Origin of the sequence: Pseudoalteromonas sp. bablab_jr010 (assembly GCF_016464105.1) — a bacterium.
Lineage (GTDB): Bacteria > Pseudomonadota > Gammaproteobacteria > Enterobacterales > Alteromonadaceae > Pseudoalteromonas > Pseudoalteromonas simplex.
Map to the genome: position 1 here is coordinate 1 of NZ_JACDWV010000162.1, position 54,460 is coordinate 54,460.

Below are 54,460 nucleotides of genomic sequence, written 5' to 3' on the forward strand. Positions count from 1 at the left end.
CGCAGTATAAATCGCTTTTAAACCAACCCTTTGGGCGCTTCACAGGCACTTACTCTCATCGTTGTTACTTCTTAAAAGGGACTGCCATTCTTGCAAAGTAACGCCTTGATATTAAGCACCTGTGAAACGCTGAATTCTGCACCTTGAGGAGGTTTGGGTATTAGCGCTCTATTAAAAGGAAAAGTGCGTGGCTAAGGTTAAGAAAAATACACCGTTTTCAATTTTAGGCGATACGGTTGGTGTTGGCGAACGTAAAACATTTGCGATTGAAGCTGCCAAGCTTTACACCCACTCGCCGTTAAATATTCCAATTGAAGTCGTCAATGGTGTGCAGCAAGGGCCTGTATTAATGGTATGTGCTGCAATTCACGGTGATGAGCTCAATGGTGTTGAGGTTGTTAGGCAGTTGCTTGCTAAAATCGATCCGGAGCAATTGCGCGGTACTATTATTGCGGTACCGATTGTGAATGTGTTTGGCTTTATTCACAAGTCACGCTATTTACCAGACCGCCGTGACATGAACCGCAGTTTTCCGGGCTCAACACGAGGCTCGTTAGCAGGGCGAATGGCGAATGCGTTTTTTACTCAGGTGGCAATGCATTGTACGCATATTATTGATTTGCACACAGGTGCAATTCACCGAACTAACTTGCCACAAATTCGTGCCAATTTGAGCGACCCTGCAACGGCGGCTATGGCAAAAGCGTTTGGTACTCCAGCGGTGATTGACGCGTCACTTCGTAATGGCTCATTGCGCAGTGAAGCGGCCAATTTAGGAATACCCGTTATTACCTATGAAGCCGGCGAAGCGCTACGCTTTGATCCAATAGCCATTGCAGCTGGTGTGCAAGGTGTTGACTATGTCATGCGCCATTTAAAAATGGTGCGTGGCAAGCGTGCTAAAAAGTTACCAGAGCCGATTATTGCAAGCTCGACGAGTTGGGTACGCGCTGAAGTTGACGGTATTGTTCGTGCACAAGTGTCACTCGGTGAGCGAGTAATGAAAGGGCAGGTTCTAGCTTATATTAGCAGCCCTCTTGGTGATGCTGAGCTTGAGTTACTAGCGCCGCGCAGCGGTATTGTCATTGGTCAACAAACCATGCCGCTGGTAAACGAGGGGGATGCCGTGTTCCATCTTGCTTACTTTGCTCACGCAAACAGCTTAGTTGAACAACAGCTCGAAAACTTTATTGATGAAATAAGTGATATTGAAGACGAGTTAAAAACCGCAGAATTAAATAACTAATACCCTATTCTGTAATTCAAAAAGCCAAACTACCTGTTTGGCTTTTTTGTATCCGCCTGTCCCCATCTAATACTTGACCTTAGAACAAGTACAAGGTTTATAGTTTTTTTACTTACTTGTCGTAAGAATGATTAAAGGATCAAAGATGAAAATTTTTCTATTTTATACAGGCTTATGCACGCTTGCTATTTCACTTACGCACGGCTTTTTTACTGAGCAAAGTGCTGTTCACATTGTGTTATTTCACCCTTTAGTCATTTTATTTAGTTTTATATTAATCGCCTATGGAAGCAGAAAAAAAACACCTCTTTAGCAAGCATCTCGTTAACTTTAAGTCGTTACTTTTTTGGACCTAAAATACGTTTTATGGTTGGCGCTTTGGTTGCTGTAGGTGGGTTTTTTAGGACCATCACAGGGCGGGTAACAAAGATGTTGTTTGGGTAAATCACTTTGTGACCATCAACGTGTTCAAGTACCACGTTCATTAGTCCCATTTCGATAATGCGGCCTTCTAAGAAGTTTGCACCGTCAATTACTCTCACCCAAAAGCCAACGCGGCAGTCGTTTTGAATAAACATCAACAAGAAGGCTGTTAGGTTACTTAGTAACGACCAGGCTGCAAAAAGCGCGACACCTAGCATGGCAAAAATGGATGAGCCAAGTACTAGTAAGCCGCGTAGCTCTATACCCCAAAAAACCAATACTAAACACAGCATGACAATGGCAAGAATGATATTGAGCAACAGCTCAGCACGGTATTCACGATGCGGATCAGCTTTGCCTTTAATTGCTTTTAACAGCAGTTTTTTGGTGGTTTTACGCAGTAGTGGATAAAGCAAAACTGCGATGACAGTCACGATTAAATGATATTGCTCGTTAAAGAATTCGACGAAGTCCAAAAGGGTTCCTAAGTTAATATTTTACGTTTCGATTTTAGCTTTTTAGCTAAACAATAACACTACTTTAAAAGGTATTTTTAACCGTTACTAGCCACTGCACAGAGTCGATATCATCATCTTGCTTGTTAATTGGTGCGGCAATATCTAGGTGAATTACCGTACCGGCATTGGCACGGCTTGGCGCTAAGCGAAGGCCCACTCCCACATTTTGCAGCACGTTACCGTTATCGCCATTATCTTTGTTGTTATACCACGCTCTACCAATATCATAAAACGCGGCACCACCGACTTTAAACAATTGCAGTAAGTCATATTCCCAGTAGTAGCGCTTCTCTAAAGTCACTAAAAAGCTGCGGTCGCCAACTTGGTAGTCAAGCGGGTATCCACGCAGGCCATTCTCCCCACCAATCGTGAGTTGCTTATCAGCAGTGAGATTTTCTGCATATTGTAGGCGGGCTTTGGCATACCAGCTTTGTCTTAGTGTGGTATTGAGGTAATACTGTAACTGCGTGCTGGCAAACAGGTTTTCGACGTCATCGGTTTCTTCATTCCAGTAGCCATCAAGGTCTGCTTTAAAGCGCCACAATTGGTTGTCTCCAGAGTAATGCGCCTTTGATAAAGATAACGAGTAAATAGTACGGCTGGCATCGTCGCTAAAATCTTTACTCGAATAACCGAGTAAAGCGCGGATATTCCAACCAAGGTTTAAATCTTCAGTACGGTAGATGCTATCGAAATTTCTTACCTTAACGTAGTGATCTTCAAACCATTGACCACTAACGTAAGGGTAACTCAGCGTTCTATCTTCAGCGATAGGTAAATTCGTTAATGATATGGCCTTGAAAGTATCTTTACGACTTTCTACCCCGAGTTTGATACGCTGCGTCCAGCTATTGCCAAGTTGTGATGAGTGACCAAAGTAAGCACGGTTTAATATGGTCTTTTGCTCAAATTCGCTAACTACATCGCCGCGATAGTAAAGTGACTCTCGGCGTTGATCAGAGTAACTTGTAACACCGTAACTGTAGGGCGTATCGATTGAGAAAAACGGGTAGCTGACATCGAGGTAATGACGTTTACCGTCATCATTGTCTGAGTATTCTAAACGGCCTTGATAACGGCTAGAGAATATATGTGGATCGTCATACACAAATAGGTAACCTGTGCGATCAGCATCACGGGTGCGGCTAAATGACACTCGTTTACCCCAGCCTAAAAAGTTTGACTCGCGAAAGCCAATACTCGACTCATTCTCACCGCCGCTACGGCTAAAGCTTATTTCTGGTAATAAAGTCCACAGATCGCGCGTAATTACTTTTACATGGACGTTGCCATCACAATCGAGCTTTGCGTTGATACGTGCATCATATAAATAGCCTTGTTTACGCAGTAACCGCTCTGACTCTAGTAATTTACGTGGATTATAAACATCACCTTCTTCGAACAATAAAACGCTGTGTATTACCTCTGGCTCAGTCGTCATGTGAGCGCGATTGGCAAACCGGAATAAAAAGTTATTTTCTTCATCTAGCTCAGTGTTAAAGACGTTTAGCTGTTCAAGTTCAATGGCGACTATTTTACGGTTATTAGCAGCATCGGGAAGTGGATTATCTGCATCGAGTTGGCGGCGTAAGTTATTATCTTGCGATTTAAGCGTGCGCTGGTTTTGACAATAATTATTATCGTCAGTTAATAGCTGCTCTGCATGAACATTGGCTGCTATGCAGATTGGTAATAGTGTTATTAGCCTAGCAACAAAGTGCGACTGCTTAAATCCCATTTACACCCTTAGTTGAGTATGTCCTGTGCAACTACTACATACTAAGCGTGGAAAAAAGTCTAGCTTATTATTGTAATTGCATGACTAAATATTGATAAAGTTGCGGTAAAACTGCACTGGCCTCAATGCCTTCAGCATTAATCCAAATACTTTCACTGTAATGTTCAAAGTTTAGATTAAAACTATGATCTGTAAAGTGAAAGCGTAATTGATGACGATCAGCGCCAGCATCAAAGTCGGCGGTTGTTATTGCTGGAGCGTGTAAGAAAAGGGTTGCCCAAAGTTCAAAGTCTTCGTCGTGTGGAAACTCACTTGACGTTATGAGAATGATTTCATGCTCAGCATCATAGCTTAGTTCAGTCATAGCAGTCCTAATTAGCGGCAAGATAGTCGCGAATGGTATTTAAAAACGGTGCGCCGTACTTATTGAGCTTAGTGAAACCAACACCTGATACCTTCAAAAACTCACTGTCATTGGTTGGCATGAGCTGCGCCATTTCAGCGAGAGTTTTATCATTGAATACCACATAAGGTGGTACATCATCAGCATCTGCCAACTCTTTACGTAAGGCACGTAATTTTGCAAACAGCTTTTTATCGTAATTAAACTGAGCAAGTTTATCTTGGTAAACGTGCTTAGCTTGTAGGCGAGGTTCAGCAAGTTGCAGTGCATACTCACTTTTAAGCACCGCACGGGCGGCTTCGGTTAAGCGTAATGAAGAGCCTTGGGTAATATCTTGGCTTAATAACCCTTGATGGATAAGCTGCCTTAAAATACTTAGCCAGAACTCCACACTATGCTCTTTTCCTATGCCATAGGTGCTTAGCTGGTGGTGATTGTTATCACGAATACGGCTAGTGTTTGCGCCGCGCAGTAACTCAACAATATAGCCAATACCAAAACGTTGTTCTGCACGATACACACACGAGAGAGCTTGTTGTGCGACAAGTGTGCCATCAAAGCTAGTCGGTGGGTTTAAGCAAATATCACAGTTACCACAGGTTTCGCGCTTATATTCACTAAAGTAATTTAGCAAAATTTGTCTGCGGCATGTTTGTGCTTCGGCAAAGCTGGCCATAGCATTAAAGCGTTGCTCTTCAACACGACGCCGTTGCTCGTCTTCAATATCTTCAAAAAAGCGGCGTACGCGACCAATATCGGCCGGATCAAAATACATTATCGCTTCTGCAGCCAGACCATCACGACCTGCACGACCGGTCTCTTGGTAGTAAGCCTCAATGCTTTTTGGAATATCGTAATGCACCACAAAACGTACGTTTGGTTTATTAATCCCCATGCCAAAGGCAACGGTCGCAACCACAATTTGAATATCGTCACGGGCAAAGCCCGATTGCACAAATTGGCGTTGTTCATTGCTCATACCTGCATGGTAGGCGGCGGCATTAAACCCTGCGTCAGCAAGTTTTTCGGCTACATCATCAACCCGTTTGCGGCTGGTGCAATAAATAATGCCGCTTTGATTTTGCTGCTCTTTTAAATATCGAAGCAGTTGTACCATAGGTTTGAATTTTTCTTCTATGGTGTAACGAATGTTAGGTCTATCGAAGCTACCAGTGTGCACGTAAGGGTGGTTAAGCTGAAGCTGTTCAATAATATCGTAACGAGTTGCTTTATCTGCCGTTGCTGTAAGGGCCATCATGGGCACGTGCATAAAGCGTTGCTTTAACTCGTTGAGCCGACAGTAATGCGGCCTAAAGTCATGCCCCCAATGCGAGACACAGTGAGCTTCATCAATAGCAAAAAGTGCGAGTTTAAGATGACTCAAGCGCTCTAAAAATTCGTGTTGTAATACTTTTTCTGGTGCAACATATAACAGCTTAATTTGGCCGTAGTGTAATTGTTGATAGACAGCTTGTTGCTCTTCAAAAGGCAGGCTGTTATTGATGTAGGCCGCTTGCACGCCGAGGGCTCTTAGTTGGGCAACTTGGTCTTGCATCAAGGATATAAGCGGCGAGATAACCACAGTAACACCATCGAGGATCAAAGCGGGTACTTGATAGCATAATGATTTGCCTCCACCCGTTGGTAGAAGTACAAGCGAGTCTTGGCCGTCTAGCGCTGCGGCTATAATCGCTTCTTGGCCATCACGAAAGTCCTTGTAACCAAACACTTGTTTGAGTACGGCTTGTGGTGATCGAACGGGTGTGTTGGACATTGCGGTATTGGTATTCATCGCCGAGCATTTTAGTGGTTTTTTATAGCGATGTCTTTAGCAATATACCCAAACTACCTCAAAATGCAGAATTCAGCGCTTCACAGGAGCTTAATATCACGGCGTTACTTTGCAACAATGGCAGTCCCTTTTAAGAAGTAAATACATGGGCTTATTTAGCGTGTTTTGGTTGCGTCACTGTTTAGGGGGCGTAAAATAGCGCTTTTAAACTATAAAGCCAAACTTATGCCTACCAACATTGAGCAGCGAAAAGGTGTCATTTTCGCTTGTTTAGCCTTTTTTATGTGGGGTCTTGCACCCATTTATTTTAAATTTCTTCAGCAGGTTTCTGCTTTTGAGATCTTAATGCACCGTGTTATTTGGTCGGTGTTATTTTTACTTCTTATTATTGCAGCTCGTCATCAATGGCAGCGTATTCGAATTGTGCTTGGGCAACCTAAATTACTTTTGATGTTGGTAATAACAGCAAGTTTACTTGGCTTTAACTGGGGGTTATTTATTTGGGCGGTGAACAATAATCACATGCTCGATGCTAGTTTAGGTTATTACATCAACCCACTACTAAATGTGTTGCTTGGTATGTTGTTTTTAGGTGAGCGGCTGCGTAAATGGCAAGGCGTTGCTGTAGGCCTCGCGCTTTGTGGTGTGCTGCTTCAATTAGTGAGCTTTGGATCATTTCCTGTGGTTGCTTTTTCGCTAGCTGGCTCGTTTGCTATTTATGGTCTTTTACGCAAAAAGCTGCCGATTGAATCATTACCAGGATTATTGCTCGAAGCACTTATTTTATTACCTGTTGCACTTATTTACTGGTGGTTTATGGCGCCTTCGCCAAGCTCTGATTTAACTGCAAATGATTGGCATATTAACGTGTTACTGATAAGTGCAGGAGTGGTGACAACTTTACCACTGTTGTGTTTTACCGGTGCAGCAAAACGCCTTCAGTACAGCACATTAGGCTTTTTTCAGTACATTGGTCCAAGTTTAATGTTTATGCTTGCCGTGGCTTTTTATGGTGAGGTATTTGATGCTGAGCGTGTGGTGACCTTTGCCTGTATTTGGAGCGCTTTGGCGTTATTCAGTTGGGATTCGTACCGCCAAAGTCGTAAGCAACGCAAAGCGAAATTAGAGGCAGTGACTAAGCCTGTATAGGCTTAGCTTATTAGTTTGTTGCGCCCAGACTCTTTTGCTTGATAAAGCTTTAGATCGGCCTGTTTTATTAGTTCATCTAAACTATAAATAGGCCCATTATGAAAACCAATCGACAGCGTAAACTTGATACGGTCTTTGCTAAATTCAGGGCTGTGCTTTTCAACAAATAAGCGGAATTTTTCTAAACGCTGTAACGATTCATGTCGGTCTTGATCAGCAAAATATACTGCAAACTCTTCACCACCAAAGCGGCCAACTAAATTATTTTTAAAATACTTTGCCATACATTGCGATAGGCCCTTAAGCACTTCATCACCGGCATCATGACCATAGTTATCATTTATTGATTTAAAGTGGTCAATATCGATCATAGCTAAAGAGACAGAGTTTTCTGCCAGTTTTGCAGCTTTGAGGTGGCTGTTTGCTTCACCAAAGAAATAGCGGCGATTAGGCAGCTTAGTGAGGTAATCAGTGTTTGCTTGTAAACGAATCGTTTTAATGTTTTCAAGCATGTCGACGTTTTGACTTAGCCGGCAATAGAATTCTTCATTATTAAATGGCTTGCGAAGGTAATCGTCTGCACCAGATTTTAAAAAGCGCGTTGATAAGTGCAGAGTATCGAGTGCAGAAATGCCGATTATGGCTTTTTCATCATTGGAATATAAACGACGAATTTCAACACAAAGCTCATCCCCATTCATGTTTGGCATTTCGTTATCGGTAATGATCACCGATATTTTTGGGTTTTCAGCCAGTACTTTTAAAGCGTCGACACCATCAACAGCTTCAATGGTTTGGTATTTGTGACGAGTTAATAAGTTACAAATGTGGTGGCGAGTTGCCGCTGAATCATCAACGACAAGAACTTGCACTTGTTCATTTCGAGGCAAGCGAGCGAGTTGTTTTTCAAGATACTGATAAGCTTGTTTATTTTCTTTAGTAATGTAGTCAATTATTGGGTGCTTTTCGACAATATTACGCGTTGTCTCATCTAGGTTTCCCGTCATGACAATTGTGGGAATATCAGAGGCGATAGTAAAAGGAATTGCTTCGCCTTTTGGTGCATCAGGTAGAATAAAGTCTACTACCGAACAAAAATAAGAGTGCTCTTCAACTAACTTTTTTGCTTCAGCCAACGAGCCTGCAATATCGGCTTCATAACCAACTTTTTGCGCGATATGCTTTTGCACTCGCGCAATCGTTGGCGTATCTTCAATTATTAATATTCTTCTAGTCACGGTTTGCCTTGTTATAACTTTTTGGCGAAGCAATAGTTACTACAAGTTTTAACCTTAAAAGCCTAAAAAAGCAAATCGTTATAAGCTGTCTGACTCAGAATAATATTCAACGCTTTGTGTTGTTGGGTTTGCAATACGGGAACGTCCAAACAATGTATGAAATTTCGTTTTGCAAGTGGTTTGCTTTAGGTATTTGACCCAAGCACGTTCAATTGCATTGGTCGCGTCAAGATTGCCGGTGACAACTTGTACAAATTGAGTTTGAAATTCATTTTGTGGTTCTAGGGTTTTGTTGTATAAACCCTTTAGAACAACACCATGCTGCTCGAGAATGTCGGCTTCTAGCAAAGTGAAGTGACCACTACGACCAAAACCGCGTGGGAAATTTTGATCATCATAGAATTGACGTTGGCTTGCAAATGCCTGACGAAGTGATGAAATGTCATTGCTCATGGCTTTATCCTCATGCCCTAATTTCTTGCTGGAGTATGGATCAAGTTGTCGATTTTATTAAACAAATTATTTTTATCGTAAGGGTAAAAAATGGATATCGATTTATTGAAGACTTTTGTTGAAGTGGTCCGTACGCGCCATTTCGGTAAGGCAGCTGAAAATTTATATATTACACAGTCTGCTGTGAGTTTTCGGATCCGACAATTAGAGCAAGGTTTAGGCGTTAACTTATTTATTCGCCAACGTAACAACATACAGTTAACGGCGCCTGGTGAGCGATTACTGCCACATGCACAAATGATCATTACGGGTATGCAGCGCGCAAAAGTTGATGTGGCACTTGCAGATAATATGCATAAGCAAATTAGCTTAGCAGGAACACCTAATATTTGGGATGCATTTTTACAGTTTGGTATTACTAATATTGTTTCTGCTATGCCGGGTGTGTCGTTAGTTGCTGAAGTCAAAGCACAACAAGAGAGTACTCGCTTATTACTGGAACGTACTCTAGATTTAGCTGTGTTGTTCGATCCCCCTAAAGTAGATGAACTGGTTGTACAGCGAATTTGTGAGTTACCTATTATTCCTGTGAGTGCTTTTGAAACAGCAAATAGTGAAAACTTTTTCGATAATCAATATGTCTATGTTGATTGGGGTACCACCTTTTCTTTATGGCATGCTCGTGAGTTTAACGGCCACGCCCCTCCATATTTTAGAACCAGTACGGGCCGTATTGCGCTTGATTTAATTTTGAAGTGCGGCGGCAGTGCCTTTATTCCTCAGTTATTAGTTGAAGAGCAGCTTAAATCTGGTGAGCTTTATCATGTTGAAGATGTTGCGCATACATCGCGTGATGTGTTTGTTGCTTACCACAGAGACAACGAGCAAACCCCTCTGTTAGAGAAGTTAGTCACTTTATTAACTGAGCTACAAATAAAAGCTTAAAATTAATTTAATTTAGCTTTCATAAAAATTTAATTTTACAACAGTGAGTTACGTTTTTATTTCAAAATTAATTACATTTTATGAAGCTAAATTGACGCTTTTATTTCAACTGTCATCTTTCTGTCATTTTTTACTGTCACACTGCGCGCATTGAAACACAACATGTGTTTTTTGTTGCGATTATTGAGGAAACGACATGAAATTTGCAAAGTCTAGCTTATTCCTAGCTTTATTTGGTGGTTTATCTTTTTCTGCACTAGCTGATGTAGATGTATATGGTAAAGCAAACGTGACTGTTCAATCATCAGATGATGGCGAAGGGTCTTTCACTGAAATTAAAAGCAATAACTCACGTTTTGGCTTAAAAGGTTCAGAAGAAATTTCTGAAGGCTTAGAAGCGGTTTATAAATTTGAGTTTGGTGTAGACGTATCTGACGCTGATTCAAAAGGCGACAATGACGATAACATCACTGCGCGTAATCAATACGTGGGTGTGAAAGGTAGCTTTGGTCAAGTTGTTATCGGTCGTAACGATACAGCAATGAAGCAATCTCAAGGTAAAGTTGATTTATTCAATGACCTTGAAGGCGATATCAAAAACGCATTTAAAGGTGAAAACCGTTTAGGCGACACTATTTCTTATGCTTCTAAAGACTTCAGTGGCTTCAAAGTATTAGCAACTTATGTAGCTGAAGATGATGTAGATGCTGATAACGGGTACTCAGTAGCGTTAACTTACGGCGATGCAAAACTTAAAGAAAGCAAACTTTATGCATCAGTTGCAGCTGACAGCGAAGTAAAAGGTTACGACATTGTTCGTGCAACAGTACAAGGTAAACTAGGTGACTTCAAACTAGGTGCTATGTACCAAACACAAGAAAAAGTGGATGGTAGCGCAGAAGCTGATGGCTACTTAGTAAATGCTGCTTACCAAATGAATAGCAACACATTCAAAGTACAGTACCAAGTAATTGACTTTGATGAAGGCGATAAGAAAACAGCTATTTCTGCAGGTGTTGATCACAAGCTAAACAAAAACACCAAAGTATTTGGTTTCTACTCAACGTTTGATACAGACAATCAAGTTGACCAAGATTACCTAGGTGTTGGTATTGAATACAAATTCTAAGTGAACACTCCCTTACTTGTGAGCCCAGCTAATTAGCTGGGCTTTTTTTGTTGAACAACAAAATTATACTGAAGTTAGCTTTAAGCTTGTGCGTAGTTTGATTTGCCTGCAAGCCAGCGTTGAATCAATTTATCGGTAAGTTCTGGGTAGTCATTCAATATTTTGAAAGCGATGGGTCTGACATGATTGAGTGTTTGTTTATCGCGGTTTAGGTCGGCGATTTTGAATTCAGCTAAGCCTGTTTGTTTGGTGCCAAGTACTTCACCTGGGCCACGGATTTCGAGATCTCGCTCAGCAATCACAAAGCCATCATTACTTTCACGCAGCACACCTAAGCGTTTTTGCGCTGTAGCTGATAATGGCGCATGATAAAGTAAAACACAGTGTGATGCCGTTGCCCCACGACCAACACGGCCGCGTAGCTGGTGAAGTTGTGCAAGCCCTAACCGTTCAGGATTTTCAATAATAATAAGGCTCGCATTAGGCACATCAACACCCACTTCAATCACGGTTGTGGCAACCAGTACATGAATATTACCTGCTTTAAACTCACTCATAATGGCTTGCTTTTCGGCGGCTTTCATCCGGCCATGCACCAAGCCAACGTTTAGCTCTGGTAGTGCTGCTTTTAATTGCTCGGCGCTATCCTCGGCGGCTTGGCATTGCAGCACTTCAGATTCATCAATCAGGGTGCAAACCCAATACACTTGACGACCTTGCTCTGAGCATGCTGTTCTCACACGTTGAATAATTTCGTCTCGGCGTGCATCTGGAATCGCCACCGTTGTGATAGGCGTTCTACCGGGTGGTAACTCATCAATCACTGAGGTTTCTAAATCAGCGTAGGCTGTCATTGCTAAGGTTCGCGGGATAGGGGTTGCAGTCATCACTAATTGGTGTGGGTAGCAATCACCAAAGCGGCCTTTTTCACGCAGTGATAAACGCTGATGAACACCAAAGCGGTGTTGCTCATCTATGATAATCAAAACGAGATTATTAAACTCAACCTGTTCTTGGAATAATGCATGGGTGCCAACAATCATTTGTGCTTCCCCAGAGGCGATTTTCTCCAAAGTCGCTGCACGCTCTTTACCTTTACTTTTGCCACCTAACCAAGCGACTTCAACACCGAGTTGATTAAACCATTGGCTAAAGTTGATGCCATGTTGCTCTGATAAAATCTCTGTTGGTGCCATTAGCGCTACTTGATAGCCTTCGCTGATAGCACTGAGCGCACTGAGCGCTGCAACTAAGGTTTTACCAGAGCCTACATCGCCCTGTACTAGGCGCATCATCGGAAACGGGTGTTGTAAGTCACCTTTGATTTCTGCCACTACACGACTTTGTGCGTTAGTTGGGCTAAAGGCTAAATTAGCTAAAAACTGTTGCTCAAGTTGGTTATGCGGCTTTAAAGCAACCGCTTTTACCGTTTGCCCTTTTTGACGTAGCTTTAAAAGGCTTAAGTTTTGCGCAAGCAGCTCTTCAAACACTAGCCGTTGCTGGGCAGGGTGCATACCTTGTTCAAGGGCAGTTAAATCAATATCGTTTTGTGGGCGATGTAAGGTCATGAGCGCATCGGCTAAACGCATTCCGGTTGGCTGAAACTGTTCTGGCAGCAACTCTTCTACAGGGTATTTAGTTAATAGCGCAAGTGCTTGATCGCTAAGCGCACGAATAGATAACTGTTTAAGTCCTTCGGTAACAGGATAAACCGGCGTAAGCGTGGTATTCGTTGGTTGCTCAGAAGGGGTATCCGATAAGCTGTATTCAGGGTGTGTCATTTCAAAGCCAACACGACCACGGCGGATCTCACCAAAGCAGCGAATGATTTTACCTGTACCTAAGGCATTTTTTTGAGCCGCGCTAAAGTTAAAAAACCTGAGCGTTAAACGGCCCGTGCCATCATTTACTTGGCAAACCAGCATGCGTCTTTTACCAAAGGTAATTTGGCTGGTTTCAATAGTGGCTTCAACACTAACATGGCTATGCGGTTGCAGCTCGCAGATGGGATGAATACGGGTGCGGTCTTCATAGCGGTGAGGTAAATGAAACAGCATGTCTTGCACCGTATGAATATTTAGCTTAGCAAGGCGCTCGGCCATTTTTGGGCCGACGCCTTTTAATTCTGTAATTGGGTATAACGCTAAGCTAGGATGACTCAAAGGTGACTCAAATTATTAATTAGTAGACTGTTTTTCAGTTTACTTGCACTCGTTAGTGGCTTCAAGCGGTTGCGTGTGTTTTAAAATGTTCCAGAACGTTTCATCAGCAACAATTTCCCCATTTTCATCCAGCTCAGGGTACGGCAGCTCTTTTTCGCGGCATTGTTCAGCAATGATAGGGTGACAGCCTTCAAACAAAATACGATGCTTAACTTTCGCATCAAGCATATCGCGGTTATAAAGACCTGCTTCTTCACGTTGGCGCTGTGCTTCAAATAAAATAAGTGCCGCTGCAACAGATACATTAAGAGATTGCACCATTCCTTGCATTGGGATGATGATGTTTTTATCAGCATGAGCGAGGGCACGCGGCGAAATACCATCACGTTCTTGACCAACAATAACAGCTGTCGGTTTGGTGTAATCAATTTCACGAAAGTCGACTGCGTCGTCGCTGAGGTGAGTTGCTAAAATTTGTACATCAGGATTTTGCACACGCATCATGGCTACGGCTTCATCGATATTGAGATGCAAGTGAGTTTCGAGCCAGTTTTTACTACCACCAGAAGTATTGTTAGTTAACCATTTTTGATTCTCTGGCCATACAGCATGAACATGATGGCAGCCTGTCGCGTCAGCTGTGCGGGCAATGGCCGATAAATTATGATGCTTATGTACCTCTTCTAAACAAACCGTTAGGTCCGTTTGGCGGCGATCTAATACGCGCTTAACACGCTCAAAGCGAGTTGTATCCATAGTTGTGTGCTCGTTGACGGATTCTAATTAGCGCTGATTATACCCTAGGGAACAACAGCACGGCTAATTGGGTTTTGTAATGAGATCAGCGTTTCTGTTGATTGAATAGCTTCGATGGCTTGTATTTTGTTAATTAACACATCTTGTAGATGATCAATTGAGCGTGCCATCACTTTGATAAATATACTGTAATTACCCGTGGTGTAATAAGCTTCTACGACTTCTTCTAGCTCTTTTAAATGCAGTAACGTTTGTGGGTAATCACGGGCATTGTTGAGGTTAATACCAATAAAACAGCAAACATCGTAACCAAGCTGTTTGGCATCAATACTGACTTGGGTGCCTGTAATAATTCCCGCTTGTTTCATCTTTTCGACTCGAACATGAATAGTTCCGGCACTTACTGCAAAGCGTTTAGCAAGTTCTGCATACGCTGTTCGCGCATTTTCCATTAAAGCATTAAGGATGTTTTTATCGAGATTATCGATTTGATAATTTTCCATGGTATTTATTAGTATTAATTATTGAATCAGTAAAATTTATAGCATTATTTTTATGAAAATTTCAATGTTAAGTTCTTTTTATTGCGGGTTGTTGAAAATTATCTTTGTTTAGTTGAGGATTGTTTTAACAGGAGGGGCCAAGCAGTGGGTTTCTCTAATCAAGCAAGTAACAATAACTGGGAATGAGGCCAATTATTATGAGTTCACACTACCTGCAGCAACAGCAGCAAATTAGTAAAGTAAAACAGTTTTTTTCAAGCCAATTAGAACAACAATTAGGATTAGTTGAGGTACAAGCGCCGATCTTGGCAAAAGTAGGCGATGGTATTCAAGATAACTTAAGCGGTACTGAAAATGCTGTATCGGTAGCAGTGAAAACAATTCCGGGTAGCCAATTTGAAGTAGTGCACTCTTTAGCTAAATGGAAACGCAAAACCTTGGCTGATTACGATTTTTCGGTAGGTGAGGGGCTCTATACGCATATGAAGGCGCTTCGCCCAGATGAAGAATCTTTAAGCCCAATTCACTCGGTGTATGTTGACCAATGGGATTGGGAAAAAGTAATTTGCGAGAGTACTGAGCGCACCTTAGACAAGCTAAAAGAAACCGTAACATCACTTTATCAGGCTATTAAAGCAACCGAACGCTTTGTATCAAGCGAGTTTGGTTTAACGCCATTTTTGCCAGAGCAAATCACCTTTGTACACAGTGAACAGTTACGTCAGATGTATCCTGACTTTACTGCAAAACAACGTGAAAAAGCGGTAGCACAAGAATACGGTGCGGTATTTTTAATTGGTATAGGCGGCACACTTGCCGATGGCAAAATTCATGACGTACGAGCACCGGATTATGACGATTGGTCAACCCAAACCTGCAGTAAATTTGCAGGCTTAAACGGTGATATTTTAGTTTGGAACCCGGTGCTAGAAGATGCCTTTGAAATCTCTTCAATGGGCATTCGTGTAAGTCCTGATGCATTAGCTACTCAATTAGCGATTACAGGCGACCAAGCTCGTTTAGAGTTTGATTGGCATAAACAGCTACTTGCGAAGCAGTTCCCGCAAACAATTGGTGGTGGGATTGGTCAATCACGACTCGCTATGTTGCTGTTACAAAAACAGCATATCGGGCAAGTACAAGTTGGTGTTTGGCCTGAACAGCTAAAACAGCAAGTGGAAGGAATTCTCTAAGTTAAGATTAATGACCCTGGTAAAAAGAGGCTTAAAGCCTCTTTTTTATTAACTGGTTTTAAACTCCACCTCAACCTTGTTCTCTTCAAGCTTAACCTTGCAAGGGGGGTACTTACGGTTTGTACGTAGCACTTTTTCAAAAATATGTATTTCTACCCCTGAGTGCAATGTTTTGTTAACGACTAATTGCGCATCTTCAAGTAAATCATGCAAATGATGCTCTAAACTTGATAGTTTTTTCTCAAGCATTTCAGCTTGCTCGCAATAGTGCATTTGTGTGGCCCCTATTTTGGCCAGAAGAGTTTTTTTCTTTTCTGCATCTTTTACTAAATCCGCTTTTTCGATAGCCGCTTGTAAGGTATCAAGTTGCGAATCTGTTTGTGCTAAATCTTTGAAGCATTGGTCTGTTTGTGCTGTTACATCAGCACCTGAAGCCGCTAAGTTAATCACCATCTTCGCGCCTGATTCATTGCCAATTTCGCCAGCAATAACTATTTGAGCATCTAAAATTTCACCGCCAAATAGTTTTCCTTGGGGGTTATCTTCTTGGCCGACTTGCAACAATTTAGTGGCTTTCATTACACAATGGCTGGCTTGTCGGTCGATGAGGATATTGTTTGCTTCAAGGTAGCTGTATTGACCATGTGATAAGTGAATGTCGCCTTGACTGATGATATTACATGATAACTTTTTATCTTCGAGTTGGTGGCCAATTACGCCTTGTTTTATGGTGATATCACCAGCTGCAGATAAATGACCAGACTCTACAGTGCCCATAACTGTTATATCGCCTTTGGCATTAATACGCATTCCCGGCTCAACATTATGAGTTACAATGACGCTACCTTCAAAATCTACATGGCCGGTTTTTACGTTGACATCGGCAATGGTAAAAATATCATCAACTCGCATGCCATTCGCGATATCTACTGGAACACCAGCAATGGCTGAAATAAGTTCAAGCGGATTATTTTTAGATATTTCGGTACCTTCACCAGCAACTAGAGTGTTACTTTCACCTGGCTTGGCTGGTAATACATCACCGGTAACAGTAAAGCCTTCTTTACCCGGAGTCGCAGGGATTTGCTTGATAAGTAATACGCCGGGTTCGACACTGGCGAGCTTGCCAAAATCACGCATATCGACAGTACCATCTTCACGCAATTTGGGTTTTTTTAAGCGATCTTTGAGCGTTTCAACTTGAGAAACTAGTTTTGATGGTTGGCCATCGATAGGTAAGCGACCTTTTGCTAGCACGCCTTTAGCGACTTTTCCTGCTGGTAACTCAAACTGTTGTTGTAATAGCTGTTCCAAGAAAGCTTGTTTGTACCCGCGAGCAACGCCCGCTCTGATAAGCTCCTTTTTAGCTTCATCAAGCGTCATAACTTTGCCGCCTTCAGCAAGAGTAAGTTCGCCTGTAGCAAGCATTTTATCATCGCTTAGGGTTACAACTAGGCTCGCATCATGTTTAGAGGCAACAACAAGCATGCGCTCGTTAGAGTCACTTTTGAAGAATTTATTGATAGCTTCATGATCCACTCTGCATTCGCAAAATGGTGACTTTTCTAATGCTTCGATAATAAACGCAGCACTAGGAGGCGAGTTTTCATGAACATCTAATAAAACGTTGCCGTTGTGAGCGAGCTTAAACACGTGGAGATCCTTTTTTACTACATTAGCTAAAGGTTTTATTTGTTATAACAACAGAGTGCTAGAGATTTGCTAATGAGTCAAGAATTTCGGGTGAGGGAAGTAATAACTTTTTCTAAAAAAGTGCCAGCAACTTTGTGTTGCTGGCAGGGCTGACTAGTTTGTTGAAGGTAGCTCCATGATACCGTCAATCTCAACTTGCACACCTTTTGGTAACGCACGTACGCCAATTGCAGCACGTGCAGGGTATGGCTGCTTAAAGTACTGACTCATTACTTCGTTGACAATCGCAAAGTTAGATAAGTCAGTTAGAAAGATATTTACTTTCACCATGTCTTGAATTTGGCCGCCGGCAGCTTGGCAAACAGCTGTTAGGTTTTTGAATACTTGGTGAGTTTGCTCAGTGAAGTCTTCAGAGATCACTTCCATTGTTTCTGGTACAAGTGGAATTTGACCTGATAAATAAACAGCCGTGCCTACTTTAACTGCTTGGCTGTAAGTACCGATAGCTGCAGGCGCATTATCAGTAGAAATAAAAGATTTGTTCATGATTATCCTTGTTACTTTTTACGATAGACTCTTTGCACATCAGGCATAACGCGAATGCGGCGCATAATGTTAGCAACATGAACACGGTTTTTAACCGTGATGCCTAAATCTATCATGTATAAATTACTTTCTTTTTCGTCAGTCGCTATTTCAACAATGTTGGCTTGGGTTGAGGCAACAACATTGGTTAATTTAGCCAGTGCACCTTGGTGATTAATAATCTCAATACGAAGGGCTGCAATATATTCTTTCTCTGGGTTATCGTCCCATTTTACAACGAGGTATTTTGAGCGCTCTTTTTCCCAACCACGAATGTTTTTACATTCTTGGCGGTGAACAGTAAGGCCTTTACCTTGGCTGATATAAGCTGTAATAGCATCACCTGGGACTGGTCGGCAGCATTTAGAGTAATTAACTAACATGCCTTCAGTACCGATGATGGTCGCTTTTGCTTTTTGTGCTAGATCGTCTAGGTCGTCTGCATCAACTTGCATCAAGCGTTTTGCAATAAGCACACTCATTAGATTGCCTGAGCCTATTTCGACTAATAGCTCAAGTACGGTATTTAGTTCATGCTCTTGAAGTACACGGCGAATGTTTTCATCTGGAATATCATCCAGTTTGGTTTCACCAAGTGCTGAGTCTAGTAAACGTCGACCGAGCAGCATGGCTTCTTCATGCTGTTGGCTCTTAAGGTAATTGCGAATACCTAAACGTGCTTTACCTGTTACAACAAAGTTTAACCAAGTTGCATTAGGGTGCGCTCCAGAGCTGGTGATGATTTCGACCGTTTGCCCTGTATCAAGCGCTTTGCTGAGTGGGTGAGGTTTACGGTTAACGCGTGCTCCCACACAGGTATTACCTACATCAGTATGAACTGCATAAGCAAAGTCGACTGCTGTCGCACCCATTGGTAGCTCAACGATACGGCCATCTGGCGTGAAAACATAGATCTCTTCAGGGAATAGCTCTGTTTTAACGTTTTCAACAAACTCAAAAGACGAACCAGCGCTTTGCTGAAGTTCCAGTAAGCTTTGCATCCATTGGCGAGCACGTTGTTGTGCTGTGTGGCCTGCATTATCACCGGCTTTTTTATACATCCAGTGAGCAGCGACCCCTTTATCTGCCATATGATCCATATCGTGGGTACGAATTTGAATCTCAACAGGAATACCATGAGGGCCAACTAATGAGGTATGAAGCGACTGATAGCCGTTAGTTTTTGGTACAGCAATATAATCTTTAAAGCGAGTTTCGATTGGCTTGTAAAGGTTATGCGCAACACCTAATACGCGATAACAGGTATCCATATTATCAACATTGATACGAAACGCGTAGATATCCATCACTTCGTTAAACGAAAGCTCTTTATTAAGCATTTTTTTGTAAATGCTATAAAGGTGTTTTTCGCGGCCAGATATAGTTGCTTCGATGCCAGACTCTTCTAAACGCGCTTCAATTTCAGTTTTAATATTACTGATAACTTCTTTACGGTTACCACGTGCTTTGACCACTTCTGATCTTAATGCGCGATGGCGCATCGGGTATAACGCTTGAAAGCCTAAATCTTCTAATTCATTTTTAATATCGTGAATACCAAGGCGGTTCGCAATTGGTGCGTAAATCTCTAGGGTTTCACGGGCAATGCGACGGCGTTTGTCAGGGCGCAGTGCGCCTAAAGTACGCATGTTGTGAGTACGGTCAGCCAATTTAATTAAGATCACGCGAATATCTTGCGTCATCGCCATGATCATTTTGCGGTAGTTTTCGGCTTGGAATTCTTTTTTATCTTTAAAGCTGAGTTTATCTAGCTTACTCACCCCTTCAACAAGCTCGGCAACGGTGTCGCCAAAAATTTCAGCTAAGTCTTGTTGGCTAAAGTCAGTGTCTTCAATCACGTCATGCATCAGGGCAGCCATAAGCGTTTCGTGGTCTAAGTGCATGCCGGCAAGTATTTGTGTCACTTCGACAGGGTGGGTGATATAAGGCTCGCCACTTGAGCGTGTTTGGCCTTCGTGGGCTTCGCGAGCGACCACGTATGCTTTTTGTACCAGCTCAATATCAGCAGGTGGTAAGTATTCGGATATTTTCTTTTTGAGGCCTTCGAATAGATACAAAGTCACACTCCAATGCGCAAATGAAGTAAATCGGTAACGGTATGAATAGAATATACGATGAAAAGAAGGGCTTGCCAACGGCTAGTGTAGAAATACTAGCCGTATAGCTAAATCAAAGCGGGGAGCTTGATTACTGGTTGCCACCTACGATAGCAGCCACAGCAGCCATTTCTGCTGCTTCTTGATGTTGTTGTTCTTCACGATCAATTAAGTCCATAGAAGAGCTATCTACTAACCCTTTCTCAATTTCACGTAAAGCAATAACCGTTGGTTTGTCATTTTCAGCATCAACGAGTGGATCTTTACCACCAACCGCGATTTGGCGGGCACGACGAGCCGCAACTAAAATTAAGTCAAAACGATTACCAATTGCATCTACTGCATCTTCAACAGTTACGCGAGCCATCTTAGCACTCCAAATAAATTCTTAAGCAAAGGCGTAGTTTACTGTACCAAGTTAAATTCGCCAATAGCTTGTGGTTAATTTTTATCTTATTCTTAAAAAAGTATTACTTAAGTAAGTTCTCTAATAACGCCTGATGGCGCACAGCTTGGCTTTTTAACGATAAACGTTTAGCCATAACGATCGTTTCGATTTCTGTAAGCGCAGTATCAAAGTCATCATTAACAACAACATAATCATACTCATTATAGTGTGATGTTTCTGATTGTGCTTTTGCCATTCTTCCTGCGATCACCTCAGCAGAGTCTTGACCACGGTTATTTAAGCGCGATTCAAGTTCTTCTTTTGATGGTGGAAGAATAAAGATAGTCTCAACATCATCAACTAATTTGCGGATTTGCTGAGCACCTTGCCAATCGATATCTAAAAATACGTCAATACCTGCTTCAAGTTGGCTTTCGATTGCTTGCTTAGACGTACCATAGTAGTTATCAAACACTTGCGCCCATTCAAAAAAGTCATTTTTCTCAATTAGCGCTTTGAACTCATCCACAGAAACAAAGTGATAGTGCACACCGTTTTCTTCACCCGGACGAGGTGAGCGAGTGGTGTGCGAAACCGATACTTTCATATCGCTGTGTTTCTTTAGTAAAGCACCAATTAAGCTTGATTTACCAGCCCCCGATGGAGCTGACAAGATAAATAAATTTCCGCGAGTTTGCGCCATGATCTGTCTCTATACAAAATAAATAGGCCTGCGGGAGCGCTACTCCAGCAAGCCTTTACAATGTAGTACAGTGTACTGTATTTGACCTGTTTAGCTCAAGCTTGCTAGTTGAAATCGGTTTCTTGTTCTAACTCATTGTTAGCTTGCGACCATGGACTTTCAACTCGCCTTATGTCTTTAAAGCTATTGTACTAAAGGGCTACTGCTGACATTAAAATCAAACCCTTCGATTTTTGCATCAGCAATTAGTAATTGGATATATTGCGCGATGGCTTTACGTTCTACTTTTTTATTTAAGTAGTTTTGAATGCGTAACTTGACGGCTTCATAAGGCAGTTGTTTACCATCTTCTTTAAAATCAACATAGACAATATGATAGCCAAAACGGGTTTCGATTGGGTAGTTGATCAACCCTTCATCAGCACTAAACACGGGGCGCTCGAATTCACTAACTGTTTGCCCTTTAGAGAGTTGCCCTAGTTGCCCGCCTAATGTGGCTGAGTCGCATTTGGAATGTAATTTTGCAAGTTCACTAAAGTCGGCGCCTTGCACTAAGGTTGCAATAATGTGCTCTGCGAGTGTGAATGCTGTTGCGCGTGCGTGTTCATCTTCGTGTGGCGCTGCTAATAAAATATGGCGTGCTGCAATCAATGGTGGGGTGGTGAACTTTGCTTTATTTTGATTATAGTAATGTTTGCACTCTTGTTCGGTTGCAGTCGGAATGAATACTTCTTTTTTGATTAACTGGTTTAAGAGATCATTTTGCTGCTGCTCTGATAAAGTACTTGAACCATTGTTAACATGATCCGTTAATTTTAAACGCGACGCGCGTTGTTGTAATAACTCCCCAATGATTAAACTTTCAGCAGCATTGACCATTGCTGCTCGGTGGTCATTTGCTGGGTGGTACTGCATTTCATGCAGAATATCGGATTCGCTGATAGTATGATTATTGACTGTGATCATGGTCACCTCTGCACTGGATATTGCTTAAAAGAAGGCTGCCAACTAAAAGAGTTAATTGGCAGCTAAGATATTAAGATTTGCTACGAACAACTTGGTAACTACGAGATAGATACTGAATTGGTACGCTGGCAATGTGCACTAAACGGCTAAATGGGAAGACTAAAAATAAGCTCATTCCTAAAAATACGTGAAGCTTATAAATCCAGTGCACTTGTGCTATTGCCGCAGCGGCTTCTGCACCGTCTAAGGTGACAATATTTTGCGCCCAGCTCATTAGCAGTAGCATTTCTGCACCGTCTAAATGACCTGCAGAGACAAAAATTGACAGTAACCCTAAAATCAATTGCACATAAAGTAGCAGTAATACGGCAATATCCATTTTGCTGCTCGTTGCTCTGATCCGTGGGTTGGTTAAGCGGCGTTTAATTAAGATTGTTAAACCATAAAAACACAGTAGGCCAAATACCCCTCCAAGGCCCATTGCAATTAATTGTTTATGGCTGGCTTCAATCCCAACCACATGCCATACCTCTGCGGGTGTCAGTAAGCCAACAAAGTGACCCAATAACACCATGATGACACCAATATGAAAAGCACGGCTACCTCGTTTTAGCTCTTTGCTTTCTAGTAATTGGCTTGATCCGGTTTTCCATGTGTATTGTTCTCTGTCATAACGAATGATTGAGGCAATAATGAATACCGCTAAAGTAATGTATGGATAAATTCCAAAAAGTAACGTATTTAAATAACTCATGATATACCCCTAACTGGCCTGTTGATTAAAGTCAGTCCAAGAAACTGGAACATATTGATCTTTGCGTTGTGTCTCAAGTGGTCGATTAACCGAACTAGGGCAGTTTGTTGCATCTTGAGCGCCAAACGTGACGGCTTCTTCTTCCCACTCTTTATCAATTGCTTGCTTTGTATCGTCTCGCTTTTCTTCATTGATTTGTGCTCTGAGTGCATCTAAATCTATGTTACTTTGGGCAATATCAAGTAAGCTTGAAAAAACAACGGCATAGTTACTTTCTCGTTTTTCGAGTCGGCACATAAGTAAAGCAAGGATATGCTCAACCTCAGATAACCACTCTCGAGCATTCTCGCTCCCTTGTGTTGCTAAGAACTCCAAAAATAGCGGGATGTAGTCAGGTAATTCGTTGAGGTTTAGCTCAAGCCCTGCTTGTTTATATTGTTCAATTAAATCGACCATGGCCTGACCACGGTCACGGCTTTCGCCGTGAACGTGTTCAAAAAGCCACAAACCTAGCGCGCGACCACGCTCAAACAGGCCATCGTACTGTGCTTGCCAATCCATTAAGTCGCCTTGGCATTGCTGTTGAATAAATGCTGTGAGTGCTGTTTTATTGTCATCATTTAATGAGCTTTGATTAACAATCTTGATTAACTCAGCTTCGGCTTCAACCAACGACTGTGTAGGGTAATCAAGTAAATGAGAGAGTACGCTTAATACTTGCATCGTTTACTCCTTTATTTCTACAGGAATGATTTGCTTAACGGTTTGTTTTTTTCCGCCAAACAGATTCACACCATTGTTGCCGTCACTACAGCCGTTACCAAAACTAAAGCCACAGCCATTTTTCATATCATAGGCATCTGCTGCATAAGATTTATGGCTTGATGGGATCACAAAACGATCTTCATAGTTAGCAATTGCCATGTAGCGATACATTTGTTCAACTTGCTCGGCGGTTAAGCCTGCTTGTTTAAGAACTTCAATATCTTCAACGCCTTCAACCTGTTGTGAACGCTTAAACGCTCGCATTGCAATCATGCGTTCAAGTGCCCTAATAACAGGCTTTTCATCGCCTGCGGTAAGTAGGTTAGCTAAGTAACGCATCGGAATTCGCAGCGATTTAAGGTCTGGGATCACGCCACTCATACCAACATGACCTGCTTCAACCGCTGTTTGAATTGGTGACAGTGGTGGGATATACCACACCATAGGTAATGTTCTGTATTCAGGGTGTAGAGGCAGTGCAACTTTCCAGTCCATTGCCATTTTATAAACTGGTGACTGACGTGCCGCTTCTAGCCAAGTTTCAGGGATCCCTTCTTTGCGCGCAGCTTCGATAACCTCAGGGTCATTTGGATCTAAGAACATGCTGAGCTGAGCTGGGTAGAGATCTTGCTCGTTCGGTACGCTGGCGACTTCTTCAATGCGATCAGCATCGTATAAAAGAACACCTAAGTAGCGAATACGGCCTACACAGGTTTCAGAGCAGACAGTTGGTTGACCCGCTTCAATACGTGGGAAGCAGAAAATACATTTTTCTGATTTACCTGACTTCCAGTTGTAATAGATTTTTTTGTACGGGCAGCCTGAAACACACATTCGCCAACCACGACATTTGTCTTGGTCAATCAATACAATGCCATCTTCTTCACGTTTATAAATTGCGCCCGAAGGACAGCTCGCTACACACGCTGGATTGATGCAGTGCTCACAAAGACGTGGCAAGTACATCATGAAGGTTTTTTCAAATTGGCCGTAAATATCTTTTTGAACAACATCATCGAAGTTCTTGTCTTTTTTACGCTCAGAGAACTCAGTGCCTAAGATCTCTTCCCAGTTTGGTCCCCAATTGATTTTTTCCATGCGTTGACCGGTGATCAATGAGCGTGGACGAGCCACCGGTTGATGTTTGCTATCAGGTGCGTTGTGCAGGTGCTGATAGTCAAAATCAAACGGCTCGTAGTAATCATCAATCTCAGGTAAATCTGGATTTGAAAAAATATTGGCTAATAAACGGCGTTTATTACCTTGGCGTGGCTCTAACGTACCATTTTTATTGCGTTTCCAGCCGCCATGCCATTTTTCTTGGTTTTCCCATTCTTTTGGATAACCAATACCTGGTTTACTTTCAACGTTATTAAACCAAGCGTATTCAACACCTTCGCGGCTAGTCCACACATTTTTACAGGTGATCGAGCAGGTATGACAGCCGATACATTTGTCTAAATTTAAGACCATGCCTATTTGTGCACGTACTTTCATAATTCTATCCTCGGCTACTCGTTATCTAACCAATCAACTTTGTCCATCTTGCGGACAATTACAAACTCATCACGGTTACATCCTACGGTGCCGTAGTAGTTAAAGCCGTAAGCTTGTTGCGCGTAACCACCAATCATGTGTGTTGGCTTCATGACTGCACGGGTTACCGAATTGTGTATACCACCGCGTGTACCAGAGACTTCTGAGCCAGGGGTGTTTACGATACGTTCTTGTGCGTGATACATCATGCTCATACCTTGCGGTACACGTTGTGAAACAACAGCACGTGCGGCAATTGCGCCGTTTACGTTAAACACTTCTATCCAGTCGTTATCTTTGATATCGCCTTCTTTTGCGTCAACTTCACTGATCCACACTATTGGACCGCCTCGACTCAGGGTGAGCATTAACAAGTTGTCAGAGTAGGTTGAGTGGATACCCCATTTTTGGTGTGGTGTGATCCAGTTGAGTGTTAACTCTTTATTGCCATTTGGTTTTTTGCCAAGTAAAGGTTGTGTTGTCTTTAAGTTGACCGGCGGTTTGTAAGACACCATGGTTTCACCAAAATCACGCATCCATTGGTGATCTTGATAGAACTGCTGGCGGCCTGTTACTGTGCGCCAAGGAATTAATTCGTGCACATTGGTATAACCTGCGTTGTAAGACACATGTTCGTCTTCTAACCCTGACCAGGTTGGTGAACTGATGATCTTACGCGGCTGAGCTTGGATATCTCTAAAGCGGATTTTTTCTTCCTCTTTAGGTTTTGCTAAGTGAGTGTGGTCTCGACCTGTAAACTCACCCAGTGCTGACCATGCTTTTACAGCTACATGACCATTTGTTTCTGGAGCAAGGCTTAAGATGACTTCAGCAGCATCAATTGCGGTCTCAATTTTTGGACGCCCTTTATGCGGTCCGTCTTCTGTGTGGGTGTAGTTAAGCTCTCCTAAGAAATTAACTTCTGTTTGAGTGTTCCAGTTAATGCCTTTACCGCCGTTACCGAGTTTGTCCATTAATGGCCCGAGTGAGGTAAAACGGTTGTAGGTGTTAGGGTAGTCGCGCTCAACAACTAACATATTAGGCGCAGTAACCCCAGGGATAAGATCGCATTCATCTTTCCACCACATTGCAACGCCATCAGGTTGAGCAAGCTCTCCCGGAGTGTCATGCATTAGCGGTAATGTAACGAGATCATTTTCAACCCCTAAGTGGCCTTCACATAAGGCAGAGAATTTTTTCGCAATTCCTTTGAAAATATCCCAATCAGAGCGAGACTCCCACACCGGATCAATGGCTTTTGAAAGCGGATGAATAAACGGGTGCATATCTGATGTATTCATATCGTCTTTTTCGTACCACGTTGCTGTTGGTAAAACGATGTCTGAATACAAGCAAGTGGTTGACATACGAAAATCAAGTGTAACCCATAAGTCGACCTTGCCTTCTGGCGCGTTGTCGTGCCAAACAACATCTTCAGGTTTTTTATCACCACTTTCACCAAGATCTTTACCTTGCAGGCCATGTTTGGTGCCTAAGAAGTGACGCAGCATGTACTCATGTCCTTTACCCGATGAACCTAGTAAGTTTGAACGCCAAACAAACATATTGTGTGGGAAGTTTTGTGGGTTATCAGGGTCTTCACAGGCAAATTTTAAATCACCTGATTTTAGCTGCTGAACCGCGTAATCTTTAGGTGATAGTCCTGCTTTTTCGGCATCTTTACATAACTGTAATGGGTTCATCCCTAATTGTGGTGCAGATGGTAGCCATCCCATACGCTCTGCACGGGTGTTGTAATCGATGATTGAGGCTGACCATTTTTCTTTATCTGCTAGGGGTGATAGCACTTCGGTCATTTCTAGTTTTTCGTAGCGCCATTGATCTGAATGATTGTAGAAAAATGAAGTACCGTTCATTTGGCGTGGCGGACGTTGCCAGTCTAAACCAAATGCTAATGGTAACCAGCCACATTGTGGACGTAGTTTTTCTTGCCCTACATAGTGAGCCCAGCCGCCACCAGATTGACCCACACAGCCGCACAGCATTAGCATGTTGATAAGGCCACGGTAGTTCATATCCATGTTGTACCAGTGATTTAAGCCAGCGCCCACAATGACCATACTGCGGCCTTTTGTTTTGTCTGCATTGTCGGCAAATTCACGAGCAATTTGGATAACATGGTCGGCATTCACACCGGTGATTTTTTCTTGCCAGCCCGGCGTGTAAGGCACATCATCGTGAAAATCTTTTGCAACGTTAGGATCGTCTAAGCCGTTATCTACACCATAGTGTGCAATCATTAAGTCAAAAACTGTCGCAACAAGCGCTTCACTGCCATCACTGAGGGTAACAGTTTTAACTGGCACTTTACGGACTTGGATTTCATCATGCTCAGTGTGTTGGAAATAACCCAGTTCGTGAGCTTGCGCGCCAAAGTAAGGGAATAACACAGACTCAGTGCTATCAGTATGTTCTTTAAGGCTTAGCGCAAGTTTAAGGTCATCCCCTGTTTTACCGTCGCGCTGTTCAATATTCCACTTGCCTTTTTCGCCCCAGCGGTAACCAATTGCACCTGTAGGTGAAACCAACTGACCGCTTGTTTCATCAAAGCCAATGGTTTTCCATTTTGGATTGTTATCTTGCCCTAAGTTATCGGCTAAGTCGGCAGCGCGTAAGAAAGCGCCTTGCGTATAGCCTTTATCTGATTTATCAAGCTTAACGAGCATTGGCATATCGGTATAACGACGTACATAGTCTGTAAAATACGCGCTTGGCTTGTCGATATGGAATTCTTTTAAGATCACATGGCCAAAAGCCATAGCAAGTGCTGCATCTGTGCCTTGCTTAGGTGCTAGCCACATATCAGACAATTTAGAACACTCTGAATAGTCAGAGGTGATTACGACGGTTTTGGTGCCTTTATAGCGCACTTCGGTAAAGAAGTGAGCATCAGGTGTTCGTGTTTGTGGCACATTGGAACCCCATGCGATGATATAATTTGAGTTATACCAGTCTGCAGATTCAGGAACGTCAGTTTGCTCGCCCCAAATCTGTGGTGATGCAGGTGGTAGGTCACAATACCAATCATAGAAACTTAAACAGTTTCCACCAATCAAAGATAAGTAACGAGAACCCGCAGCGTAGCTAACCATACTCATTGCAGGGATAGGTGAAAATCCCATGATGCGATCTGGCCCATATTTTTTGGCGGTGTAGACATTTGAAGCTGCAATGATCTCATTTACTTCATCCCATTTTGCACGAACAAAGCCACCTAAACCGCGTTTTGACTTGTAGCTTTTCGCTTTTTCAGGATTAGTAACAATTGACTCCCAAGCAAGTACCGGATCTGAGTGTGCTTGCTTTGCTTCACGCCAAAGTTTTAATAACACTTGTCTTACTTTAGGGTATTTTAGGCGGTTAGCGCTGTAGATATACCAAGAGTAACTTGCACCACGAGGACAACCGCGTGGCTCATGATTAGGTAAATCAGGGCGAGTACGTGGATAGTCTGTCTGCTGAGTCTCCCAGGTGACTAATCCGTCTTTAACATATATTTTCCAGCTACATGACCCTGTGCAGTTTACACCATGTGTAGAACGTACAATTTTATCATGTTGCCAACGACGGCGATAACCGTCTTCCCAATCGCGATTTTCATCAGTTGTGACACCGTGACCACCTGCAAAACTCTGCTTGTTAGTCTTGAAAAAGCGCATTTTATTCAAGAAATGGCTCATTTACTTATTCTCCTATCCTGCTCAATTTTAGTGCGCTACCCATAGGCACTTCGACTAGCAGACAGCTACATTGCGAAACTTAATATAGTGCTTCGGCTGTACAGTACATTGATGTAGGTCACTATCTCAATATGATGTAAGTTAATGAAAATAATAAAGATACCCACAAATAGGTAGTGTCATTTTCACGTGTTTATGGTGAAAATAGTGGCCTTGGTATCATTCAAGCGTTATGGTTTTATAAAAGTGAAAGGGTGAGAATTTATTGTGGGTATTCGACTCAAAGAACTAAAAAGTACGTTCAATGGCTCGGTGATGATTTACATCAAGGGCTCCTTAGTCGGGATTATTAGTTTAGCAATATGCACGTTATTCTCGTCGTATTGGATCACTGAGTTAGCTGATTTGGATGCGCGCGCTATTAACTTAAGTGGCTCGTTGCGTATGGAGTCATATCAGCTTGGTATGCTGAGATTAGAACAGCAGCAGGAGCAGTTAGCCGTACAAATCAAATTGTTTGAGGATAAACTTCAAGATCCAATATTTATTAAGCTACAAGATGATCCTCACTTATCGCCCTTGTGGCAGTCACTAGTAACGCATTGGCACCAAAATCTAAAACCCACCTTGCAAACAGGCTCAATTGAAGACAAGGCTCATTTACATCAGCAGGTAATTTTACTGGCAGGGTATGCAGACAAGTTTGTATCAGAGGTGCAAGTTCAGGCCGAGAATAAAATACGATTACTTCGTTCGATACAACTTGCTGCATTGTTTATTACTTTATTAGTGGGAATTTTTACTTTGCATTTGATCAGTCTCAGAGTTGAGAAACCAATGGCTGAACTAACCCATGCGGCCTATGCAATTGGCAAAGGAAACTTTACATACCACGTAAACCTCAAAGGAGATGATGAACTTGCGTTATTAGGAGCAACGCTAAACCACACATGTAATGCAATCGCATCAATGTATGGGCAGTTAGAGCGGCGAGTGAAAGAACAAACCAAAGAGCTTGAGTTGAATAATCAAGCCTTATCTTTTTTGTTCAAAACAGTGCGTATGTTGTTAGAAACACCACAAGAAAAGCTCAACTTTCAACAAACGTTTGATGAGTTAGCAGAGTTGATAGAAGTTGAAGATATTGAGCTTTGCTTGATGACGGCAAGTGGCGATAGACCCTATAGCCAAATCAAGCCAAGCACTGATGAACATCCATTTTGTGCCAACCAAGATTGTGGTCAATGCACAGGAAATGGGGCGTTTATTTTAGTTGACCAACCAACTGTAACGCGCTTTCCATTACTGTATGGAAGTCGCAACTACGGTGTTATTGTTTTACGTGGCTCAGAAAAATTTAGCTCAGATTCTTGGCAAGTACAATTGGTTCAGTCTGTTGCTGATCAGGTCGCACTGTCGTTAAATTTACATGATCAGCAAGATCAGTCTCGAAGAATTGCACTTTTACATGAGCGCACAGTGATTGCTAGAGAGTTACACGACTCACTAGCGCAAGCACTCTCCTATTTGAAAATCCAAGTAACTCGTTTAACCAAAACGCAAGAAAAAGAAAAATATGAACTGCAACAGCCCATTATTGATGAATTAAAAACAGGATTAGATGCGGCATACCGACAGTTGCGGGAGTTGTTAACCACTTTCCGCTTAAAAATGGTGGGAGAAGGACTTGAAGCGGCGCTAGAAAAAACCATAGAGCAACTGGCAGATCAGAGCAATATGCAGTTTCATCTAAACTTTAAGATAAGTGAAGTGCCCTTATCACCGATGGAAGAAATCCATTTATTACAAATAGCCCGAGAAGCAAGCCAAAATTGTGTACATCACAGTCAAGGAAATAATGCTTGGATCAGTCTTACTCTAGGGGCTGATAAGCATGTTGAGTTGTTGGTTAAAGATGATGGTATAGGTCTTAGCAACAGTCGAGATAAGCTTAACCATTATGGTATGGCTATTATGCAAGAAAGAGCAAAGCACTTACACGGCGAGTTATTTGTTGAAGACAGCAAACCCGGTGGCGCTGAAGTGAAATTGGTATTTCGCCCTGTGGGAGGAACTCAGAATTATTGAATATTGATTTGTAATTTTTATATTAATAAAAATATACCTTTACCACCTTTGGGGTAGGTTCAACCACCCCCTCTTTTGTATAGTGTTTTTTTTGCTGACTCTCTAAGCTTAAACCAGTTTAACGCTGAAGTACTTCCACCTAAACTTTCTGAGCATGGTGGCTGTACCGTGGTTTACCACCGGGTTTATAGAGAAATGTATAGGCCTCCCGATTTGGAAAGGCTGTGATGTTGCAAGATAGTTTTAATAGAAAATTTAGTTATTTACGCTTGTCAGTTACTGAAGTATGTAACTTTAAGTGTAATTACTGTTTACCAGATGGCTATCAGTGTGATTCACGCCCTAAAACACTTAATGTTGAGCAGTTGCGAATTTTAGTGGCTGCATTTGCTAAAGCAGGCACTGAAAAAATTCGCCTAACAGGCGGCGAGCCAACATTAAGACGTGACCTACCAGAAATCATCGCTATGTGCCGACAAACATCGGGCATACATACCGTTGCCTTGACCACCAATGGCTATCGTTTACTCGACAAACTTCCTCGTCTTGTAGACAGCGGTTTAACTAACTTAAACCTCAGTGCCGATAGTTTAAACCCGCATACTTTCGCACAAATCACAGGCAGTAATAGCCTTAAAGAGGTGTTAGCGTGTGTTGATAAAGCACTTACGTTGGGTATAAAAAAAGTAAAATTAAATGCTGTTTTGCTCAAGCAATATAATGGCAGGGAATTGCAGCAATTTCTTAACTATATCAAAGATAAAGCCGTTAGTTTTCGATTTATTGAACTGATGCAAACCGGTGATAATCAAGCTTATTTTAGCGAGCAGCATGTACGTGGTGAAACCTTAAAACAGCAGCTATTAACATCGGGTTGGCGTGTATTAGCAAAAGAGCCAAACGCTGGCCCCGCAGAAGAATTTTACCATCCAAATTATGCCGGTACGATTGGACTCATAATGCCTTACAGTAAAGATTTTTGTGCCAGTTGTAATCGGCTCAGAGTATCCGCTGACGGTAAGTTACATTTATGTTTATTTGGCGAAGCCAATGATGATTTGATGCCTTGGATTGCAAACCAAGATATTGAAGGCTTAAAACTGCACTTATCAAGCAGTGTTCTTAGCAAGTGGCAAGGACATCAATTGCACAACGGCAATGCTGGACTGACTAAACAGCTGGCAATGTTAGGGGGCTAAAATGTTATTAGGTATTGTGCTTGCTGGTGGGCAGTCGCGACGTATGGGGACAGATAAAGCAATGCTTACCGTAAAAGGAAAAACACAATTGCAGCGAGCAACTGATTGTTTAGTTGATGCGGGTTGTGAGCAAATAGCAATTAGCCGTAACGAAGTAGGATTTGTTACTGATCAGTTTTTACAGCAAGGGCCTTTGGCGGGGATCCAAGCCTGTTTAGCTGCTTACCAGTGCCACGAAGCTGTTGTGATCCCTGTAGATATGCCTTTAATTGAGTCACGCAGTATTGCAGCTCTTATTCAGTTTGGCAGAACGCAAGGGCACTCGTGTTATTTCGAATCCAGTGCATTACCTTGCTACCTATCTGATTTAGAAGTTGCTATAGCGCAATGTATGCAGCGTTTACAACATGGAAAACGCTCAATAAATGGTTTTTTACAGGCGATAGAAGCTAAGCCATTAAGGTTTAAGCAAAACAACTTAGCTAAATATGAGTTACTTAATTCTAATACACCGCAGCAATGGCAGTTGGCGCAACATTTAATGATAAATAAGGAGCGAGCATGGGACGGGCAACATCACAGTCATTTATCCCGCTAAATATTGTTTTATTAACCGTAAGTAATACGCGCTCAATAGAACAAGACACTGCGGGAAAGTTACTCGTAAAGCTCATTGTTGAAAGCGGGCATCGTATACAAGAGCGAGTGATCAGCAAAGCTAATCTATACCAAGTGCGAGCTCAGGTTGCAAATTGGATAGCGAGCGAGAGTGTACAAGTGGTGTTAATTGCTGGTGGCACAGGCCTGACTCGTGATGACATTACCCCGCGAGCCATTGAAGGACTATTCGATAAACAAATCAATGGTTTTGGTGAGCTGTTTAGGCATGTTTCGTATCAGCAAATAGGCACTTCAACACTACAATCAAATGCGTTGGCAGGGATGGCAAATGGTACTTTAGTGGTTGCCATGCCGGGTAGCCCAAAGGCGTGTGAAACTGCTTGGCAGCATATTTTAGTTGAACAATTAGATAGCCGTCATGGCCCCTGTAATTTTGTTGCACAATTAAAGCAGGTGAGTGCAACGCAATGTGGATCGCGAGGTGAAGGCTAATGCAGTTAACGCATATTGATGAAACAGGCCAAGCTGCAATGGTTGATGTGGCAAATAAAGCAGTCACAATCAGAGAAGCTAAAGCGCAGGCTATTGTAAAAATGCAGGCCAATACCTTGGCACTGATTTGTCAAAACCAACTTAAAAAAGGCGATGTGTTAGCGGTTGCTAGAATTGCAGGCATTCAAGCAGCTAAAAAAACAGCTGATTTAATTCCTCTTTGCCATCCTTTGGCATTAAGCAAAGTGGCGGTTGAGTTTAATGTCGATGAACTCAACTCAACGATTCAAATTAATAGTTATTGTAAGTTAGCGGGACAAACTGGCGTAGAAATGGAGGCGTTAACCGCCGTATCAGTTGCATCATTAACAATGATTGATATGTGTAAAGCGGTTGATCAAGCAATGACGGTTGATTCGTTATGTGTGACATACAAAACGGGTGGCCAGCGAGGAACTTATCAGCGAAGCAACGAGGAGCTAGTAAATGAATAAGGTGTTATTTTTTGCCCAGTTAAGGGAGCGCCTTGGGTGTGACACACTGGTTGTTGATGCAACTGGCTTATCTGTTCAGGCGTTAAAACAGCAACTTGCCCAAAAAAGCCCACAGTGGCACGACTGGCTGCTAGATAAAGATGTACTTGTTGCTGTTAATCAAGAATTGGTAGATGAGCAAACACACATTGAGCTACAGGATGAAATAGCTATGTTCCCACCAGTAACCGGAGGATAATAATGATCCGCGTTCAAGAGCAAGATTTTGATTTAGCTAAAGAATACCAAGCTTTGGTAGCTGATGACAGCACATCTGGAGCGGTGGTGTTGTTTGTAGGGCGCGTACGGGATTTAAATCAAGGCCATAAAGTCCATGATTTATACCTTGAGCATTATCCGGCCATGACAACAAAGTATTTACAGCAGCTTGAAAACCAAGCACTAGAATTATGGCCGATAGAAAAAGTAACCCTTATTCATCGAGTAGGGAAGTTGTCTTTACAAGATCAAATAGTCCTTGTGGCAGTGTCGAGTGGGCATAGAGAAGCAGCATTTGAAGCTGCCGAGTACCTGATGGACTTATTAAAAACCAATGCCCCATTTTGGAAAAAAGAGCTCATTGAAGGAGAGCAAACTCGTTGGGTTGAAGCAAACCATAAAGACACGATCGCAGCAGCACAGTGGGGCTAAAATGCGTAAATTTTTTAAGCATGGATATTTTGTTTTACTGTTAGTCAGTGTACTTGTAATTAAAACAGCAAGGGCCGATAACTCAAGCGCACAATTAACCATAGCCTGCTCGGCAAATTTTAGTGCCACAATGGAGCAGTTAACTGCGTTATTTATTGCAACCTATGATCAGCCCATTGCAATTAAAGTATCAACGGCTTCTTCGGGAACATTGGCGACGCAAATTATGCATGGTGCGCCATTTGATTTATTTTTTTCTGCTGATAAAGCTTACCCCGCACGCCTGAATAAACAAGGAATAGGCATTGAAACAGCCCAATACGCTGCGGGGGTATTAGTTTTGTATGCAAATAAGCAAGATGTAACTCTCGAACAATTAACAAGCAGTGCCAGCAATTTAACACTGACCATTGCAAACCCTAAATATGCGCCTTACGGAAACGCGGCAATTCAGGCGCTTGAGCAACTACAATTTAAACCAAAGCGTCTTATAAGAGGCAACTCGGTGCTACATGCTTTTCAATATGTTGACAGTGGTCATGCTGATTTGGGTTTTGTTGCGAAAAGCGTATTGCGGCCACAGCAGCAAGCTAAAGCGATTGAAATTCCACAAAGCTGGTATGAGCCTATCACGCAAGATGTACTACTGCTCTCAACATCAAGCCATGCTCGTGCTTTTTTTGAGTTTATGCAAAGCAAGCCAGCTCATACTTTAATTCAAAAAATGGGTTATAAATTGCCATGAGTGAAGGCGATTTACAGGCGATTTATTTAACCCTTAAGCTCGCTTCGTTAACAACCTTAAGCTTGCTTGTGATCTGCGTACCGTGTGCGTATTGGTTGGCGCGCAGTCGGCATGGCGTAAAGCCTTTAATCGAAACGCTCGTGACCTTACCGTTAGTCTTGCCGCCAACAGTGATTGGTTATTATTTTTTAGTTCTTTTTTCTCCTAATCAAGGGCTTGGGCTTTGGTTGAATGAAGTGTTAGGTGTGCAATTGGTGTTTAGCTTTTCAGGTATTTTTTTAGCATCAATGATCTATAGCTTACCTTTTGCTTTTAGGCCGTTACAAAGTGCTTTTGAGCAACTACCAATTGATTTATATCAGGCCGGTTCATTACTTGGCTTTTCACCTGCAAAGCAATTTTTTTTAATCTTATTACCCACCATAAAGCCAACAATATTAACAGCAGCAACACTGAGCTTTGCCCACACGATTGGTGAGTTTGGGGTGATATTAATGATTGGCGGCAATATTCCCGGGGAAACACAAGTTGTATCGCTCGCTATTTTTGAACATGTAGAAAGTTTAGATTTACAAGCAGCAGACTCATTAGCCGGGCTAATGCTGATTTTTTCGTTTGTGACGGTTTTTGCTTGTCAGTGCTGGCAACGACAAAGTATTCAAATGAATGAACTAGCTAGTACGGCTTCGCGAGGTCAATGTGACTGACTTAGTGCTCAAAGACACAGTGGCTGATTTTAATATCACCATTGAGCAACCTGTTAAGCAGCACTTTATTTGCTCACTAGAAAGTCAACACATTGCGGTATTGCTGGCTCCAAGCGGTGCTGGCAAAACAAGTTTATTTAATGCCATAGCAGGTTTATCTCAGTGCTTGGGAAATATTAAAGTGGCGGCTGAGCTGCAAGAAGGTTTACCCACCTATCAGCGCCATATTGCTTATGTGACCCAATCTGCTTTGCCATTTAGCGGTATCACTGTGGCTAAACTCATTAAGTTAGTTACTCAGCAGCAAGTGACCCCTTTTGATGTGCAATGGGCTATTGAACCATTAGGATTAAGCGATAAATTAACAACCCCGTGCCAGCAATTAAGCGGTGGTCAAAAACAGCGTGTTGCATTGTTGCTAGCCATGCTAAAAGGAGCATCTTTGTTACTTTTGGATGAGGTGCTTTGTGGCTTAGATCAAACTAGCAAACGTCATTGTATTGCGGTTATTCGTCATTATTTAAAATTAGCTAATGCAGCAGCCTTAGTTGCGTGTCATCAGTTTGAAGACATATTAGCACTAGCAGACTCAACACTTTTACAGTTAAAGCAAGGTGATAATCAAGTTTGGCAAGCTTACCCCGTCGAAAGTGGTTTGCGTCATTATCAGCAAGCCAGCTTACCCTCAGAGCAGCAACAAGCGGTTAAGGCTGTGCGTTCAGCCAGTGAGTTTGTATCTACCTTTAGTGCCACAGTCATTGCGCATCATTATGAGTTAGGGTTAAGTGAGTATCAGGTGGGGCAGCAGCGCTGCTTTACGCGATTAAATGCTCATCATACAGAGCTGCAAACCGTTTCACTTATGCTCAGGGCTAACCGTGTTGGTCTTGCAAAAAATGCCCTTTGCCAAAGTAGTTTTGTGAATCAATTAAAAGTACAGATTGAACACATCAAAGAGGTGAGCTGGCAAGGTGAAAAGGGCACATTAATCTCTGTAAGATTACCAACTCATGCAGGGGCGCATTTGATCAATGTGTGGATCACGCAATTATCTTATATCCAACTGCAGCCTCAATTATCACAAACGTGGTATTTGATTGGTAAAGCAGATGCAATGCATTGCTCAGGGGGATACGAGATTGTTTCTGACTAATCCGCGTCTGACATTTTTACATAGTTTTGCAAAGCGAGATATTTCATCAAAGTGAGGGATGGTGCCAATGCTCAGTTGGTGCTCCCAGTAACATAGCTCAGTATCAACAAGTTCCATAAGCTTTTTGGGACAACCTACGCAGGAGTTATTAGGGCCGCAAAAAAAGGTATCGGGCTCGTATAGAGGCAGCTCATCTTTAACTTGCGCGATGAGCTGGTACATAGCAGTGACACGATCTGGTTTTTTTGCGTTCATTATGCTGCTTAAAAAACTAATTAAGTGCGATATCAAATGGTTGAAAAGCAACAATATCGCCACTTTGCCACTGTGATTGGTTTGCATCAAGAATAAGATAACCCGTGCTTTTGCTAAAGGTGCTTAAAACCCCGGAACCTTGTCCTTTAAGTGGCGTAACGACTGAGCCTGCTTCTGTATGTGATAAGGTCGCTCGCATAAACTCTGTTCTTCCCGTTTTTTTACTAACGGTGCTCGCTAAAGGTAAACGTAAGTTTGGTGTTGCTGTGATTGATTCACCGGCCATTTTTCTAAGCGCAGGTAAGGCGAGTTGATGTAAGGTGACTAAGCTTGAAACTGGGTTACCCGGTAAGCCCATAAAACGCTTTGCAAACATGTGAACGTTTTTCTTTTTAAAATGGCCATAAGCAAAGGGTTTACCAGGTTTAATTGCGACTTTCCAAAATTGCATGCTGCCAAGTTGAGTTAACACCGCTTTGGTGTGATCTGCTTCACCAACTGATACACCACCTGATGAAATAACCACATCAGCACTTTCAATCGCTTGCTCAAAGGCTGCTTTTAGCGCATTTGGGTCATCATTAATAATGCCGAAGTCCAGTACTTCAAACCCTAAGTTATTTAATACACATGCAGAGCTATAGCGATTGCTGTCAAAAATTCCCTCATTAACACGTTGGCAACCAGGCTCAAATATTTCATCGCCAGTAGATAAAATAGCGACCTTTAGTGGTTTGTATACGTTAACACATGCAATGCCCAATGATGCTAACATGCCAATGTCTGCTGCTTTTAGACGATGACCTTTGGTAAAAATTGTCTCGCCTTTTGTGATGTCTTCACCTTGGTAGCGCACATTTTGTGCTTTTTTTGAGGGGCGACTAAAAGTGATAAAATCGCCATCAACAGTATTGTTCACAATTGCTTGCTCTTGCATAACAACAGTATCAAAGCCTTCAGGAATAGGGGCACCTGTCATGATGCGAATGCAACTACCTTGTTGCCATTGCCCGTTATACGCATTACCGGCAAAGGCTGTGCCTATTAGCTTTAATTTAGAATAAACACTGAGATCGTTAAAATTAAATGCGTAGCCGTCCATCGCTGAGTTGTTATAACTAGGTACATTGATATCAGCAATAATGGGCTCGGCAATAATTCGTTGATGCGCGAGTTTTAACGGCACCGTTTCGCTTTCGACACAGGGGGTATTGTCATCAATAAGTGCTTGGCGAGCCTCTTCAAAAGGTAAGAATAAAGCTGACTGCGACATTATTATGATCCTTTTTGTTGATTGATCATCCACACTGCTGCTTCAACACGCGAGCGCAAATCTAATTTTTTTAGTAGATGTTTTACATGCACTTTTACAGTGCCATCTGAAATATCGAGTTCTCGTGCAATGAGTTTATTTGATAACCCTTTGGCAATGAGTTTTAAAATTTCAAACTCACGGCTAGTTAGCGTATTAATAAGATTCGCTTTTTGTGATACATCAGGTTTGCGAATGGCTTGAGCGAGTATGTCGGTGAGTTTTTCACTTAGCACCATTTTACCAACCGCAGCTTGTTTCATTTTTTCAAGAATTTCTTCAGGATCCATATCTTTTAATAGGTAACCATCTGCACCGTAGCTAATTGCGGTTAATACATCCTCATCGTTATCTGATACGGTAAGCATAATTATTCTCGCAGTAACATCCTGCAGGCGCATGGCTTTGAGTGTTTCAAGGCCATCCATTCCTTGCATATTAAGATCAAGAATAATTAGGTCAGGATCGTGTTCTACTGCTAAGGCAAGCCCTTCTTTGCCATTGGAGGCTTCTGCGATGATCGTAAGTTCATCTTCAAGTTCAATGAGTTGCCTTAACCCTTTGCGTAATAAAGGGTGGTCGTCAATTAATAAAACGGTAGATTCTGAAACACTCATAGCTTGACTCAATTTTTCACTTAGCTTAGAAACGGTTGCAATTATCTTAGCGTGGAACAAGTTAGGGTTCATCTAAAACAATAAAGCTACTCCCAAAAACCTATCAGCCTTATTAATTATTTATTTAAAAACAGGTTGTTAGGATTTTTTATACCCATTTATAGGTAGTGACTAGTAGTGCTTGTTTTAATTCTGTTACCCATCTATGTGAATTGTACTGTCTTGATATTATGACCATAGTGGCCGTATCTAATAAATAAGGAGCGGCAAATGGCTGATCTAAAAAGGTGGGAGCCCGAAAATGAAGGGTTTTGGGAATCCCAAGGCAAAAAAATAGCGCAAAGAAACCTGTGGATTTCGATACCAAGTTTGCTTTGTGGTTTCGCAGTTTGGTTATATTGGGGCATTTTAACAGTACAGATGATGAATGCCGGATTCGCATTCACGGCGGATGAGTTATTTACGCTCACGGCGATTGCCGGGTTGTCTGGTGCAACACTACGGATCCCGAGTAGTTTCTTTATTCGCTTTTGCGGTGGTCGAAATACTATTTTCTTTACGACTGCACTGTTGATGATACCTGCATTTTTTACAGGGTTAGCATTGCAAGACCCTACAACCCCTTTATGGCAGTATCAATTGCTAGCCTTACTCTCTGGTTTTGGTGGCGGTAACTTTGCCTCTTCAATGTCAAATATCAGTTTCTTTTTCCCTAAAAAACAACAGGGTTTGGCGCTTGGCCTTAATGCAGGTTTAGGAAACTTTGGTGTCACGACAATGCAAATCCTCATCCCGTTATTTATGACTTATGGAGTATTTGGTGCATTAGGTGGCGACCCAATAACCTTGGTTAGTCCATCGGGTAGCTTAATTGGTAAAATCCCTGCTGGTTCAGATACATGGATACAAAATGGTGGCTATTTATGGTTATTGATTTTGCTTCCTTTATTTTTTGCTTCATGGTTTGGAATGAATAACATTCGAACTCCAGAGGTATCGCCTAATCTAGGTAGCCCGATAAGCGCTTTTGCTATGATTTCGGTGATGCTGTTAATTGGCTTAGCAACCGCGGCGGCAGGGCTTTGGTTAATGCTGCCCGAATCAGCCAATGGTTCAGGTTTAGGCGTACCTAAAGAGTTGGTTTTGGTGTTAGTGGTGACTGTGACTGTGTTTGCGTTGAAAATGTTGCCAGGAGCAATCGGTGAGAGCTTATCAAAGCAGTACCAAATATTTAAAAATAAACACACATGGGTGATGAGTATTATTTACACCATGACTTTTGGTTCATTCATTGGTTTTGCTGCGGCATTCCCGCTTGCTATTAAAGTGATTTTTGGTTTTCAGCATATTGAAGTGGCTGGTGTTATGACCCACGACACAGTAAATCCTAATGGCCCAAGTGCATTAATGTTTGCGTGGATGGCGCCATTTATTGGTGCGTTAATTCGCCCAGTTGGCGGTTGGATTGCCGATAAACTGGGTGGTGCGCTGGTAACACAAGTGTGCTCAGTCGTGATGGTGATTTCATCGCTAGGCGCTGCTTATTACATGAAAGCTGCTTATCAATCAGCGACGCCAGAAGAGTACTTTGTGCCATTCTTTGTTTTGTTTTTAGTGTTGTTTGCTGCAACAGGTATTGGTAATGGTTCAACTTTCCGTACCATTGCAATGGTATTTCCAAAAGAGCAAGCCGGGCCTGTTTTAGGGTGGACATCTGCAGTGGCTGCATATGGTTCATTCTATATCCCAATGGTATTAGGTCAGCAAATTAAAGCAACGACACCAGAGGTGGCACTGATTGGCTTTGCTGCATTTTATGGTGTGTGTGTAATTATTAACTATTGGTTTTATTTAAGAAAAAATGGGGAGTTCTATAACCCTTAATTCTCTCCACTTCTAGAGCCATTAGTCTTTTGGTTCTTTTTCTTACCTAAAAGTCAGAGGAATACAATGAGTAAGTTTCAAGAGTTACTATCAATGGCTCGCTATCAGCCAGAACAAGTTAAATTATTAATGCTATTTACCAAGGCAAATGTTGAAAACTCACATAATGATGTAAATAAAGGGGTAATTGAGCCGGTGATGTGCGTTGATAAATTGCCAGATGAATTACTTGATTATGAAACCCTGTGCCGTGAAGCCGATGCCATTAATAAAGACTGGGATTTAGTGTTTATTACCAGTATTGCGGCGAGCGTGGAAGCAAGTTTGATTGACAAAAGTATGAAATCAATGGTGAGCGATGTGCAGACGGGGCAAAATACAGCCATGTATGTTGTACTCGACAGAGAAGATAATTTAGTTGAATTAGTGGGTGCTTAGTTTTTACTGAATAAGTACATCATTAATAACAAAGTAATGAACCAAAACCCGCTAACTATCTTCCAAAAAACCAAGCTACTGGCCTCTTTAGGTTCAGGGCTTGGTTTTAAAAAAATTGGGTTAGGGGTGGTGAGATCATTAAGCAAACCCTCAACAGTTTCATAGCGCTCGGTTAAATCAAAACTGACGCCTTTTTGTAGTGCTTTATCAAACCAAACTGGGATTATAGGGTTGTGAGTTGAGGCACTTTGATAACGTAACTTGTCGTAGTCACTCATGCTTGTGCATTGCTCTACACGCTCGCTATAGGGGAGGTGTTTGGTGAACAATTCGTAGCAAATGGTGGCGAGGCTGTAAATATCGCCTTGTACGGCGCTATTTTTACCAACAAGGTAGTTTGGATCTGAATAACTTGCTGTTCCAAGTGCGCCAAGGTGTTCTATTGGGCGGTAGAGTTCTGCGACACCAGCAACAAAAACCGAACCAAAATCAACAAGTTTCACCTCATCATTGGCCAGTATCATAATATTACCCGGTTTTAGATCTTGATGAATAGCATCATTGCTATGAAAGGCTTCAAGCGCTTGTGCAACTTGTTTTACAATGGCAATGGCTCGCTTGGGCTTGAGTGGGTAATTGTTTTCCAGCCAAGTATCTAAGCTTTCACCATTTAACCACTCCATCAGGTAATAGAGGGCGCTACGAGGACGTGTGTGCTGAATAATTTTTACAACATGGGGTGAGTCAATACGACTGCCAATCCACTGCTCTTTAATGAATCTGTCGATGTAGTGATTATCATCTTCAAAATTAGCCGACGGTGTTTTCATGGCAAAGCGTTCACCGGTCTCACAGTCTTCAACTAAATAAAGTTGACTGCGGGGGGAAGAAAAGAGCTCTTCTATTATTTTATAGCCATCTAGTTTCATGCCGGCATTAAGCTCAGGCGGAAAAGGTAATTTGGTTAGCTCTTCGGTAAAGTCACTTTCATCTTGATGGGGTAGCTCATTAATTTTTACCACTACACAACTAATGTTATCGTCACTACCTTGCTCTAATGCCAATTCAGTTAAACGCTCTGACATTGATGCTGTACTACTTTGATGCATTAATGTTTGGATCAGTTGCTGCGTCGATAGAAAATCGTGGATGCCATCACTGCTTAGTAGGTAGATGTCACCTTGTTGTAACTCGACGCTGCAGTAGTCAATGTGTAGGTTGTTATCCATTCCCATGGCACGTGATAAAAATGATTTTCCTTGCCCTAAATGAGTTGTGTGATCTGTGGTAAGTTGCTCGAATATTGCATCTCTTAAGCGATACACTCGGCTGTCGCCAACGTGAAATATATGCCCATGAATTCCTTTAATAACCAAGCTACTAAAGGTTGATAAATAGCCCTTGTTATCATGCACAAACTCATGACTTTTTCTAAAAAGGCGTAAGTTTATTGCCGATAAAACCTGCTCCCCGCTGCGACTGACCGACCAAGTATCAGGGGTTTTAAAATATTCACTTAAAAAGCGTTTGACTGCGGTTTCGCTTGCTTCTTTACCAGCCTCAGCTGAACTCACTCCATCTGCAACACAAAAGGCGCACCCTTTTACATACCTAAGGTATTCATCTTTAGGAACTAAAAAGCCTGCATAGTCTTCATTTATTTCTTTAATGCCACTTGAGGACTTAAATCCAGTATCGATGTGTGTACTTAACATGGCGAGTTATCATTGCTCAGAAGTTACGTAAATAGTGCAAGAAAAGCTGCCCATTGTTCAATATTGAAATAACCATTTTTGCTTAAATTAAGATTTATGTTATTTGTTCTGGGTATAAAAATACCCAATAAGTGGTAGTTGAGGATTTCAGTTAAGTTGTTGATTTTGTTTATTTTTGTTTTATTTGTTGTTGCTCTTATTTTGGTAAAACATAAAAACCGATGCATTGTAGGTAGAAGGGCATACATTACAGCCGCTTTAGGTAAAATTAGGTTTTAACGCACAGTGCGAAACGTCGTTTTGCAACCAGCTAAGGGGGGAGGGATGCAAGAGTTGGAAAGAAATCGGGCTTTAGTGCTAGCGACTCTAGCATTTGCAGCCAACTTTTCAGTTTGGACTCTGTATGCAGCAATCGTTCTGCCGATAGCATCAATGTGGCATTTAAGTGTGACTGAAATTGGTGTACTGCTGGCAGCACCTATGTTGACGGGCGCCATTTTACGTATCCCTGTTGGCTTATTGGTTGACTGCATGTCTGCAAAGCTATTGTTTGTTTTGCAAATGTTACTTTGCATACCTGCTTTGTTACTGCTCTATGTTGCTTCAAATTACAATTATTTATTAATGATTGGTCTGTGGATTGGCATTAGTGGTTGTTCATTTACTATCGGCATTCGTTATGTCTGTGACTTCTTTCCTCGAAAACAGCAAGGTACTGCGATGGGAGTGTTCGGTGTTGGTAATTCTGGTGCTGCAATTACACTCGTATTTGCTCCTTGGTTGATCGAAAACTATGGCTGGCAGTGGGTTGGTCCTGCGTATGCATTAGGGTTGGCTATTATTGCTGTCATGTTTTGGCTATTAGCGCCCAGGCAGCCTGTACTCTCTGAACAGATTTATCAACCGCCGCAACGTTGGCAGCAATTACTAAAAAATCATCATATATGGCGTTTGGGGTTGTACTATTACTTTGTTTTTGGCTCTTTTTTAGCGCTGCTATTGTGGTTACCTTATTATTATATGCAGGCGTATCAACTCTCTTTAACCCAAGCGATGGCCTTTACTTTGTTTTTTGTCGCCACTTCATCGGTGATCAGAGCATTAGGAGGATGGTTTGCTGATAAATACGGTGGGCGTAGTGTTAACTGGAGTGTTTTTTGGGTCTGCTTAGTTTGCTTATTCTTTTTAAGTTACCCCCCAACCACTATGACAATTCACGGTGTTGAGCAAGATGTGGATTTAACTATTTCAGTTAATGTTTGGGTGTTTACGGCACTGCTTTTTATTATCGGTCTTGCGCAGGGTTTCGGCCGAGCGAGTGTGTTCAAGATGATCCATGAACATTACCCGCAACAAATGGGCGCAGTGGGCGGGATTGTGGCAGCTGTTGGTGCGTTAGGAGGCTTTACTTTACCCATACTCTTTAGTTATGCCGTTGATTTTGTAGGCTTCTATAGTGCCAGCTTCATGATGCTTTATGGTGTATTAGCGGCTTGTATGATGGTGATGTACTTCGCATTGAAAGCGCAACGATACCAACGTAGGTTAAAAGAGGCATCAAGTTATAATTTTTTAGAAGATGATGATCTATGAAACAAGCAACTTCGGATGAAAAAGTAAAACCAATGCCGGTGTTATTGAGACTTGCATTTCGACCTTTATTTTTATTAGGTGGTGCGTTTAGCTGTGTGGCGTTGGTATTATGGGAGCTTGCATTGAGCGGCCAATACTCATTTACTCCTTACGGAAATATCTTATTTTGGCACAGCCACGAAATGATTTTTGGTTTTGTCTCTGCGATTGTTGTTGGTTTTTTATTAACCGCGGTGCAAAACTGGACATCTATCCCCAGTATCAAAGGTAAAAAGTTAGCTGTTTTAGTAGGAGTATGGCTGCTAGCAAGAGTGTTAATGCTTATGAGTTTTACACCGCAATGGTTAATGCTCGCTATTGATGTATTGTTTTTACCTTTAGCCGGGTACTGGCTCGCAAAACCAATAATTGCTGTTGGACAAACCCGTAATTTGTTTTTTGTTCCAATTATTGTATTACTCAGCGCCGCTAATTTATTTATGCATTTGGGTGTGATTTTAAAAATACCTGCTCTTTACTCTCATGGGTTTATGTCGGCAATATGGTTAATTACATTGCTCATGAGCTTGCTAGGCGGGCGTGTGATCCCATTTTTTACAGCCAACGCCACAAAGACGCCTAAGCCAGAGCCTTTAGTTTGGCTTGAAATAATGAGCTTAGGGAGCACCTTGTTTATTTGTGTGTTGTTTTTTGTTGGCGCAATTTATTATATTCCAGCAACTTTCATAGGTATTTTAATGGTATTTTGTGCCGTTGCTCACGTGATACGTGCGTGGCGTTGGCATTTTAGCTTAACATTAAATACGCCACTCTTATGGAGTTTGCATGTTGCTTACTGGTTCATTCCAGTTGGGGTTTTTCTAATTGGCCTATCCTACTTATCTAATTTAGTGACTGTGTCTACGGCATTTCATGCTTTAACGGTGGGCGCAATGGGAAACATGATCCTCAGTATGATGGCTCGTGTCAGCCTTGGGCATACAGGGCGACAACTCATCGTTCGCCATTCAATTATTATTGCATTTGCATTAATTTTGATAGCGGCCATAGTAAGGGTGTTTGGTGCCTTGCTGATTAACGACTTTAGCCATTATTTTATTTTTGCATCAGTCATTGCTTGGTGCTTAGCCTATGGTGTATTTGTATTAGTCTATTTTCCTATTTTGACTAAACCTAGAGCAGATGGTCGCCCAGGTTAATCGCTGTATCACACGTGTTTTTTATGTTCTGGGCTGGCATATTTTGCAATGTGTGTGTTTTGCTATTTTAAATGTAATAAAAGTGAGTGTTTGTGCATCGTATAGCGTTAATGCTACTTGGTCTGGGTTTAAACCTAGCAGGCTTTTTATTGCTTCTGTTGCTTGTAATGTGCCGATTGTCCCAACAACCGGTGAAAGAACACCTGCTTCCATGCAACTTAGGTTAGGTTCTGTAAATAAACGCGCAACGCACTCATAACAAGGGTCATTGTTACGCATTGGAAAGTGTATTATTTGCCCTTCCATGCGAATAGCCGAGCCTGAAATTAATGGTGTTTGATGTTGCCAGCATAGTTTGTTTATTAATAAGCGAGTGGTTAAATTATCACTGCAATCAATTACGACATCGGCATTTTCTATACAGTGCTCGTGTTGCTTCTTAAAGTGTGTAGCATGAATATCAATCTGATTTTGCGTATTGATTAAAGCCAATGCTTTTTTTGCTGACTCGACTTTGTTTATGCCAACCGAATGTTCTGGGTGGAGTATCTGCCTTTGCAGGTTCGTTACATCAACCGTATCGCCATCAAAAACCGTTATTTTCCCAATTCCCGATGCTGCTAGATAAGGCAAAGCAGCACATCCAAGTCCGCCTGCACCAATCACAAGAACATGACTGCTCATAAGCTTTTCTTGCCCTTCTTCTTGCACATGCGGTAATAAAATGTGGCGGCAGTAACGCATCGTGTTGGTTTGATCTAGCTGCATAGTTTTACCCGTCTTGTTTTTAGATATTCGGTTAAGGTGATCTGAGTAATCTAGCCTACACCAACGGGAGAGTCGATGTTATACCTCTTTGTGGGTGAGTGTTGGGTTTTGTTGGTAACGCAATGATTTTATTGATTTAAGTCAAGTTTTAAAAGGCGGCCTGCTCGTAGGCTACTAGCAATTATATAGATAGCAGGTAGTGATATGAAAACACAAATCGCAATTATAGCAGCTGTGGTTACCTTAAGTGTGTCGTGGCAAGTTCATGCGGATACAGTCGATAATTTACAAAACATGCTAGCAAATGGTGAAACGCACGGGATGTTTCGTTACCGCTTTGAAAATGTTGATCAACAAGGTGTCGCTGAGCAGGCAAATGCATCGACCTTGTTAACACGTTTAAATTATACATCGGCTACGCTCAAAGGTGTGCAAGCGCTAATAGAGTTTGACAATGTATCTGTTATTGGTAGTGAAAATTATAACAGTACAATAAATGGCTATGTTGATCATGCTGTTGTGGCTGATCCTAAAGGGACTGAGCTGAATCAAGCTAGCTTAAAATATAGCAATGATCAGTTGGAGTTTATTGCGGGTCGACAACGTATTAATTTAGATGATCAGCGTTTTGTTGGTGGTGTTGCATGGCGTCAGAATGAACAAACATTTGATGGCTATCGGATTGTTTATAAACCTAACTCAGCATTCAAGCTTGATTATAGCTACGTATATAATGTTAATCGTATTTTTGGTGAAGATAGCCCTTCGGGAGATTTGCATGGCAAATTACACTTTGCCAATGCTGCTTATCAGTTTAATAAACAATTAACTTTAACAGGCTTTGCGTATCTGTTTGATTTTGACTCAGCTTCAGCATTATCAAGCCAAACACTTGGCTTACGTGCAAAGGGAGCGATTACTGACTCATTAACATATACCTTAAGCTATGCGCGTCAAAGTGATTATGCCGACAATGCTGCGTCCTATGATGCAGACTACTTGCTTGTTGAGCTACAAGGTCGCTTAGCGTCTGTTAATTGGACGGTGGGCTATGAAGTGTTAGGTGCAGACAATGGTGTTAGCTTTAGCACGCCATTAGCAACAGCTCATAAATTCCAAGGTTTTGCAGATAAGTTTTTAGCAACACCGACAGAAGGCATTGAAGATTTATACCTAGGTGTAAGCGCAAAAATATCGGGTGTAAAACTTGCTGCGACCTATCATAGTTATCAAAGTAATGAGCAAAGCATTGATTATGGTGATGAAATTAACCTATCAGCTGCTTATGCTTTTGCAAAGCATGCCAATGTCTTACTAAAGTATGCAAATTATCAAGCTGATGATTATGCCACTGATACTGACAAAGTGTGGTTAATGCTGACATATAAGTATTAACCTGAAATTTGAACTTCCGCGATCAGAGCCTCTTTGGGGGCTTTTTCTTTTTTACCTACCAAAGAAATCATAATCTCAGAACTATTACTTTTAATCTTGCTTTTTTCCGACAGGATATTTGTTTATCTCTTTGTGAGTAGTGTTGCTTAGTAGGCTTGTGCTTACACGTAATATGACGTTTACCAAAGTAGGTAAGTCAAAATTGTGCCTTTCCAGCAGCTTGTTATTGCTTGATATACATCAATATTTTTCAGCTATAGGCTATCCAAAATAAGGCTAAATGAAGTTATTGGAGAGTACTATGGCAGGTAAAAAGTTTACGATTTTTTCCTTTACTGGAAAAATGAAAGTGCTGCACCTTAGTTGGATGGCATTTTTTATTACGTTTATGGTGTGGTTTAATTTTGCCCCACTATTACAGGCAGTCAAAACCTCACTTGGATTAACCACAGAACAAGTGCGGACCTTACTGATATTAAACGTTGCTTTAACGATCCCCGCTCGGGTCATTATTGGCATGCTAACAGATAAGTATGGCCCTCGGCTTGTTTATTCGAGCCTATTAGTTGTGTGTTCTATTCCGTGTTTTATGTTTGCCTTTGCTGATAGCTTTTTACAAGCTGCTATTGCTCGATTTCTACTTGGGTTTATAGGTGCAGGTTTTGTGATTGGCATCCGCATGGTTTCTGAATGGTTTCCACATCATGAGCTAGGTACCGCAGAAGGTATATATGGGGGCTGGGGTAACTTCGGCTCAGCAGCTGCTGCATTTACTTTACCGACCATTGCATTGTTAGTCGGGGGCGATGATGGCTGGCGTTATGCAATAGGTATTACCGGGTTATTGAGCTTGGTTTTTGGTTTTATTTATTATGCCAATGTGACCAATACACCAAAAGGGTCTACTTACTTTAGACCAAAGAACTTGGGGGCTATGGAAGTAACCTCTAAAGGTGATTTTTTCTTACTTTTAATCATGAAAATTCCAATGTATGCCGCGCTTGCATTATTAACATGGAAATTGTCACCTAATGGTGTCGGCATGCTTGAAGCAAATGTGGTTAATATCACTTATGGTGCTCTAGTGTTACTTTATTTATTTGAAGTTAAAAAGGTCTGGAGTGTAAATAAGGGGGTATTTGAGCAAGAAGTGCCTGAGCTGCATCGTTATAGTTTTAAGCAGGTTGCAGTGTTAGATATTTTATATTTTACTAACTTTGGTTCAGAGCTTGCGGTTGTGTCTATGTTGCCATTATTTTTTGCAGATACATTCTCGCTCGATCCTGTGATGGCAGGTATGGTTGCTGGCGCTTACGCATTTATGAATTTAATGTCGCGCCCAGCTGGAGGCTGGATCTCTGATAAATTTGGTCGTAAAACAACGTTACTAATTTTAACGGCAGGCCTAGCAGCCGGTTACTTTTTAATGGGAATGGTCGATGCACAGTGGCCGCTGTGGTTAGCTGTAGTAACAGCTATGGCATGTTCTTTCTTTGTGCAATCTGGCGAAGGTGCCGTATTTGCAGTTGTACCATTAATTAAACGCCGTTTAACCGGCCAGATTGCGGGAATGACTGGTGCTTACGGTAATGTCGGGGCTGTGACGTTTTTAACAGTGTTATCGTTCGTTGATTATGCAACCTTCTTTTATGTTATTGCTGGAACCGCGATGATTGGTTTTGTTACCTTATTCTTTATGGATGAGCCAAGAGGGCAAATTGCAGAAGTGCGTGAAGATGGTACGGTTGAGCTAATTGACGTATCAAATAAGGGGTAATTAAACCCTATAACAATAAACCAGCACATTGTTGCTGGTTTATTGTCTTTAGTGGCCCAAGCAATAAACTTAAGGCTTTGCGTTACGGGTTACTATTTTGATTTTGGCCTAAAGACTTGAATAACGTCTTCGTTACAGGTGATATAGGGACCTTCAAGTAAATCGATACAATAAGGAACTGCGGGGAAAACAGCATCTAAACATTGGCGAATTGCTTTTGGTTTGCCAGGTAAATTGATAATGAGTGAATTTCCCCGTATCCCAGCTGTTTGCCTGGATAAAATAGCGGTAGGTACATATTTTAAACTTTCTTGACGCATTAACTCACCAAATCCGGGCATCATTTTATCACAAACAGCCTCTGTCGCTTCTGGCGTTACATCTCGCTTAGCAGGTCCTGTTCCGCCTGTGGTAATGATCAGTGCACAATTTTGCTGGTCGGCAAGTTCACATAGTACACGCTCTATGAGCGGCTGTTCATCTTCAACAAGTTTATACACTGCTTGCCAAGGGGAGTTTATGTAATCGTTTAAAGTATCTTTAATAGCGGGGCCTGATAAATCATCATACTGACCTCTGCTGGCACGATCGCTCACAGTTAAAATACCTATTTTGGCTATCATTGCTTTCCCTTATTTATTTTGATGTGTGTTGAGTCTAGCAAAGCTGTTCGTTGAGTTAACTCTTCCTTAGTGGGTAGATGTTAACAGTTGAGCACTTTAATAATACAACTCTACAAAGCCATCATTGAATAGGGGAATTTAGTAGCATGTTTTAATTAGGCACACGACTTCTTGATTTATTGTTTAAATAAAACATTATTTTCTAAATGTATGTGTTCTTTAAGATCTAGATATAGCTCTTTAATTTGCAAATACAATAATTGCCAATCATTATCTGCTTCTATAGGTGGAGTAAAATTATTGGTAAGTTCGACGAGTGTGTCTAAGGCTTGTGCATGAGTTTGATGTTCAGCTTCCATCACAGAAATAGGCCCTGAGGGATAAAACCCTTTCATAATCATAGGGAATAAAATAGCTTCCTCTTTCATCATATGTTCTTCAAGTTCATAACGCATCTGTGATAGATGAGACTCTAAATGTTGTGGAAAAAGTTCTTTAAAAGAGCTTTTTTCTTGAACTACTTTACACATGTGGAGTAATTGGCGGAATTGTATTCTGTGCTTTTCATGAAAGTTATCAATGATATGCGCAACCAATTTTATTGGCGATTGAGTTTGCCAATTAAAGTGAGATTTATTTTCTGCTTGCTCTAAATTTGTGAGTTTAAAAAGAAAAGCTGCTTTATCTATTTTGGCATTGGCCAGTGCTACTTTGAGTTGCTGTTTGCCATTTAAGAAAAAATCTAGATTGTAATCATTGAAAAGATCGGTAGCACCAGGGACTGTGCAGGCAATATCGCTTAGAGTTTGAGTTTGAACAGACATTTCAATCCTTTGTAAAAGTAGTGAGTAGTCCTTTTAATCTAGAGTATGTTTTATACTAAATATATTCCTCCTAATAGATAGAGTTAGACTAACCTTTTATGAGTAATTTAAGACTTAAAAGTGCGCTGATAATTATTTTTAAGTTGAGCTTATTTTAATTTTGTCTGGCTCACAATTTCGCAGATGGATTTTTAAATAGCAAGCTTTGAAGGGGGCGGGAAAATTTGGAGATAAAATAAAGCCCTATGTAAATAGGGCTTTGCTGGAAGTTTGACTACTAATCTTACTCAATATTCTGGATCTGTTCGCGCATTTGCTCGATTAACACTTTTAGTTCTACCGCAGCGTTTGTGATGTCACTGTTGATAGACTTTGACGCTAATGTGTTTGCTTCACGGTTAAACTCTTGCATCATAAAGTCTAGGCGTCGGCCACATGCGCCGCCTTTAGTTAAGATTTTTTTGGTTTCTTTAACATGCGACTTTAAGCGGTCAAGTTCTTCAGCAACATCTTGCTTTTGTGCAAGGTAAATAAGCTCTTGCTCAAGACGAGACTCATCGATGTCTGTTTTTAGTTCTTCTAGCTTTTGGTTTAGCTTTTCACGTTGCCATTTAGCGATTTCAGGTAAGTGACCTTCAACAATGGCTACTTGCTCTAAAATAGCATCAAGGCGAGTTGCGATCATTTCTTGTAAGTTTGCGCCTTCATCGCCGCGAGCTTGTTTAAAATCTTCAATCACTTCATCGAAGCCTGCAATTAGCGCAGTGTTTACGCTATCCATGTCGAGCTCTTCGGCTTCCATAACGCCAGGCCAACGTAAAATATCAACTGGGTTGATGTCACCATTGCTTTGGTTTTGCACCCATTGTGCGCTTTTAATTAATTGCTCAGCGAGTGATTCGTTAATCGTTAACTCACCAACATGCGCTGGATTTGCAGCAAACTTTAAGAAAACTTCAACCTTACCGCGTTGTAAATGTTTACGTAAACGCTCACGAATAACCGGTTCCATGCCACGAAATTGCTCAGGTGCGCGGATAAAAGTTTCAAGGTAACGTTGGTTTACTGAACGAATTTCCCAAGTGCCAGTGCCCCATTCGCCTTTAATTTCGCGGCGCGCATAAGCTGTCATGCTGTGGATCATGGATGATTTCCTAGTGTTATTAAATTTACAAAGTTGACTGATTATACCGAATCAGCTTTTAACCTCTAGCGTAAATTTTCTGAAATGTGCTTTTCTGATGCAGTTAATTATGTAAATGAACATGGCATCTAGCACCACATCGACTTATAATGTGGCAAATTCAGAATTAAGGGGATCGTTAATGCGTCCAAGCGAAAGAACACCTAACCAAATTAGACCGGTTACATTCACACGTAATTACACTATGCATGCTGAAGGTTCAGTATTAGTAGAGTTTGGAAATACTAAAGTTTTGTGTACAGCAACTGTTGAAGCTGGTGTACCACGCTTTATGAAAGGCCAAGGTAAAGGTTGGGTTACGGCTGAATACGGTATGTTACCTCGTTCAACACATACTCGTAATGGTCGTGAAGCATCGCGCGGTAAGCAAGGCGGTCGTACTATGGAAATTCAACGCTTAATCGCACGTGCGCTTCGTGCCGCGGTTGATTTAAAGGCGTTAGGTGAAAATACCATTACTATCGATTGTGATGTTATTCAAGCTGATGGCGGTACACGTACAGCATCAATCAGTGGTGCATGTGTTGCATTAGTTGATGCGCTTACTTACATGCGTAGTAAAGGTATGATCAATTCAAACCCACTTAAGCATATGATTGCGGCAATTTCAGTTGGTGTATATAAAGGTCAACCAATTAGTGACCTTGAGTACCTAGAAGATTCTGAAGCCGAAACAGATATGAACGTGATCTTGACCGAAACTGGCAAAATCATCGAAATTCAAGGTACAGCTGAAGGCGAACCTTTCTCATTCGACGAACTTGATGAGCTACTTACATTAGCTAAGCACTCAATTCGTGAAATTATCGACGTTCAAAAGCAAGCATTAGCTTAATAAAGAAGTAGGTTTATTAGTTATGAAAGATTATCAAAAAGAGTTTATTGAATTCGCACTTGAAAAGCAGGTGCTTAAATTTGGTGAGTTTACTTTAAAGTCTGGCCGCACTAGCCCTTATTTCTTCAACGCTGGTTTATTCAATACCGGTCGTGACCTTGCACGCTTGGGTCGCTTTTACGCTGCAGCACTTGAAGATGCGGGCATTGATTACGATGTATTATTCGGCCCTGCTTATAAAGGTATTCCAATCGCAACAACGACAGCGGTAGCTTTAGCTGATCATCACGACAAAGATGTACCTTATTGTTTTAACCGTAAAGAGAAAAAAGCACACGGTGAAGGTGGTACATTAGTAGGTTCTGAACTTAAAGGTAAGATCATGTTAGTTGATGACGTGATCACTGCAGGTACAGCTATTCGTGAGTCTATGGAGATCATTGCAGATAATGGTGCAGATTTAAGTGGTGTTTTAATTGCACTTGACCGCCAAGAGAAAGGTAAAGCTGAGTTATCTGCTATTCAAGAAGTCGAGCGTGACTTTGGCACTAAAGTTATCTCTATTGTAAAACTAGCTGACTTAATTAGTTACCTAGAAGCCAAAGGCACAATGGATGAGCATTTAGCTGCAGTAAAAGCATACCGTGATCAATACGGCATTGCTTAACACCTAAAAACGCGAACTATTTAAAGGCCCAGCTATATTGCTGGGCCTTTTTGTTTTTAGAGTATTGTACTTTTATGGCCTTAAATACGGTTAAAAAGTTACTGAAGCGTTAATAAAGTTTCTCTTTTGTGGTGTTTAGACTAAAAAGGATACAAAGGGCAGTTTTTTTTAAGTTTTCTCAAAAAAGTGCTTGCGTTAATTCGCCGCATCCCTATAATGCGCATCCACCGACACGGCGGACTGCTTACAAAAAAGCAAAACGACGAGTTGGTTGAGTCAAGTAAGACTGAGTTTTGAAAAAATAAACTTTTCTCAAAATTAAGTGTTGACAAAAATAACGGCTTGCGTA

50 protein-coding genes and 1 riboswitch are annotated in these 54,460 nt (G+C 41.7%); of the genes, 23 read left to right on the forward strand and 27 right to left on the reverse strand.

The window, feature by feature from the left end; translation table 11 throughout:
- The first annotated feature begins 187 nt into the window (after window positions 1-187).
- The gene (locus tag JIG37_RS17415) at window positions 188-1,246 is read left to right on the forward strand and encodes a succinylglutamate desuccinylase/aspartoacylase family protein (protein ID WP_138601134.1); all 1,059 of its coding nucleotides are present in this window, start codon (window positions 188-190) and stop codon (window positions 1,244-1,246) included.
- Window positions 1,247-1,584: 338 nt separating this feature from the next.
- Here JIG37_RS17415 and JIG37_RS17420 read toward each other — a convergent pair whose 3' ends face one another.
- The 4 genes from JIG37_RS17420 to recQ form a co-directional block, all read right to left on the reverse strand.
- A complete protein-coding gene (locus JIG37_RS17420) occupies window positions 1,585-2,145 on the reverse strand; it encodes a mechanosensitive ion channel domain-containing protein (protein ID WP_095209703.1) in 561 nt (186 codons plus the stop codon).
- A gap of 64 nt (window positions 2,146-2,209) precedes the next feature.
- Window positions 2,210-3,925, reverse strand: coding sequence for a BamA/TamA family outer membrane protein (locus JIG37_RS17425; RefSeq protein ID WP_199529933.1), 1,716 nt, complete (start codon window positions 3,923-3,925; stop codon window positions 2,210-2,212).
- A gap of 67 nt (window positions 3,926-3,992) precedes the next feature.
- Window positions 3,993-4,289, reverse strand: a complete 297-nt coding sequence (locus JIG37_RS17430; RefSeq protein ID WP_199529934.1) for a DUF3630 family protein — start codon at window positions 4,287-4,289, stop codon at window positions 3,993-3,995.
- A gap of 7 nt (window positions 4,290-4,296) precedes the next feature.
- The gene (gene recQ / locus JIG37_RS17435) at window positions 4,297-6,120 is read right to left on the reverse strand and encodes a DNA helicase RecQ (RefSeq protein ID WP_054554212.1); all 1,824 of its coding nucleotides are present in this window, start codon (window positions 6,118-6,120) and stop codon (window positions 4,297-4,299) included.
- 225 nt (window positions 6,121-6,345) lie between these two features.
- Between recQ and rarD the strand changes: the two genes are divergently transcribed.
- Window positions 6,346-7,269 (forward strand): EamA family transporter RarD, encoded by a 924-nt coding sequence (gene rarD, locus JIG37_RS17440; protein ID WP_054554213.1) that lies wholly within the window; start codon window positions 6,346-6,348, stop codon window positions 7,267-7,269.
- Between the two features lie 2 nt (window positions 7,270-7,271).
- Here the strand turns inward: rarD and JIG37_RS17445 are convergent, their stop codons facing one another.
- Together JIG37_RS17445 and JIG37_RS17450 are read right to left on the reverse strand one after the other, a co-directional pair.
- A complete protein-coding gene (locus JIG37_RS17445) occupies window positions 7,272-8,507 on the reverse strand; it encodes a response regulator (protein ID WP_054554214.1) in 1,236 nt (411 codons plus the stop codon).
- 78 nt (window positions 8,508-8,585) lie between these two features.
- Window positions 8,586-8,960, reverse strand: a complete 375-nt coding sequence (locus tag JIG37_RS17450; protein ID WP_138616409.1) for a DUF413 domain-containing protein — start codon at window positions 8,958-8,960, stop codon at window positions 8,586-8,588.
- 90 nt (window positions 8,961-9,050) lie between these two features.
- Between JIG37_RS17450 and JIG37_RS17455 the strand changes: the two genes are divergently transcribed.
- Both JIG37_RS17455 and JIG37_RS17460 read left to right on the forward strand, forming a co-directional pair.
- Window positions 9,051-9,905, forward strand: a complete 855-nt coding sequence (locus JIG37_RS17455; RefSeq protein WP_054554216.1) for a LysR family transcriptional regulator — start codon at window positions 9,051-9,053, stop codon at window positions 9,903-9,905.
- A gap of 196 nt (window positions 9,906-10,101) precedes the next feature.
- Entirely contained in the window at window positions 10,102-11,034 is a 933-nt protein-coding gene (locus tag JIG37_RS17460) for a porin (RefSeq protein ID WP_199529935.1), read from the forward strand.
- Window positions 11,035-11,114: 80 nt separating this feature from the next.
- On the opposite strand, the gene recG is transcribed toward JIG37_RS17460, so the two are convergent.
- Genes recG through asnC form a run of 3 tightly spaced genes read right to left on the reverse strand, consistent with a single transcriptional unit; the run spans window position 11,115 to window position 14,455 of the window.
- The gene (gene recG, locus JIG37_RS17465) at window positions 11,115-13,196 is read right to left on the reverse strand and encodes an ATP-dependent DNA helicase RecG (protein ID WP_199529936.1); all 2,082 of its coding nucleotides are present in this window, start codon (window positions 13,194-13,196) and stop codon (window positions 11,115-11,117) included.
- A 39-nt stretch (window positions 13,197-13,235) separates the two neighbouring features.
- Complete coding sequence (gene trmH / locus JIG37_RS17470; RefSeq protein ID WP_199529937.1) at window positions 13,236-13,952, reverse strand: tRNA (guanosine(18)-2'-O)-methyltransferase TrmH; 717 nt, start codon at window positions 13,950-13,952, stop codon at window positions 13,236-13,238.
- 44 nt (window positions 13,953-13,996) lie between these two features.
- On the reverse strand, window positions 13,997-14,455 hold the full coding sequence (gene asnC / locus JIG37_RS17475) for a transcriptional regulator AsnC (RefSeq protein ID WP_054554220.1): 459 nt from the start codon (window positions 14,453-14,455) through the stop codon (window positions 13,997-13,999).
- A 197-nt stretch (window positions 14,456-14,652) separates the two neighbouring features.
- On the opposite strand from asnC, the gene asnA reads away from it, so the two are divergent.
- The gene (gene asnA, locus JIG37_RS17480) at window positions 14,653-15,648 is read left to right on the forward strand and encodes an aspartate--ammonia ligase (RefSeq protein ID WP_054554221.1); all 996 of its coding nucleotides are present in this window, start codon (window positions 14,653-14,655) and stop codon (window positions 15,646-15,648) included.
- Window positions 15,649-15,696: 48 nt separating this feature from the next.
- On the opposite strand, the gene JIG37_RS17485 is transcribed toward asnA, so the two are convergent.
- From JIG37_RS17485 to JIG37_RS17530, 10 genes are all read right to left on the reverse strand, one after another.
- Entirely contained in the window at window positions 15,697-17,301 is a 1,605-nt protein-coding gene (locus JIG37_RS17485) for a FapA family protein (protein WP_199529938.1), read from the reverse strand.
- 153 nt (window positions 17,302-17,454) lie between these two features.
- Complete coding sequence (locus JIG37_RS17490) at window positions 17,455-17,847, reverse strand: RidA family protein (RefSeq protein WP_054554223.1); 393 nt, start codon at window positions 17,845-17,847, stop codon at window positions 17,455-17,457.
- An 11-nt stretch (window positions 17,848-17,858) separates the two neighbouring features.
- Window positions 17,859-19,964, reverse strand: coding sequence for a bifunctional GTP diphosphokinase/guanosine-3',5'-bis pyrophosphate 3'-pyrophosphohydrolase (spoT, locus tag JIG37_RS17495; RefSeq protein ID WP_199529939.1), 2,106 nt, complete (start codon window positions 19,962-19,964; stop codon window positions 17,859-17,861).
- Window positions 19,965-20,094: 130 nt separating this feature from the next.
- On the reverse strand, window positions 20,095-20,370 hold the full coding sequence (gene rpoZ, locus JIG37_RS17500) for a DNA-directed RNA polymerase subunit omega (RefSeq protein ID WP_054554225.1): 276 nt from the start codon (window positions 20,368-20,370) through the stop codon (window positions 20,095-20,097).
- 103 nt (window positions 20,371-20,473) lie between these two features.
- The gene (gene gmk / locus JIG37_RS17505; protein WP_199529940.1) at window positions 20,474-21,094 is read right to left on the reverse strand and encodes a guanylate kinase; all 621 of its coding nucleotides are present in this window, start codon (window positions 21,092-21,094) and stop codon (window positions 20,474-20,476) included.
- Between the two features lie 183 nt (window positions 21,095-21,277).
- Entirely contained in the window at window positions 21,278-22,060 is a 783-nt protein-coding gene (locus tag JIG37_RS17510) for a peptidylprolyl isomerase (protein WP_199529941.1), read from the reverse strand.
- A 70-nt stretch (window positions 22,061-22,130) separates the two neighbouring features.
- Window positions 22,131-22,814 (reverse strand): respiratory nitrate reductase subunit gamma, encoded by a 684-nt coding sequence (gene narI / locus JIG37_RS17515; protein WP_166339513.1) that lies wholly within the window; start codon window positions 22,812-22,814, stop codon window positions 22,131-22,133.
- A gap of 9 nt (window positions 22,815-22,823) precedes the next feature.
- Window positions 22,824-23,537 carry a nitrate reductase molybdenum cofactor assembly chaperone gene (gene narJ / locus JIG37_RS17520; RefSeq protein WP_199529942.1) on the reverse strand — a complete coding sequence of 238 codons (714 nt, stop codon included), beginning with the start codon at window positions 23,535-23,537 and terminating at the stop codon, window positions 22,824-22,826.
- Between the two features lie 3 nt (window positions 23,538-23,540).
- Window positions 23,541-25,076 carry a nitrate reductase subunit beta gene (gene narH, locus JIG37_RS17525; protein WP_166339509.1) on the reverse strand — a complete coding sequence of 512 codons (1,536 nt, stop codon included), beginning with the start codon at window positions 25,074-25,076 and terminating at the stop codon, window positions 23,541-23,543.
- Window positions 25,077-25,090: 14 nt separating this feature from the next.
- Entirely contained in the window at window positions 25,091-28,816 is a 3,726-nt protein-coding gene (locus JIG37_RS17530; protein WP_199529943.1) for a nitrate reductase subunit alpha, read from the reverse strand.
- A gap of 267 nt (window positions 28,817-29,083) precedes the next feature.
- Between JIG37_RS17530 and JIG37_RS17535 the strand changes: the two genes are divergently transcribed.
- From JIG37_RS17535 to JIG37_RS17580, 10 genes are all read left to right on the forward strand, one after another.
- Complete coding sequence (locus tag JIG37_RS17535; RefSeq protein WP_199529944.1) at window positions 29,084-30,904, forward strand: histidine kinase; 1,821 nt, start codon at window positions 29,084-29,086, stop codon at window positions 30,902-30,904.
- Window positions 30,905-31,014: 110 nt separating this feature from the next.
- Window positions 31,015-31,144, forward strand: a riboswitch (molybdenum cofactor riboswitch).
- On the forward strand, window positions 31,132-32,103 hold the full coding sequence (gene moaA, locus JIG37_RS17540; protein WP_199529959.1) for a GTP 3',8-cyclase MoaA: 972 nt from the start codon (window positions 31,132-31,134) through the stop codon (window positions 32,101-32,103). Its footprint overlaps the riboswitch before it by 13 nt.
- Window position 32,104: 1 nt before the next feature.
- Window positions 32,105-32,701 (forward strand): molybdenum cofactor guanylyltransferase, encoded by a 597-nt coding sequence (locus JIG37_RS17545; protein ID WP_199529945.1) that lies wholly within the window; start codon window positions 32,105-32,107, stop codon window positions 32,699-32,701.
- Window positions 32,665-33,216, forward strand: coding sequence for a molybdenum cofactor biosynthesis protein B (gene moaB / locus JIG37_RS17550; RefSeq protein WP_166339501.1), 552 nt, complete (start codon window positions 32,665-32,667; stop codon window positions 33,214-33,216). The genes JIG37_RS17545 and moaB overlap by 37 nt, the downstream gene beginning before the upstream one ends.
- Window positions 33,216-33,710, forward strand: coding sequence for a cyclic pyranopterin monophosphate synthase MoaC (moaC, locus tag JIG37_RS17555; RefSeq protein ID WP_199529946.1), 495 nt, complete (start codon window positions 33,216-33,218; stop codon window positions 33,708-33,710). Before moaB ends, moaC begins: the two co-directional genes overlap by 1 nt.
- Window positions 33,703-33,948, forward strand: a complete 246-nt coding sequence (gene moaD, locus JIG37_RS17560; protein ID WP_199529947.1) for a molybdopterin converting factor subunit 1 — start codon at window positions 33,703-33,705, stop codon at window positions 33,946-33,948. The genes moaC and moaD overlap by 8 nt, the downstream gene beginning before the upstream one ends.
- A gap of 2 nt (window positions 33,949-33,950) precedes the next feature.
- Window positions 33,951-34,400: a molybdenum cofactor biosynthesis protein MoaE gene (locus JIG37_RS17565; protein ID WP_199529948.1), complete on the forward strand. Its 450-nt coding sequence runs from the start codon at window positions 33,951-33,953 to the stop codon at window positions 34,398-34,400.
- A gap of 1 nt (window position 34,401) precedes the next feature.
- Window positions 34,402-35,145 (forward strand): molybdate ABC transporter substrate-binding protein, encoded by a 744-nt coding sequence (gene modA / locus JIG37_RS17570; RefSeq protein WP_199529949.1) that lies wholly within the window; start codon window positions 34,402-34,404, stop codon window positions 35,143-35,145.
- Window positions 35,142-35,852 (forward strand): molybdate ABC transporter permease subunit, encoded by a 711-nt coding sequence (modB, locus tag JIG37_RS17575; RefSeq protein ID WP_199529950.1) that lies wholly within the window; start codon window positions 35,142-35,144, stop codon window positions 35,850-35,852. The genes modA and modB overlap by 4 nt, the downstream gene beginning before the upstream one ends.
- Window positions 35,845-37,005: an ATP-binding cassette domain-containing protein gene (locus tag JIG37_RS17580; RefSeq protein ID WP_199529951.1), complete on the forward strand. Its 1,161-nt coding sequence runs from the start codon at window positions 35,845-35,847 to the stop codon at window positions 37,003-37,005. Before modB ends, JIG37_RS17580 begins: the two co-directional genes overlap by 8 nt.
- On the opposite strand, the gene JIG37_RS22745 is transcribed toward JIG37_RS17580, so the two are convergent.
- From JIG37_RS22745 to narL, 3 genes are read right to left on the reverse strand one after another with little or no spacing between them, the layout of a single operon-like run.
- Window positions 36,976-37,260, reverse strand: a complete 285-nt coding sequence (locus JIG37_RS22745) for a hypothetical protein (protein WP_244664404.1) — start codon at window positions 37,258-37,260, stop codon at window positions 36,976-36,978. The genes JIG37_RS17580 and JIG37_RS22745 overlap by 30 nt on opposite strands.
- Before the next feature lie 16 nt (window positions 37,261-37,276).
- The gene (gene glp / locus JIG37_RS17585; protein WP_199529952.1) at window positions 37,277-38,533 is read right to left on the reverse strand and encodes a gephyrin-like molybdotransferase Glp; all 1,257 of its coding nucleotides are present in this window, start codon (window positions 38,531-38,533) and stop codon (window positions 37,277-37,279) included.
- Window positions 38,534-38,535: 2 nt separating this feature from the next.
- Window positions 38,536-39,189 carry a two-component system response regulator NarL gene (gene narL / locus JIG37_RS17590; protein ID WP_166339483.1) on the reverse strand — a complete coding sequence of 218 codons (654 nt, stop codon included), beginning with the start codon at window positions 39,187-39,189 and terminating at the stop codon, window positions 38,536-38,538.
- 270 nt (window positions 39,190-39,459) lie between these two features.
- Here narL and JIG37_RS17595 point away from each other — a divergent pair, with 270 nt between their 5' ends.
- Window positions 39,460-41,073 (forward strand): MFS transporter, encoded by a 1,614-nt coding sequence (locus JIG37_RS17595; protein WP_199529953.1) that lies wholly within the window; start codon window positions 39,460-39,462, stop codon window positions 41,071-41,073.
- 66 nt (window positions 41,074-41,139) lie between these two features.
- The gene (locus JIG37_RS17600; protein WP_199529954.1) at window positions 41,140-41,511 is read left to right on the forward strand and encodes a ribonucleotide reductase subunit alpha; all 372 of its coding nucleotides are present in this window, start codon (window positions 41,140-41,142) and stop codon (window positions 41,509-41,511) included.
- Here JIG37_RS17600 and JIG37_RS17605 read toward each other — a convergent pair.
- Window positions 41,508-43,226 (reverse strand): bifunctional protein-serine/threonine kinase/phosphatase, encoded by a 1,719-nt coding sequence (locus JIG37_RS17605; RefSeq protein WP_166339477.1) that lies wholly within the window; start codon window positions 43,224-43,226, stop codon window positions 41,508-41,510. The two genes, JIG37_RS17600 and JIG37_RS17605, sit on opposite strands and share 4 nt — an antisense overlap.
- 324 nt (window positions 43,227-43,550) lie before the next feature.
- Here JIG37_RS17605 and JIG37_RS17610 point away from each other — a divergent pair, with 324 nt between their 5' ends.
- Together JIG37_RS17610 and JIG37_RS17615 are read left to right on the forward strand one after the other, a co-directional pair.
- Entirely contained in the window at window positions 43,551-44,819 is a 1,269-nt protein-coding gene (locus JIG37_RS17610; RefSeq protein ID WP_166339475.1) for a nitrate/nitrite transporter, read from the forward strand.
- Window positions 44,816-46,018 carry an NnrS family protein gene (locus JIG37_RS17615; protein WP_199529955.1) on the forward strand — a complete coding sequence of 401 codons (1,203 nt, stop codon included), beginning with the start codon at window positions 44,816-44,818 and terminating at the stop codon, window positions 46,016-46,018. Before JIG37_RS17610 ends, JIG37_RS17615 begins: the two co-directional genes overlap by 4 nt.
- Before the next feature lie 21 nt (window positions 46,019-46,039).
- Here JIG37_RS17615 and moeB read toward each other — a convergent pair whose 3' ends face one another.
- A complete protein-coding gene (gene moeB, locus JIG37_RS17620) occupies window positions 46,040-46,786 on the reverse strand; it encodes a molybdopterin-synthase adenylyltransferase MoeB (protein ID WP_199529956.1) in 747 nt (248 codons plus the stop codon).
- Window positions 46,787-46,990: 204 nt separating this feature from the next.
- Here moeB and JIG37_RS17625 point away from each other — a divergent pair, with 204 nt between their 5' ends.
- Window positions 46,991-48,181 carry an alginate export family protein gene (locus tag JIG37_RS17625; RefSeq protein ID WP_199529957.1) on the forward strand — a complete coding sequence of 397 codons (1,191 nt, stop codon included), beginning with the start codon at window positions 46,991-46,993 and terminating at the stop codon, window positions 48,179-48,181.
- A 301-nt stretch (window positions 48,182-48,482) separates the two neighbouring features.
- Window positions 48,483-49,958 (forward strand): NarK family nitrate/nitrite MFS transporter, encoded by a 1,476-nt coding sequence (locus tag JIG37_RS17630; RefSeq protein ID WP_166339467.1) that lies wholly within the window; start codon window positions 48,483-48,485, stop codon window positions 49,956-49,958.
- Window positions 49,959-50,050: 92 nt separating this feature from the next.
- Here JIG37_RS17630 and mog read toward each other — a convergent pair whose 3' ends face one another.
- From mog to JIG37_RS17645, 3 genes are all read right to left on the reverse strand, one after another.
- A complete protein-coding gene (gene mog / locus JIG37_RS17635) occupies window positions 50,051-50,581 on the reverse strand; it encodes a molybdopterin adenylyltransferase (RefSeq protein WP_199529958.1) in 531 nt (176 codons plus the stop codon).
- A 176-nt stretch (window positions 50,582-50,757) separates the two neighbouring features.
- Window positions 50,758-51,405, reverse strand: coding sequence for a DUF542 domain-containing protein (locus JIG37_RS17640; protein WP_166339463.1), 648 nt, complete (start codon window positions 51,403-51,405; stop codon window positions 50,758-50,760).
- A gap of 283 nt (window positions 51,406-51,688) precedes the next feature.
- A complete protein-coding gene (locus tag JIG37_RS17645) occupies window positions 51,689-52,549 on the reverse strand; it encodes a YicC/YloC family endoribonuclease (protein ID WP_166339461.1) in 861 nt (286 codons plus the stop codon).
- Window positions 52,550-52,730: 181 nt separating this feature from the next.
- Here JIG37_RS17645 and rph point away from each other — a divergent pair, with 181 nt between their 5' ends.
- A complete protein-coding gene (rph, locus tag JIG37_RS17650; RefSeq protein ID WP_054554228.1) occupies window positions 52,731-53,444 on the forward strand; it encodes a ribonuclease PH in 714 nt (237 codons plus the stop codon).
- A 22-nt stretch (window positions 53,445-53,466) separates the two neighbouring features.
- Complete coding sequence (gene pyrE / locus JIG37_RS17655; RefSeq protein WP_054554229.1) at window positions 53,467-54,111, forward strand: orotate phosphoribosyltransferase; 645 nt, start codon at window positions 53,467-53,469, stop codon at window positions 54,109-54,111.
- The last annotated feature ends 349 nt before the right edge of the window (window positions 54,112-54,460 follow it).

Bases quoted from the DNA above. Each gene is read 5' to 3' on its own strand.
- moaC (WP_199529946.1), top strand. From the start codon at position 33,216: ATGCAGTTAACGCATATTGATGAAACAGGCCAAGCTGCAATGGTTGAT.
- moeB (WP_199529956.1), bottom strand. From the start codon at position 46,786: ATGCAGCTAGATCAAACCAACACGATGCGTTACTGCCGCCACATTTTA.
- JIG37_RS17595 (WP_199529953.1), top strand. From the start codon at position 39,460: ATGGCTGATCTAAAAAGGTGGGAGCCCGAAAATGAAGGGTTTTGGGAA.
- JIG37_RS17630 (WP_166339467.1), top strand. From the start codon at position 48,483: ATGGCAGGTAAAAAGTTTACGATTTTTTCCTTTACTGGAAAAATGAAA.
- JIG37_RS17450 (WP_138616409.1), bottom strand. From the start codon at position 8,960: ATGAGCAATGACATTTCATCACTTCGTCAGGCATTTGCAAGCCAACGT.
- narL (WP_166339483.1), bottom strand. From the start codon at position 39,189: ATGAGTGTTTCAGAATCTACCGTTTTATTAATTGACGACCACCCTTTA.
- moaA (WP_199529959.1), top strand. From the start codon at position 31,132: ATGTTGCAAGATAGTTTTAATAGAAAATTTAGTTATTTACGCTTGTCA.
- gmk (WP_199529940.1), bottom strand. From the start codon at position 21,094: ATGGCGCAAACTCGCGGAAATTTATTTATCTTGTCAGCTCCATCGGGG.
- rph (WP_054554228.1), top strand. From the start codon at position 52,731: ATGCGTCCAAGCGAAAGAACACCTAACCAAATTAGACCGGTTACATTC.
- pyrE (WP_054554229.1), top strand. From the start codon at position 53,467: ATGAAAGATTATCAAAAAGAGTTTATTGAATTCGCACTTGAAAAGCAG.
- JIG37_RS22745 (WP_244664404.1), bottom strand. From the start codon at position 37,260: ATGAACGCAAAAAAACCAGATCGTGTCACTGCTATGTACCAGCTCATC.
- JIG37_RS17565 (WP_199529948.1), top strand. From the start codon at position 33,951: ATGATCCGCGTTCAAGAGCAAGATTTTGATTTAGCTAAAGAATACCAA.
- JIG37_RS17490 (WP_054554223.1), bottom strand. From the start codon at position 17,847: ATGAACAAATCTTTTATTTCTACTGATAATGCGCCTGCAGCTATCGGT.
- JIG37_RS17610 (WP_166339475.1), top strand. From the start codon at position 43,551: ATGCAAGAGTTGGAAAGAAATCGGGCTTTAGTGCTAGCGACTCTAGCA.
- JIG37_RS17530 (WP_199529943.1), bottom strand. From the start codon at position 28,816: ATGAGCCATTTCTTGAATAAAATGCGCTTTTTCAAGACTAACAAGCAG.
- recQ (WP_054554212.1), bottom strand. From the start codon at position 6,120: ATGAATACCAATACCGCAATGTCCAACACACCCGTTCGATCACCACAA.
- moaD (WP_199529947.1), top strand. From the start codon at position 33,703: ATGAATAAGGTGTTATTTTTTGCCCAGTTAAGGGAGCGCCTTGGGTGT.
- JIG37_RS17460 (WP_199529935.1), top strand. From the start codon at position 10,102: ATGAAATTTGCAAAGTCTAGCTTATTCCTAGCTTTATTTGGTGGTTTA.
- JIG37_RS17430 (WP_199529934.1), bottom strand. From the start codon at position 4,289: ATGACTGAACTAAGCTATGATGCTGAGCATGAAATCATTCTCATAACG.
- JIG37_RS17605 (WP_166339477.1), bottom strand. From the start codon at position 43,226: ATGTTAAGTACACACATCGATACTGGATTTAAGTCCTCAAGTGGCATT.
- JIG37_RS17625 (WP_199529957.1), top strand. From the start codon at position 46,991: ATGAAAACACAAATCGCAATTATAGCAGCTGTGGTTACCTTAAGTGTG.
- mog (WP_199529958.1), bottom strand. From the start codon at position 50,581: ATGATAGCCAAAATAGGTATTTTAACTGTGAGCGATCGTGCCAGCAGA.
- asnA (WP_054554221.1), top strand. From the start codon at position 14,653: ATGAGTTCACACTACCTGCAGCAACAGCAGCAAATTAGTAAAGTAAAA.
- JIG37_RS17615 (WP_199529955.1), top strand. From the start codon at position 44,816: ATGAAACAAGCAACTTCGGATGAAAAAGTAAAACCAATGCCGGTGTTA.
- glp (WP_199529952.1), bottom strand. From the start codon at position 38,533: ATGTCGCAGTCAGCTTTATTCTTACCTTTTGAAGAGGCTCGCCAAGCA.
- rarD (WP_054554213.1), top strand. From the start codon at position 6,346: ATGCCTACCAACATTGAGCAGCGAAAAGGTGTCATTTTCGCTTGTTTA.
- narJ (WP_199529942.1), bottom strand. From the start codon at position 23,537: ATGCAAGTATTAAGCGTACTCTCTCATTTACTTGATTACCCTACACAG.
- modB (WP_199529950.1), top strand. From the start codon at position 35,142: ATGAGTGAAGGCGATTTACAGGCGATTTATTTAACCCTTAAGCTCGCT.
- JIG37_RS17545 (WP_199529945.1), top strand. From the start codon at position 32,105: ATGTTATTAGGTATTGTGCTTGCTGGTGGGCAGTCGCGACGTATGGGG.
- JIG37_RS17645 (WP_166339461.1), bottom strand. From the start codon at position 52,549: ATGATCCACAGCATGACAGCTTATGCGCGCCGCGAAATTAAAGGCGAA.
- moaB (WP_166339501.1), top strand. From the start codon at position 32,665: ATGGGACGGGCAACATCACAGTCATTTATCCCGCTAAATATTGTTTTA.
- rpoZ (WP_054554225.1), bottom strand. From the start codon at position 20,370: ATGGCTCGCGTAACTGTTGAAGATGCAGTAGATGCAATTGGTAATCGT.
- narH (WP_166339509.1), bottom strand. From the start codon at position 25,076: ATGAAAGTACGTGCACAAATAGGCATGGTCTTAAATTTAGACAAATGT.
- asnC (WP_054554220.1), bottom strand. From the start codon at position 14,455: ATGGAAAATTATCAAATCGATAATCTCGATAAAAACATCCTTAATGCT.
- JIG37_RS17600 (WP_199529954.1), top strand. From the start codon at position 41,140: ATGAGTAAGTTTCAAGAGTTACTATCAATGGCTCGCTATCAGCCAGAA.
- JIG37_RS17640 (WP_166339463.1), bottom strand. From the start codon at position 51,405: ATGTCTGTTCAAACTCAAACTCTAAGCGATATTGCCTGCACAGTCCCT.
- JIG37_RS17455 (WP_054554216.1), top strand. From the start codon at position 9,051: ATGGATATCGATTTATTGAAGACTTTTGTTGAAGTGGTCCGTACGCGC.
- modA (WP_199529949.1), top strand. From the start codon at position 34,402: ATGCGTAAATTTTTTAAGCATGGATATTTTGTTTTACTGTTAGTCAGT.
- trmH (WP_199529937.1), bottom strand. From the start codon at position 13,952: ATGGATACAACTCGCTTTGAGCGTGTTAAGCGCGTATTAGATCGCCGC.
- narI (WP_166339513.1), bottom strand. From the start codon at position 22,814: ATGAGTTATTTAAATACGTTACTTTTTGGAATTTATCCATACATTACT.
- JIG37_RS17425 (WP_199529933.1), bottom strand. From the start codon at position 3,925: ATGGGATTTAAGCAGTCGCACTTTGTTGCTAGGCTAATAACACTATTA.
- JIG37_RS17510 (WP_199529941.1), bottom strand. From the start codon at position 22,060: ATGATCACAGTCAATAATCATACTATCAGCGAATCCGATATTCTGCAT.